Consider the following 57,671-nt stretch of genomic DNA (forward strand, 5'->3'; position numbering starts at 1 on the left):
CGCTACCACGGCAAGATAAACCTTCATTATATTTCCTCTTTATTTACTTAATGTTAAACATCTTACGTAAATACAACTAAACCGATAGACAACAAAAAGAAATGAATCATCTATACTTACTAAATATGTGTGAATTTTTCATTTCATTTGCTTAATAATTGATTATGTAAATAGTTTTATTCTAAACAATAAACAAGAAAATAATAAATAAATTATAAAAAAACACAATATTTGCATTTCGCCATTTGACCAGAATGTTTTTCTTAATCAGCGATTCCGCTGTTTTTTTTCATGTAAAACAGGAGAAGTGTGATGAAAAAGAGAGGGCTTACAACGAATGCTGGTACCCCTGTCGTTGACAACAATAATGTCATGACTGCGGGTCAACGTGGTCCTATGTTGTTACAAGATGTTTGGTTCTTAGAAAAGCTTGCCCATTTTGATCGTGAAGTGATCCCAGAGCGCCGTATGCATGCCAAAGGTTCTGGAGCTCATGGTGTCTTTGTGGTTACTCACGATATTACTAAGTACACTCGCGCTAAGATTTTTTCTGAAATAGGCAAAAAAACCGAGATGTTTGCCCGTTTCTCAACTGTCGCCGGTGAACGCGGCGCAGCAGATGCTGAACGTGATATTCGTGGTTTTGCGCTCAAGTTCTATACGGAAGAAGGAAACTGGGATTTAGTCGGCAACAATACCCCGATATTCTATCTCCGTGATCCACTGAAGTTCCCGGATCTTAACCATGTTGTTAAACGCGATCCCCACACTAACTTACGTAATCCTGCCTATAAGTGGGATTTTTTCTCTCATCAACCTGAATCACTGCACCAATTAACGATTGATTTCAGTGACCGTGGTGTACCTAAGTCTTTCCGCCATATGCACGGTTTTGGTAGCCATACTTTCAGCTTTATCAACGCAGATAATGAACGTTTCTGGGTGAAATTCCATTTCCGTTGTCAGCAAGGCATTAAAAACCTGATGGACGAAGAAGCAGAAGCGCTGGTGGGTAAAGATCGTGAAAGTTCTCAACGTGACTTGTTTGCAGCAATTGAGCAAGGAGATTATCCACGCTGGAAATTAAAAGTCCAAATCATGCCAGAGAAAGAAGCTAACTTGTTACCGTACAACCCGTTTGATTTGACCAAAGTCTGGCCTCACGGCGACTACCCAATGATTGATGTCGGTTATTTCGAGCTAAACCGTAATCCTGATAACTATTTCTCAGATGTTGAACAGGCTGCTTTCAACCCTGCTAATGTCGTGCCAGGTATCAGTTTCTCCCCTGATAAGATGTTACAAGGCCGTCTGTTCTCTTATGGTGATGCTCAACGTTACCGTCTTGGCGTTAACCACCATCAAATTCCGGTCAATACACCTCGTTGTCCGTTCCATAATTACCACCGTGATGGGGCAATGCGTGTCGATGGTAACAGCGGAAACACCGTGACTTATGAACCAAACAATGCAGGATTGTTCCAGGAACAACCTGAATTCAAACACCCATCATTGTCTTTAGAAGGAGATGCCGATCACTGGAACCATCGTCAAGATGAAGATTATTTCAGTCAACCTCGTAAACTGTTTATGCTAATAAACAGTAAAGAGCATCAACGTATGTTTGACCGTATTGCCAGTGAACTGTCACAAGCACATGAAGATACTCAACGCCGTCAGGTTGAGCTATTTAGAAAAGTTCATCCAGAATATGGCGCTGGTGTTGAAAATGCGCTGAAAAAAATCAAAGGGTAATGACTAACAACACTGTCTTTTAACCATCTCTGCCCATGACTCCATTAGTGATAATGGGCAGTACGAAAACAAATCAAAATAACTCAATATAAACTTGGCAAATCCAACACCCATTTTTTGATTTGCTGACGGGAAATTTTAATGCCGCTATTTTTAAACTTTTGAGGTAACAAATAGTAAGCGACCGGGCGCTGAAAAGCAGCCAGTTTATCAATCAACCATTCCGGTAATAAGTCGATAACTTCAGTGGAGTGACTATCTATGACCGCGACAGGACGATAACCAAATTCAGGGTCAGGTACGGGAACAATAAAGTTTTGTGCAACCTGCGGGTAGGTGTTAATCACCCGTTCAATCTCTTCCGGCTGAATCCCTTCTCCACCGCTGAAAAATTGATTATCCATCCGGCCAAGTATCCGCAACTCATCATTTTGTATCACACCTCGATCACGGGTATGAAACCAGCCATCACGATCAGCTAACGGTTGTAATTTACCATCCAGCCAATATCCATTGGCAAGGCTGCCAGAACGAATCTGAATTTCCTCATTTATCAGCCGAATTTCTTTGCCCGGTAAAGGATTACCGACACCGGGAAGATCGTCTGCCCGTTTAATGCATACTGTTGAAGCCAATTCGGTCAAACCATAGCTACACCAACAGCAAATACCTTGCTGCTCCGCCCTTTGAGTCAATTCAATGGGGATCATTGCTCCACCCAACAGCACTTGTTTCAAATTCAGGGACTGATTTTGTGACTGTTCCAGTAACCGCCAAAGCTGAGTCGGAACCAATGACGCATGGGTGCAATCGGCTAAAGCGTGATCTAACAGATGAGTATTTCTGAGCACTAAAGAAGCTCCTTTGATTAGCCAGCGCCAAATGATCCCTTGACCCGATACATGAAACAACGGCAATGAGAGCAACCAGCTATCTCGTTGCTGAAATTCAATTACTGAAAGTAGATCTTGCGCGCTGGCAAGATGAGCATGAATTGAGTGAACAGCCGCTTTAGGCAATCCAGAAGAGCCGGAGGTCAGTATCATACTGGCTGGGCGCATAGCATCCCATTCCACCGAATTATCAGCAGAATTTAGTGGTTCACTTTGCCAATTAAGCGATTTGGCATCTATGACAGACACATTATCACTACAGAAATCAGCCACAAAATCGATATTCAAATGTGGCAGTAATTCAGCCAAGAGCATTTCAGGCAATTGAGGATTTAGTGGCAATACTCGCGCACCACACTGTAAAGCCGCAAGATAACAAAACAACATCTCTTCGCTGTTCTTTCCTCGCAACATTACGCCACTACCTTCAACTACCCCCTGTTGGCGAAAATTGGCCGCTATGGTATCCAAAGAGATAACTAATTGATGCCAAGTTAGGGACCGATCACGCAACTTGACAGCAATATTTTCAGGGCTAAACGCTGCCCAGTAGCGCCACGGCCACTGGGAAAATGGATTTAACTGCGCCATGCGATTGCTAACTCGTCCAATCTTGTTACTGGCATCGTGCTACCCGGCCAACGGCGCACCAACTGAGACTGAATCAATTCCAGCGTATCCAGTCCAGGAATAGTCGCTGGCGTCAGCCAATGAGCAATACGGGCAAGCTGAGTCAAACCGAAGCTGGTTTCAATACTGGAGCTGATCACCGCCTCCAATCCCACATTGTGCGCGGCTGAAATCAACTGACAACAACGGGCAAGGCTTCCTGTCAGAGTGGGTTTGATCACAATAGCCGTCACCCCTGCTTGTGCCTCTACGTTAAAACCTTCATCACGAACGCTTTCATCCCATGCAATGGCAATCCCGGTATCACGGGCAAAAGCGAGCGATTGTTGTGAGGTTTGACAAGGTTCTTCCAAAAAGGCAATTCGGTTGCGGTAATCAGGATTGACATACTTAGCGAAACTGTCCGCTTTAGCGCGGCTCCAACTACGGTTAGCATCCAGCCGCAAAGATAGATCCGGTACCGCTTCCAGCAGAACATTAACGACCATGCCGTCACGTACCGCTTCGTACAGCCCGATTTTCACTTTGGCAACTTTTTGTCCACTCATGTTATTGAGACGAACAATCAGTTCATCAGGATCACCATTGCACAGGGGCGCTTTCCGGTAATCAGCCTCTTCCGGTAAGTTACCCTGTAATTCAGCTAATGCACAGCTAATCCCAAATGCAACAGAAGGTAATTCACTTTCATCAGGTTCAGCGCCAAGATGCCACAGTCTAAGCCATGCCACCGCGGCTTCACCTGCCTGTTCAACTGTTTCTTTGCTGAATTCCGGCAATGGTGCAATTTCACCCCATCCCTGTTGACCATTTTCCTGTAAGTGAACCAAAAAACCATCACGAGTTTTAAGCCGCTGATATCGCAGGATAACACCGGCCTCCATTGGCAATCTGAACCGGTATAAAGTTGCAGTACGCATTATGGGTTACGTTTAAATTTACTGAAATCAGGATGGCGTTTCTCAACAAATGCATTACGTCCCTCCTGACCTTCTTCTGTCATATAGAAAAGCATGGTGGCGTTACCTGCCAGCTCTTGCAAGCCAGATTGACCATCACAATCCGCATTTAGAGCGGCTTTTAAGCAACGCAAGGCCATTGGGCTATTTTTCAGCATCTCACGACACCAGCGAACGGTCTCTTTTTCCAGATCCACATATGGCACAACTGTATTAACCAGCCCCATTTCCAACGCTTGTTTAGCATCATATTGACGACACAAAAACCAGATTTCACGGGCCTTTTTCTGACCAACAATCCGCGCCATGTAAGATGCCCCCCAACCACCGTCAAAAGAGCCCACTTTAGGCCCAGTCTGACCGAAAATAGCATTATCAGCCGCAATGGTCAGATCACATACCAAATGCAGTACATGACCACCACCAATCGCATATCCAGCAACCATAGCAACAACGGGTTTTGGACAAGTGCGAATTTGGCGCTGGAAATCCAAGACATTCAGATGATGCATGCCGTTGTCATCCTTATAACCACCATGATCACCACGGACTTTTTGATCACCACCAGCACAAAAAGCTTTTTCACCCATACCCGTCAGGATAATCACACCGATATTGTCATCATAACGGGCATTATCCAACGCCTGCATCATCTCTTTAACCGTCAATGGACGGAATGCGTTACGTACTTGCGGGCGATTGATGGTGATTTTAGCCATACCATCGGTGGATTTGTGATAAAAAATATCTTCAAACCCTTCAGAGCAGTCCTGCCATACAATTGGGGAATAAAGTTCTTCTTCGCTCGGGTAAATCATATTCGTATTCCTTATTAAAGAGTGATAAAAAATGGTTTACTACCGCGGCAAACGCCACTGCGTTCGCCCGGTGAGCATTATGCCCAACACGTGGAATGGTTTGCAGCGGCAAAGCGCAACGTTTTGCCAAATGTTGGAATTTCTTATCATTTTCGCCACACAGATAAACAAAAGGTAACGTCAATTGTTGCAATACCGGCACTAACCAGGGTTGATGTCCAAGTGAGGTATTTTCCAGCATATTAGCCACACCATCGCCATTATTATGACGGCGTACTTTGATCAGTTGCTGACGTTGTTCAGGTAATAGATCAGAAAAAACCGGCTGTTGATACCAATCAGATAAAACTTGTTCAATCGGCTGAGAACGAAAACGTCCGGCCCAATTTCTATCGTGTTCAAGACGATTATTCCGCTCCTGTTGGGAAAATAACCCAGGATTTCCTCCTTCAATCAGTAACCCACATAATCCCCGAATATCACCATAACAAGCATGATGCATAGCAATGCGTCCACCCAAGGAGTAGCCAATCAGCCAGTATTGACTAATTCTCTGTTCTGCTAATGTTTCAGATAAAAGACAACTCATTTCCAGAAGATCTTTTACCCGCACGTCAGTGGAATCACCGTGACCGGGCAGATCGATGACCAATGAGGGATGTTGAGCACACAGATTCACTAACGGCAACCATTCATCACCACAGCCCAATAATCCATGCAACCAAACCAGCCAAGGGCGGTCGTTGTAACCGTTGAACTTGCGACAAACCAGACTCACAACATAGCCACCTGTTTTAACAGTTGTTGCAAACACTCAGCCCCTTCTCTATCCGGCACTTTTAACTCAATCAGTGTGGTTTCATTTTGTTGCCATGCCTGTTTAATACTTTGTTGCAATTCCATCCAATTTTGTGGGCTGGCATATTTCAAGCCGAACATCGCCGCAGCATGATCAAAATTAACGTATTGAGGCATACAGTAAAAACGCTGCCTTGCTTCTTCCTGTGTGGGTAGTAAAGAGAAAATCTGCCCGCCGTTATTATTTACCACAATTAATACCATTGGAGCGGAAGGATGACGCAACAGAGCCAAGCTATTGAGATCATAAAGCGCCGATAAATCCCCGATCACAGCCAAAGTGGGCTTTGCCGTTGCCCGTTGTACACCTGCCGCAGTAGAAATTAACCCATCAATGCCGCTAGCGCCCCGGTTACTGTAAACTGGATACCCCGCCGGTAATTGTCCCAGTGTATCAATCAAACGAATAATCAGGCTGTTACCGACAAACAACTGCCCACGTTCAGGCAGTAATTCACGCAATCGATAGGCCACCGTTGCTTCACCGAATTTCCCAGCCAATTCAGTTCTGACGCAGTTAACGGCTTTTTCTGACCAAACGATGAGCTCTTCTGCCCACAATGTACACGATTGTGCCCACGGTATGCACGGCTGTGCCGGATGAGCCAGTAACCAGTCAGCAATATGACAGGTCAATTTTTTGCCACGATGATTGGCAGGATCAAGCCGACCGGGTATCGGATCAATAATCCAAAACTCCTGCGGCTGGCATTTCGCTTGCCACTGTAACAAGCATTTCCCTATCAGGCTGGAGCCAAACTGCACTACCAGTTGCGCTTGCGCTAAAATCTCCTGCACATGAGGATTATCCAACCATAAATCGGCACAAGGCAGTGGCTGCCCAGTTTGTGAAAGCGCATTGCCAATCAGCGGCCAGCTCAATGCCTTTGCCCATTTAGCAACATTAACTCCCTCTTCGGCACTCATTCGACCAGCCAATACAACGCCTTTTTTCTGTTGCCAGCAGTCCCAATCCGGAACTTCTGCCACAACCTTAGCGACTGGCTGGCTCAACCAAGGTGTTTTACTTTTCCACCAATCACCTAACTGCTGCTGCCACTCATCATAAGCAGGCTCTTCATTACCATATAATGGTTCGGCAAATGGGCAATTAATATGCACGGCTCCATGTTGCAAATTCGCCATACTATGATCTATGACAGAAGCCAGCCAGCTTGCCGGTATATCTACGGTCGGTCTTGGCAAAGAAATTGTTTGGCATGGATGAGAAGCAAAAATACCATTTTGACGAATAGCCTGATTTGCACCACAATCCATCAATTCTGGTGGCCGATCAGCCGTAAGGAAAACCATTCGTTCACCGGTTAAACTGGCTTCAATTAATGAAGGATAGAGATTTGCCACCGCGGTTCCAGAAGTAACGATAACAGCAACCGGCTCTCTGCTTGCTTTGGATAATCCCAGTGCCAGATGCCCTAATCCACGTTCGTCAAAATGAGTATGACAAATCAGTTTGTTATTTGCCGCGGCAGCGATTGTCAAAGGCGTGGAGCGTGAACCGGGCGCAATGCAAACATGACGTAATCCGTGGCGAGTAAGAGCTTCCAATAAAAGTTCCGCCCAGCGGCGGTTAAATGCGCTGTTTGACATAGTTTACTCAAAGAATTTCTATAAAAGCTGACTATTAGCCTAACGGCGCAAATAATTATTTCTTTATCCTAGTTCAATGAATTGCCATTAAATCGGAGATTTAACTATTCACCTTTCAGTAAAGTGCGCAGCCCGGCAGCTTTATTCTCTATCTCTATCCACTCCTGTTGTGGATCAGACCCCATCACAATCCCCGCACCGGCATACAGTGAAAGTAAATTGTTGTTAATTTGTGCGCAACGTAGTGAAACTGCAAACTCACTCTGTTCACAGGAAAGATATCCTGCGGACCCTGCATACCAATCACGACTGAATAACTCGCTATCACGAATAAAATCACGCGCCGCTTCACGAGGTAATCCAGCAACCGCAGCCGTTGGTTGTAAACGATGCAAACAATCACTATCACTGGCACTCTTTAGTTTTCCCTGAATTCGGCGGCGCAAATGCTGAACCTTTCGCAAACGAATCACCTCTGGCGGAGCAACATCGACAGAAACCACAGCGCCTTGAAGACGCTGGCAAATATCATCAACAACTAGCAGGTTTTCATGCTGATTTTTTTTATCACCTAGCAACCATTGCCCCAATTTTTGGGCTTGCTGAGCATCATCAGAATTGTCAACCGTCCCCGCCAGCGCCTCTGTATAAAGCTGAGTCTGCTTACGGAGGTAAAGCCGTTCTGGTGAAGACGCCAAAAATGCCTCATGCTGATTAAAAGCTAGCATAAAATGATAACAACAGTGATTTATCTGGCGACTCGCTGCCATAAACTGTGCAGCAGCTAAAGATTCACTCAGTTCGAGTTGTGTCTTACGCGCCATCACCACCTTCTCCATCTTACGATGGGTGATAGTGTCCAAAGCCTGCTCAATCAAATCACACCAGCGGGCGCGTTCCGGCACATTCTCCGCGTTCACTACCACCGCCTGTAATGCAGAGAATTCCTGATGCGGAACTAATTGTTGCAGAAATTCCTGTGCATTCTTCATATCCTGCCGGCCAGCTATATTTAAATACAGCCAGCTTTCGTCACGGTAGCGGCGTAATTCGATGCGGGGCAAAAACAGATAACCTGCTTCCCCTGCATCGGATTGCGTAATACGGGCTGGTTGAATCCGATCCCAGGCATTCAGCCCCCAGATCCGTATCCGTGGAAACTGACGGTTTCTCTGCAAAAAATTTTCGGCTAAAGCAATATCACTGAAAAGATGAATTTGCCCACAAGCGGCGACTTCTTCATGGCCCTCTCTGTGATGCCAATAGAACTGCGGATAATGAGACTGCGCTGCCAGCCATTCCAGCCAGTAAGTGCTGCAACCTGCTGGCAGAGGAAATGAAATCTGTTGGATACCAACTTCGCTAACTTGTTTATTATTCAGAGTCTTGCATACATCAGCGACAACATTAGCAATTTGATTCACCACTTCTGCCTCAAAAGACATGATAGAAAGTAGGATTATACGGGGCATTAATAATAATTAAAGCCCTGATTATTTATGTAGTTATACCCGTTATCCTTCAAGTTGCCTCTTTGTTGGCTGCTTGTTCGATTCCGTTAGCGATATGCTCTTATCTCAATACTGAAACAGGCTAAATCAGAGACCCAGCCATTCCGATAACAAATATTAAGTTCATTAGCATAATCAATTTTCACGATGCAATTTATAAAAAAACGACTCTTTTACTTACTACGGAAAATTTACTAAATAAATACCGTTATTATAAACAACGGAATAAACATTTATTATTCTAAAAAAATCACCCTATAAAAAACAGATGTCACTTCTATAATAACCAAATATAATTATAAAAAAATCCTTCTTATTTGTTAATTTAAACCATCAGATAAACAATTAAGACTTTAATTAAAATATAGATCTAAAAATAACAAAAACTTTATTCAATGACATAAGGAAAATAGGATGCTATTCCATCTATTTTTTAAACATACCATAAATGACAAAACAAAAAACATCTAACTTATTCTTGATAAAAAAACCATATTACCTATCTTTTAAATTAATAATATAGAAATTATATAATCGTCACATCACAAAAACAACACAACCAATTGTTTTAAAACGATTTTAACAAAAATAACATTAAAATATTTTATATTTATAATCTTAGCATCAATTAAAGAATGAAATTTAAGACTATATAAAAAAGAAAGGCAAACGATTGTTTTTACATTTAATTACTAAAATAATAAAAATTCATACTATTTAATTTCATATATTAGATATACCAAAATCATAAATAATTTAATTTAAGATTGACAAAAATTCAGACAATTATTTAATAAAACTCATGAATTAAACTATTTTTACAACAATTAACCATGCAAATATATGTATTTTTAATTCAGATTATTCAATAAAAAACACAACGTTAATTTAACAACATGAGTATTATGACGTTCGGTTGTGCCTTGATGTATTTAATAATTTTTCAATAAAGCAAGAACCATTAATGGAGAAATATATGTTATTAGCTCAACTTTCAGCGGAAAAAACACTGAACGAAACAGATATTCCCTCGGCTACCTTGCAATTACTGACTGGTAAACAAGAAGGTGTTGCACGCCCCGGAGGAATATTTACCAAAGAAGACCTAATTAATATCAAACTGTATGTTAAAAAAGGTCTATCACTCCCTTTTAATCTTGAGGAAGTGAAGAGTTACTTGGATTATCAAAAGATCGATATCGCCGGATTAGAACCAGAAGATATTCACACTTTGTTTGAAGAAATCCGCACTCACTCGTTTAGCTGGAGCGATGTGGAAAACGATATTCTGCAACAGAGCATAGACCTGGAAATTATTGGTAAACAAATCACCGAAACAGGTGAGAATATCATTAGCATCATTAATGAAATGCCAATTATCACACGCATAAAAAGGAGATTAGGAGAAATATCGGAGAAACAACTCGCCCGGATCACCTACACCCATGAAGACAGAGAAGTATCATCTGCTCTAGGGGAAATCCTTGACACCATGAAAAATGATATTGAAAAACAGCGTGAGAAAACTGAAAAGGTCAAAACCGAAGTATCCGATTTCAAGCTAAAGCTGATTGGCGGCAGATTGTCAAACGGCAGCATTGCGCTAGGTTTACAACCACAAGTCGAAAATAAGCGAAAGCTGATGAAAGACAATAAGATGTCGGTCAGCATCGGAGATCTGGACGATAAGATCATGGAGAAAAAAGAGGAAATTGTCCAACTCAAGAAAGACTACGATAAATTCGTAGGCTTGGCTTTCTCCGGTATCGTAGGGGGACTGATCGGCCTCGCTATTACTGGCGGCATTTTTGGTTCCAAGGCAGAAGAAGTACGAAAACGTAAAAACATGCTGATCGAAGAAGTACGCAGCCTGGAAGAGAGCATCAAAGGTAAACGCGCATTACAAAAATCTATTACTAGTTTATCCCTTGATTTTAGCGACATTGATACCCGCTTATTGGATGCAGAAGTGGCTCTGAACCATTTGGATTACATGTGGCAATCCATGCTGACCCAGATTAATGCTTCTAAAGATAAATTCACCCAAATTAACGATGCACTCAACTTGACCTCTTTTATAACTAAATTCCAGCAAGTCATAAACCCTTGGAAAGAGGTGGAAGGTTCCGCTAAACAATTAGTCAGGGTTTTCGATGAAGCATTGAAAGAATACAAACATCGCTATAACTAATCGTTCCCCGTATTACATAGGATTATAGAAAAAAAGGAGTCTTAAAATGACTGAAGTCATTACTTTCCCTCAGAAAACTATCACTTATCCAGAAATTAGTGTAAAAACTTTGAATCAAGCAGTAAAAAACATCTGGAGTTTAACGCACCAGCAAAAATCAGGCATTGAAATCATCCAGGAAAAAACTCTGCGGATAAGCTTATACAGTCGAGATATCGACGAAGCCGCTCGTGCCTCTGTACCTCAACTACAAACTATCCTGAGACAACTCCCGCCTCAAGACTATTTCCAGACCATCATCGAAATTGATACTGCTCTGGAAAATTCAGAATTGGATGACGAGACACGAAATACCCTGTTGGAAGCACGTTTAGAGCAAGTACGCAATCTGAACAAAGATGTTAAAAATGTCATTTCCAGCTTACATGAAGAAAGCAACATAATGACCAGCAAAATTGCCGATGTTCGTAATGTCGTTATTTTAGAACGTCTGGAAGAGCGTCTGAAAGAAGAGCAGGAAAGAAAAGAAGAACTGCAAGCTGATATCACGAAGAAAGGGCAGGATAAGGCCAAATTAATCCCAGATCGCGACAAGCTCATCGAAAGTCAAAACATTATCCGTCAATATAATCTGGCCGATATGTTTAAGGACTATATTCCCAATGCCAGTGAACTGGACAAATTGAATCTGGCTAGCCCTAAAAAAGAACTTATTAAACAGGCGATCAAACAAGGAATTGAAATCACCAAAAAGATTCTGAGCAATATCTCCACAGGACTAAAATATGTTGAGCTAGCTGATGCCAGGATCAAATTAGATCAACAAATCGCTCAATTAACTAAAGATAGCGACGACTTAAAAACCCAATTAAAAGGCGCAGAACAACGGATTGCCAGTATAGAAGATGTGCATAAAATCGACAAAGAACGTACCACTCTATTACTCCAGGCAACTAAACTGGAGCAAGTATGGAGCATCTTCGCCAACCAATTACAGGAGACCATAGATGATCAAGCCCGTCAGCAAAACCTGACTAAACTCATACACGATCAGCTAAACTACCTTGACAATCTGGAATCGCAATACAGCGGGATTCTGCTGAAATAAATACGGCTGGCTCCCAACTCTTCATCAGGCAATACAAGATATTTAGTACCATTAGCGAATAAAACAGGTATGAAGTACAGTTCAGGGAAAAGAGATCGTTATCAATAACTTGCAATAACCCGGTAAGGATAATCTTACCGGGTTTTTATATTCCAAATAATGGGTAACAACCGACTGGCTATTTAGAGAATAATTTTCGCTTGCTGTATTACATCAATCAGCGGTTGAGGCCAGATACCTAGCGCCAATACCAATAATGCGGAAATCAGAACAACCATCCCGCCGGCAGTCGATGCCCAGTTCCTTGGTGTGTCACGATTAAGCGCTTTCGGCGCAGGCAGATACAAACTGACCATGACCCGTAGATAGTAATACAAGCCGATAGCACTACCCACAACTACGGCACCCGTCAGCCACCACAGTTCCGCTTTCACACCCAACACAATGACGTAGAACTTACCAATAAAACCGAACGTCATTGGGATCCCCGCCAGTGACAACATCATCACCGTCATCACCGCAGACAGAATAGGTTTATGCCAAAACAGGCCACGGTATGAGTAGAGGGAATCTGCATCCGGCCCTTTATATGGGCTGGACATGAGGCTAACAACACCAAATGCACCGATACTGCTAAACAGATAACCTGCCAGATAGATACCGACCGTTTCTTCTGAAAGCTGGTGGTTCTGTACCGCCACCAGCGCCACCAGCAGATAACCCAAGTGAGCAATAGAAGAGTAACCAAGCAGACGTTTGATATTTGTCTGGGTCAGTGCCATCAAGTTACCGAACAGCATAGAAGCAATTGCAATAACGGTTAATACCGTACGCAGTGCTTCACTATCCGCCATTGGTGCTTCAACGAATAGACGTATCACTACTGCAAAAATCGCTATCTTACTGGCTGTTGCCAGAAAGGTAGAGACCGGAGCAGGTGCTCCCTGATAAACATCCGGTGTCCAGAGATGGAAAGGTACCAGTGATAATTTGAAGCCAAGGCCAACAACCAGCATACCCAAGCCTGACAGTATCAAAGGTTGATAGATATAGCTGTCAGACAAACGATGCCCCAGTGCGGCAAAAGAGAGATCGCCTGATTCTGCATATAACAACGCGATACCAAACAGCATGAAAGAAGAGGCTGCCGCAGACAGCAGCATGTACTTGATAGCCGCTTCCAGAGAGCGTTTCTGACGATATGCATAACCAATCAAACCAAACAGCGGCAAAGTTAATAACTCAATACCGATAAACAATGATGCCAGGTGGTTTGCACAAGCCAGAAGAATCCCGCCCACTGTCGCAATCAGCACCAGTAAATAGAACTCTTCTTTGTTATCTGGATAATTTTCTAGCCAGGAATAGGCGAAAGTCGCCGTTGCCAGGCTTGCAACCAGTACGAGACCGATATAGAGCATAGCATAGCGATCCACATGAACCAGTGGAGTGACATCCATCGCTTCTTGCTGTCCGACAAAATAGAGAGACAGCAGAGCCAGATTCAAACCTATCACGGTCAGAGTGGTGTTAATAAAGTGATCGCGTCGCCACGCAATGGACAGCATCACAACCACTACCGTCAATCCGACGATCAACAGCGGTAACAGCGCGATCAGTTGTTGAGGAGTTATTGTCATGGCGAATTACGGCCTTGTAGTTGAAATTGAAGCTGAATACCAGGTCTGGATGTTATCCATCGCTGCCGCTGAAGTATCAAGAATAGGTTGTGGGTAGAAACCCATCACCACCAGTAATATCAACAGCACCATTACAATGGATACTTCTCGCATATCCATTCGTCTTAGTGGTTCATCTGATTTTGATTCACCGTAGTAAGCACGCTGCATCATATACAGGGCATAGACAGAGGCGAAGACCAGACCAAACACAGAAATCGTTATAATTAACGGAAATTCACTGAAACTACCAAACAGGATCATAAATTCACCGACGAAGTTACCGGTCCCCGGCATCCCCAGTGTCGCCACAGCAAAAGAGAGTGATAACGCAGGCAGGAACTGCACACGCTTCCACAAGCCGCCCATAAGATTCATATCACGGGTATGTAAGCGCTCGTAAAGTTGCCCACAGAGAATAAACATACCTGCGGCTGACAGACCATGAGCAATCATCTGAATAATTGCCCCTTGGTAAGCAAGCTGGCTGCCAGAATAGATCGCGATTAACACAAACCCCATATGAGAGATACTGGTATAAGCAATCAAGCGTTTGATATCTGTCTGGCTGAATGCCATCCATGCGCCATAGAAGATCCCGAGCACACCGAACCACATCGCAATCGGTGTGAACTCATGAGAAGCTTCCGGGAACAGTGGCAAACCGAAACGCAACAGACCATAACCCGCCGTTTTCAGCAAGATCCCCGCCAAGTCAACAGAACCCGCTGTTGGTGCCTGACTGTGTGCATCAGGCAACCACCCATGTAAAGGCACAACTGGCATTTTTACAGCAAAAGCAATGAAGAAACCGAGCATCAGCAAGTATTGAACGGTATGTGACATTGGCGTATTCAGCAGTTTTTGATAGCTGAATGTCCACTCGCCTGTCCCGTTATAGTGAACCAATACCAATGCCATAATCGCAATTAACATCACCAAGCCACTCGCCTGGGTGTAAATGAAAAACTTGGTCGCCGCGGTGATACGAGTCTTACCGCCTGAGCCTCGGTGCCCCCACAGTGCAATCAGGAAGTACATCGGCACCAACATCATTTCCCAGAAGAAGAAGAACAGGAACATGTCGATAGCGAGGAACACCCCCATCACACCACCCAAGATCCACAGCAGGTTCAAGTGGAAAAAGCCCTGATATGGCTGATTTTCCGTCCATGAACAGAGAATAGCCATCAGCCCCAGTAGTGCAGTCAACACCACCATCAGCAGCGATAAGCCATCCAGAGCAAGGTGAATACTGATGCCAAAACGTGGGATCCACGGCATAACAAATTCTTCTTGCCATTGAGGGATCCCTTGCGGATTCGCCAAGGTGTAGCCCCCCTGCAACCACAGTTGCAGAGAGAGCACCAGAGTCAACCCCATCGAAATTAACGCGATCCAACGCGGTACACGGGTACCGAAGCGTTCAGCCTGCCAACTCAACAGGCCACCGATGAAGGGCATAAGAATTAGCCAAGGTAATAGCATGGCGCAATGTATCCCTTAAATTAAACCAGTAGCAGCAGAGCTAAAACCAGCACTGCACCCAACCCCATAGAGGCAACGTACCAACGGACCTGTCCATTTTCACTCAGGCTAAGACCTTTGTTACTCCAGCGTGATAACACCGCAGGAATATTCATCAGTGAATTTAGCGGATCGTTTCGCAATACATGTGTAATGTTCTTGAATGGCTTAACAAATACCCAGTCATAGAGAACATCAAAGCCCCAAGCATTAAACCACCATACGGAGAAGAAACGCCCCGGAGCACTTTGTGCCACACCATTCACCAACTGACGTTTACCCAGATACAGCGCCATTGCCAGCAAAATACCCGCTACAGCGATCACACCAGAAACCACTTCCAAGGTCATTTTGCCTGTGTGATCCGTTATATGGCTTCCCGGCAACACACCCGCCAAGGGTGGCACAATCAGTGCGCCCACAAAGGTGGAAAGCACCAGCAATACCAGTAACGGCAGGTGATGGGTAATACCTTTAACAGGATGGGCTTTTGTTTTCGCCTCACCGTGGAATACAATGAAAATCATGCGGAAGGTATACAAAGAGGTCATAAATGCACCCGCCAGCCCCGCCAACATAAGGTTGATATGACCATGTGACATTGCTCCCCACAGAATTTCATCTTTACTGTAGAAACCCGCAGTGACAATTGGCAACGCGGATAATGCCGCGCCACCCACCAAGAAGCAGGCATAAACCAACGGAATGGATTTACGCAATCCTCCCATTTTGAAAATATTCTGCTCGTGATGACAGGCCAAGATGACGGAACCCGATGCCAGGAACAACAGCGCCTTAAAGAAAGCATGGGTCATCAGGTGGAAGATTGCTGCATCCCACGCCTGAACCCCCAACGCCAGGAACATGTAACCAATCTGGCTCATGGTTGAGTAAGCTAATACACGCTTAATATCGGTTTGTACTAACGCGGCAAAACCTGCCAACACCAGCGTGATCGCACCGATCGTGCCAACCAGTTGCAGGATTTCTGGTGCCATCAAGAATAGGCCGTGACTACGTGCAACTAAGTAGACCCCGGCGGTTACCATCGTTGCAGCATGAATCAGCGCAGAAACTGGCGTTGGACCGGCCATCGCATCGGCCAACCAAGTTTGTAACGGCAACTGGGCTGATTTACCTACTGCTCCCCCCAATAACATCAGAGTCGCCCAGGTAATCACCGAAGAACCAGCTTCCAGATGCTGTGGCGCTAAAATCGCCAACTCGCGGAAGTTCAACGTTCCCAGATTGTCATACAGAATGAACATGCCGATAGCCAGGAAGACATCACCCACACGGGTAACGACAAAGGCTTTCATTGCTGCGGCACCATTCGCCGGATTGGTATAGTAAAAGCCAATCAGCAAATAACTGCACAGCCCTACCCCTTCCCAACCGAGATACATCAGCATCATGTTATCTGCCAGAACCAGTATCACCATGCTGGCAATAAACAGGTTGGTATAAGCGAAGAAACGGGAATAGCCCTCTTCACCACGCATATACCACGAGGCATACATATGGATCAGGAAACCAACACCCGTTACCACACTCAACATGGTAAGCGATAAACCATCAAGAACCAGAGTGAACGGAATACTGAAATTCCCAACTTCCATCCAGTTCCACAGGTTCTGACTGTAAACCAGATCACCCGCACCATTCTGACTATTGAAATCGATAGCTACCCATAAGGTAACCAACGCAGCCAAACCAACAGAACTAATCCCGATGGTAGCCGATGTATTTTCAGACCAGCGGCCACGGGAAAATGCCAACAGCAAAAATCCCAGCAGTGGCAGCAGAATTGTTAAATAGAGTAAGTTCATCCGCGCATCTCACTGACTGTATCAATATTCAGATTCTGGCGACGACGATAGAGCTGCAATAACAGCGCCAAGCCAATACTCGCCTCTGCCGCCGCCAAGCTGATAGCCAAAATAAACATCACTTGACCATCTGGCTGGCCCCAATAGCTGCCTACCACAACAAAAGCCAGAGCCGCAGCATTAATCATCACTTCGAGCCCAATTAACATAAACAACAGATTACGGCGGATGATGAGCCCGGTCAGGCCCAACACAAATAGAATTGCCGCCAAAATCAGTCCATGTTGAAGAGGTATCATGGTTGTTCCTCCGCATTTCGGTTGCTGAGCACTTCACCCTGTTTGTGTTCACGGCCAATGTGATACGCCACCACCATACCGGCAAGCAACAGCAAAGAAGCCAGTTCAACGGCCAATACATACGGACCAAACAAACTGATACCCACTTCTTTGGCACTGACAACTTCACCCGTGATATTGTCGGCAATATCCCCATGAGAAACATTGATAATGGTATACACCAGCACAACAAGCAGCATTGTTGACAGTATTCCCGGACCAATCCACGTCCGCGGTTTCAACCAAACACGCTCCTGTTCAACAACAGATTTGCCAAGGTTAAGCATCATCACCACGAAAACGAACAGCACCATAATAGCCCCGGCGTAAACGATGATCTCTAGCGCACCGGCAAAATAAGCGCCCAGCGAAAAAAACACCGCTGAAAGCGCCAGCAGAGAAACGATCAGATACAAAAGCGCATGTATCGGATTGGTATGGGTAATTACCCTGATAGTTGCCAATATGGCAATCAGCCCAGCGGTATAAAACGTAAATTCCATGAATATCGCTCCTTACGGCAACAGGCTTTTAACGTCGATAGGTTTCGCTTCATTGTCGGCTTCACCTTTTGATTTGCCGTCAATTGCCACACCTGTCTTACGGTAAAAGTTATAATCAGGATATTTACCCGGACCTGAAATCGTCAGCTCCTCTTTTTCATATACCAAATCCTGACGCTTAAATTCCCCCATTTCGAAATCAGGCGTTAATTGGATCGCTGTAGTCGGGCAAGCTTCTTCACATAAGCCACAGAAAATACAACGTGAGAAGTTAATGCGGAAAAATTCTGGATACCAACGACCATCTTCATGTTCCGCCTTTTGCAGTGAGATACATCCCACCGGGCAAACAGCCGCACACAGGTTACAGGCAACACAACGCTCTTCACCGTCCGGATCGCGCGTCAACACAATACGGCCACGGTAACGGGGTGGCAGATAAACCGGTTCCTCTGGATACATTTGGGTTTCGCGCTTATGAAAGGCATGCAAGCCAATCATCCAAATACTGCGTACCTGGGTGGCAAAACCAACCACTAACTCTTTCAATGTCATGGTTCATTCCCCCCTTATTGAGCGTTGTACAAAATCACTGCCGCAGTCGCCAGCAGGTTAAGTAAGGTCAGCGGTAGACAGATTTTCCAGCCAAACGCCATCACCTGGTCATAACGCGGACGCGGTAAAGAGGCACGTATCAGGATGAACATCACCATGAAGAATGCCGTTTTCAACGCAAACCAGACAAACGGCGGCAGGAACGGACCATGCCAACCACCAAAGAACATTGTCACAATCAGGGCAGAAACCGTGACAATACCGATATATTCACCAACGAAGAACAGACCGAATTTCATACCGGAATATTCAATATGATAGCCATCAGCCAGCTCCTGTTCTGCTTCCGGCTGGTCAAATGGATGACGGTGACACACCGCCACACCCGCGATGGCAAAAGTCAAGAAACCAAAGAACTGAGGAATGACATTCCACATATGCTCTTGTGCATTGACGATATCCACCATATTGAAGGAGTCCGCCTGCGCAACAACGCCCATAAAAGAGAGACCAATAAACACTTCGTAACTCAGTGTCTGCGCAGAAGCACGCATTGCCCCCAGTAACGAGTATTTGTTGTTACTTGACCATCCAGCAAACAGCACCGCATAGACAGCCAGACCCGCCATCATCATGAAGAACAAAATGCCGATGTTCAGATCAGCGGCCATCCAAGTCGGCGTGATCGGCACAATGGCAAATGCCAGCAACAGAGAAACGAAACCAATCACCGGTGCCAAGGTAAAGATCATTCTGTCCGCAAAACGGGGTACCCAGTCCTCTTTGAAGAACATTTTGATCATGTCAGCGACGATCTGTAACGATCCGCCCCAACCTACGCGATTAGGCCCATAACGGTTTTGAAACAGCCCTAGCAAACGACGTTCACCAAAGCTCATCAATGCCCCACAGACAACCACCACTACCAGTATCACCACTGCCTTCAGAACAGCGATCAGCACATCAATAATTTCGGGGGTTAACCAACTCATTGTGCAACCTCCCGCAGATTATTCACGGAAACACCGGCCAATACCGGAGGAATACCCGGCATTCCCATTGGCAAGCCGATCTGCCCTTGAGCAAGATTTTCACTCAGACGAACTGCCAGACGCAGTTGCTGACCAAAACAATCAAACTCCAGAACAGAACCCGTTTTCACACCTAATTGATCCGCATCTTTGCTATTGAGCATCACATAAGGCTCCGGCATGCGTTCCTGAATCACATCGGAACGTTGAGTTAACTCTTCACTACCAAACAAATGATGGTAAGGAGCCACTGTCCATTGGTTATTTTGTGCAGTAAATGCTGTCGGAATCTGATCAAAATAGTTCAAACCGCCGTCAGTGGTTTCAATCAGACGCACACCAGGATCGCCAAAGCGCAGATGACCACCTACCTCCGCCTGGAATTTGTTCCAAGCCTGTGGTGAGTTCCAGCCCGGTGCCCATGCAAATGGCACCTGCTGACGATGGGCATTAGGACTATTGTTACCTTCCATTGAGAAAGCAAATGGCGAATCGACATCCTGCGGCTGACGTTGCTCATGTACGCTGATATTCGCCAACATAGCAGTACGACCACTGTAACGGTGCGGTGAACGAGCCAGTCTCTGACCGCGGATGCGGAACGTCGAATCAGGCGCGGCATCAACAATGCCTTTAAGCTGTGGCATTGCTTCAGCGCAGGCATCAATCACATGGTCAAGCTGCGTCCAATCCAAATGACGTTCAGCATACGTTGTATGCAAGGAGTGCAACCAACGCCAACTCTCCAGCATCACCACCGATTTGTCATAGAAAGAGGGTTCGAAAACTTGGAAATAACGCTGGGCCCGACCCTCCTGATTCACCAACGTGCCGTCACTTTCTGCAAAGCTGGAAGCTGGCAGAATCAAATGGGCTTTATCCATGATAGCAGTGCGTTGATGGTCAACCACAACCAGGTTTTTCAGATTGTTCAGTGCATCGTCTACCTTATCTGCTGCGGCATGCCGATAGAGATCATTTTCCATCACAATAGCCGTATCAGATTTACCACTACTTATACGTTGCAGAGCAACATCCAGTGGCTGGGCCTCCATCATTGCCAATCCAATACTATTCGCATAGATTGCAACAAACGACAAACCGACATCTGAACCTCGGTCTTTCAGTGCCCAGGCAATATTAGCAGCTGCTTGAATAATCGCATCACTGCCGACGTTACTGCCGCTGATAATTAACGGTTTCTTAGCGCCAATCAATGCTTGCGCCACCATATCCACTTTGGCTCTCAATTCGTCAGGCAAATTCTCGACGGCTGGCGCCGTGTTATCCAATGCATGAGCGACTGCAAAACCAAAACGAGCCTGATCATCAACCGGCGCACGATAATTCCACGCTGCGATATCATCCAGATGCGTATCATCCACGTTGGTTACAAACAGAGGATATTTGGCACGCTGACCAATATTCATCACAGCGGCAATCTGCCAATCAGCAACTTTCTGAGCAGCAGCCATTTCGCGGGCTTTACCTTTCACAGCCTGACGAACCGCCAGTGCCATCCGAGCACCGGTTTGCGTTAAATCTTCGCCTAAAATCAATACCGCATCATAGCTTTCAATTTCACGTAGCGACGGTGTATAAACACCACCCTGTTGCAGAATTTCCAGCATTATATCAAGGCGTTGTTGTTCAGCCGCAGCAATCCCACTATAGAAGTTTTCTGCGCCCACCAGTTCACGTAGTGCAAAATTGCTTTCCAGACTGGCGCGTGGAGAACCGATACCGATGACATTTTTGGCCTGACGCAAAATATCCGCCCCACCCTGCATGGCCTGTTCAGCGTTAAGCGAGATCCAATGATCACCACGCAATTGCCGTGGCTGACGAGGGCGATCTTTACGGTTGACATAACCGTAACCGAAACGACCACGGTCACACATAAAATAGTGGTTTACCGTACCGTTATAACGGTTCTCGATACGGCGTAATTCACCATAACGCTCCCCCGGGCTGGTATTACAGCCAATGCTACACTGTTGACAGATACTTGGCGCAAACTGCATATCCCATTTACGGTTATAACGTTCAGAATGGGTTTTATCAGTAAATACCCCGGTTGGACAGATTTCTACCAGGTTACCGGAGAACTCGCTTTCCAACGTACCGCTTTCAGGGCGACCAAAATAAATGTTATCGTGAGCGCCATAAACACCAAAATCAGCGCCGTCGGCATAATCTTTGTAGTAACGTACACAACGATAACAGGCAATACAGCGGTTCATTTCATGAGAAATAAACGGCCCCAATTCCTGATTGTTATGAGTACGCTTAGTGAAACGGTATTTACGGAATGTATGACCAGTCATCACGGTCATATCCTGTAAGTGACAGTTGCCCCCTTCTTCACATACCGGGCAATCGTGCGGATGGTTAGTCATCAACCACTCAACCACACTCTCACGGAACTGTTTAGCCTCTTCATCATCAATAGAGATAAAAGTGCCATCCGTTGCCGGAGTCATACAGGACATGATCAGACGACCGCGCGTATCATCCGCATTTTGATATTGCTTCACCGCACACTGGCGGCAAGCGCCAACGCTTCCAAGCGCTGGATGCCAGCAAAAATAAGGAATATCTAACCCCAAAGAGAGGCAAGCTTGTAACAGGTTATCAGCCCCGTCTACATCATATTTTTTGCCGTCTACATGTATCGTAGCCATAGTCAGCATGCTTCCAAATGACCTGCTTTTCAGCAAGTGTTAATCAAAAATTCTGCTAATTTCGTGAAGAACCCATTACCAACGCTGCTTTAACAGGTTTGACTGGATACCCGCAATGAAATGGGTGTTCCCATAGTCTTTGGTCACAATTCCAGCTTCGAATTCATCACGGAAATATTTGATGGCACTCTGTAGTGGTTCCACGGCCCCTGGTGCATGAGCACAGAATGTATTGCCTGGCCCAAGGAAACGACAGAGCTGTTCCAATGTTTCAATATCCCCGGGTTGCCCTTCCCCACGCTCTATTGCGCGCAGGATTTTTACGCTCCACGGCAACCCGTCACGACATGGAGTACACCAACCGCAAGATTCACGGGCAAAGAATTCTTCAAGATTACGCGTCAACGAAACCATATTAATTTCATGGTCAACTGCCATTGCCAAGGCCGTGCCCAAACGGCTGCCCGCTTTAGCAATATTTTCGAAATCCATTGGCAGATCCAGATGTTCAGCAGTCAGGAAGTCAGTCCCTGCCCCACCGGGCTGCCATGCTTTGAATTTCAAGCCGTCACGCATACCACCAGCATAATCTTCAAGAATTTCACGGGCAGTCGTACCAAATGGCAACTCCCACAAGCCCGGATTTTTCACCCGACCAGAGAAACCCATCAGTTTAGTGCCGGCATCTTTACTCTTGCCTGCACTCAGGCCGATATACCACTCTTTGCCGTATTCGAGAATTGAAGGAACGTTGCACAAGGTTTCAACATTGTTGACACAAGTAGGTTTACCCCATGCGCCGGAAGTGGCAGGAAATGGCGGTTTTGAACGAGGATTAGCTCGGCGACCTTCCAGTGAGTTAATCAGTGCGGTCTCTTCACCACAGATATAACGCCCCGCGCCGGTATGAACAAACAACTCAAAATCAAAGCCGCTGCCCATGATGTTTTTACCCAACAAACCCGCTGCTTTAGCTTCTTCGATGGCTTTACGCAGATGCACAGCCGCTTCCACATATTCACCACGCAGGAAGATATAGCCACGATAAGCTTTCAGGGCAAATGCACTGATCAACATTCCTTCCACCAGCAAATGAGGAAGTTGTTCCATCAGCAAGCGATCTTTGTAGGTACCCGGCTCCATTTCATCTGCGTTACATAGCAGATAACGGATATTCATGCTTTCATCTTTTGGCATCAGGCTCCACTTCAGACCAGTAGAGAAACCTGCACCGCCACGGCCTTTCAGCCCGGCGTCTTTTACCAGAGAAACCACTTCATCTGGGGACATGCTTTTCAGTGCTTTTTCAGCACCACGATAACCACTTTTGCTACGGTACTCATCCAACCATACCGGTTGTTTGTCATCACGCAATCGCCAAGTAAGAGGATGGTTTTCCTCAGTAAGAATAATTTCTTTTATTCCTGAATATGCTGTCATGGATACTGCTCCAGTAACTTCTCAATCTCTTCAGGTCTGACAGAACTGTGCGTATCGTCATCGATCATCATGGTCGGGCCTTTGTCACAGTTACCCAGACAACAGGTTGGCAACAGCGTAAAACGCCCATCTTTCGTCGTCTGTCCCGGACAGATATTTAGATGTTTTTCAATTGCAGCCTGGACATCTTGATAACCGGTAATATGACAAACCACGCTGTCACAATAACGAATAATATGGCGGCCCACAGGTTGACGATAAATCTGGCTGTAGAATGTTGCCACACCTTCCACATCACTAGCGGGAATACCAAGCACATCAGCAATCGCGTAAATGGCACCATCCGGTACCCAGCCACGATGCTTCTGTACAATTTTCAATGCTTCTATCGAAGCGGCGCGCGGATCTTCGTAGTGGTGTTTTTCATGCTCAATAGCATCGTGCTCTTCGGTACTCAGCACAAAATCTGCTTTTGCCTGAGACTCTGTTACGTTAACCACATCAAGGCGCGCTTGTTGAGCACTCGCGTTAATTTCACTTTGCATAGTTAGCGATCCACATCAGACATAACAAAATCGATACTGCCCAGATACACGATCAGGTCAGAAACTAAGCTACCGCGAATTACCGATGGGATCTGCTGCAAATGCGGATAACTCGGTGTACGGACACGGGTACGGTAACTCACAGTACTGCCGTCGCTGGTGAGGTAATAGCTGTTGATGCCCTTAGTGGCCTCAATCATTTGGAAAGATTCATTTGCTGGCATTACCGGCCCCCATGACACTTGCAAAAAGTGGTTAATCATGGTCTCAATATGCTGCAAAGTCCGTTCTTTCGGTGGTGGCGTCGTCAGTGGATGATCTGCTTTAAATGGGCCTTCAGGCATATTGTCCAGACACTGTTTCAAGATTCGCAAGCTCTGACGCACTTCTTCCACTTTCAACATCACGCGGTCATAACAGTCGCCGTTATTACCAATCGGCACGTCGAAATCGAAATTTTCATAGCCGGAGTATGGACGCCATTTACGCACATCAAACGCAATACCCGTTGCCCGCAAACCCGCTCCAGTGGTGCCCCATTCAAGAGCTTGTTTGGAGTTATAAGCAGCAACCCCAATAGCTCGGCCTTTCAGGATGCTATTTTTCAGCGCCGCTTTCACGTAGGAATCAAGACGTTTGGGCATCCAGTTGAGAAAATCGCGCAATAATCTATCCCAACCACGCGGCAAATCATGAGCAACGCCACCAATGCGGAACCACGCTGGGTGCATACGGAAACCGGTAATCGCCTCCACCAGATCATACACTTTCTGACGGTCAGTAAAGGCGAAGAACACCGGGGTCATCCCGCCAACATCCTGAATGAAGGTCGAGATGTAAAGTAGGTGGCTGTTGATGCGGAACAATTCCGACAACATAACGCGAATGGTTTTTACCCGGTCAGGCACTTCAATTCCCGCCAGTTTCTCCACCGCCAGCACATAAGGCATTTCGTTAACACAACCGCCTAAGTATTCAATACGGTCTGTATAGGGAATATAACTGTGCCAAGATTGGCGCTCTCCCATCTTCTCCGCGCCACGATGGTGATAACCAATATCCGGGACACAATCGACAATCTCTTCACCATCCAGTTGCAGAATGATACGGAATGCCCCATGAGAAGAGGGATGGTTAGGACCAAGGTTAAGGAACATAAAGTCCTCATTCTCGGTACCCCGCTTCATTCCCCACTCTTCTGGTTTGAAAGTCAGCGCTTCCATTTCCAGATCTTCTTTCTGTCTGGTCAGTTCGAAAGGATCAAATTCTGTCGCACGAGCAGGATAATCCTTCCGCAACGGATGCCCTTCCCAAGTCGGTGGCAACATAATGCGGCGCAGGTTTGGATGGCCGTTAAAGACAACGCCAAACATTTCCCATGTTTCACGTTCATACCAATTGGCATTTGGGAACAGAGGAGTTGCCGTCGGGAGATTCAGCTCTTTTTCACTGAGGGCAACCTTCAACATGATATCGCGGTTACGCTCAATAGAAAGCAGGTGATAAAACACAGAAAAATCTGCTGCTGGCAGACCCTGGCGATGAGTACGCTGACGCTCATCCATGCCATGCAAATCGAATAGCATGACATAAGGTTTAGGCAGCTTCTTCAGGAAAGTCATTACTTCCAGTAATTGTTCACGCTTCACCCAAACAACGGGTATACCAGTACGGGTTGGCTGAACAGTAAAGGCATCCGGGCCAAAGTGGTTACGCAGCTCACCCATGACCGGATCATCAAGATGGTCATGAGTTTGCCACGCAGGCCGGGCGCTTTCTTGCGCTATCTGATCTATCATCATTCTTCACCACAACGCTTTGATCAGTGTTCGTTTTGATCAGGATTAGTATCGCAACACATTGCTCTGGTTACATTCATTAGGCTACTTTGAGTCACGCCTACTGTCTAAAGACAGATTCTTAAACTTCGTCTGGCGTACGCAGATTTTTCACTGCGATACGTTCCCCGTGCTTACGTTCTCTTTCTGACTGCATATTGGCACGGTAAACCCCTTGATCTCCCACTACCCAAGACAACGGACGACGCTCTTTGCCAATTGACTCTTGTAACAACAACAAAGCTTGCATATAAGCTTCAGGACGGGGAGGACAGCCAGGAATATAAACATCAACAGGGATAAACTTATCGACACCTTGAACTACCGAGTAAATATCGTACATACCACCAGAGTTGGCGCAGGCTCCCATAGAGATAACCCATTTCGGCTCAAGCATCTGGTCATACAGGCGCTGAATAACCGGTGCCATTTTGGTAAAACAGGTTCCAGCGACCACCATAAAATCCGCCTGGCGGGGTGATGCACGTAAAACTTCAGCGCCAAAACGAGCGACATCATGAACAGCGGTAAATGATGTGGCCATTTCCACATAACAGCAGGAAAGACCAAAGTTGTAGGGCCACAGGGAGTTTTTACGTCCCCAATTCACCATATCATGCAGAGCATGCTCCAGTTTGCCCATGTAAACACTACGGTGAACATGCTGCTCCAGTGGGTCTGCGACAATTTCCTGTTTTTGCAGGGGATAACGGTCATTCTCACCGTTCGGATCTATGCGGGTGAGCGTATAATCCATCTTTAAATGCCTCGCTATTACTGCGGATGACTATTATTAATGTTAATCACAACACTTGGTTTACTTACCTGGCGGCTTGAACGAGATGGCGTCCAATTCAGCGCCCCAATACGCACCAGATAAAACAAGCCTGCGAGTAACACCAAAATGAAAATGCTTGCTTCGATAAAGCCTAACCAGCCACTCTCTTTGATAGAGACTGACCATGCATATAAAAACAGCGCTTCAACATCGAAGATGACAAAGAACATAGCGACCAGATAGAACTTGGCCGACATACGGAGACGAGCACTACCGACAGAATCAATACCAGATTCATAAGGGACATGTTTTGCCCGGGCTTTCGCTCTCCCGCCCAAGAAAAATGCCCCTAACAGCATCAAAGCACACAGACCGAAAGCACCTAAAAGAAATACCGCGAATGCCCAGTGATGGGCAAAGAGTTCAGTGGATGTTGACATACTCATTGCTTACTCATCAAAAGTGGTGTCAAAAGTGTCTGCTCTTTTGTCTGGCAGTGTTGCACCACATCGATTCAAGGGAAGGGGTAACAACCAAATCTGAAACACTGTTAATCAATGATTGATGGAGTGAATCTTCTTGGTTTTTACTCCTCTCAACAATATTTTGTCTGTTTTGACAAAATTAATCTAACATTTATTTACAAATAACAAACTTAGTCTTAACGGATCGTGCTACCGCACTGCTAAAACGTGTCAGTTAACTGGCGCAAACAGTGGCGGAAGCTAGTTTAACCGATAACTCGCTTTTACTACATCATTATCTCAGGAAAAACCTGCCTTTCCACTGCTACATAGGGAGTATTTCTTTGATCAAGTACACAATTTGACAGAAAAAAATTTTACTGCTGATGATAATTCATTCAAATCTGAAGAAATTATATTTTTTATCCATTAGCAACGAGAAAAGTTCCCGTTCACTACAGAAATTCTTATTTCATCAATTCAGCAAATTATTACCTTGTTAACAATATAACAATTTGTTAACCAAATCAGGGGGTGTTAAGAAAAATGCTACCGTATATTTAATGATGACGATAACAACAGAATAAGGTGAATTTAGTTGATGATTACTTATAAATATATTCGAGGAGCTAATACCTCCTTCCATCCATAATGGAGGTATTAGCAAGGAGAAGTGTTTCAGATATTACTCATCAATAATATCGTCATCATCAGGAAGTTCTTCAGAAACACTCGTTATCGTGTATGGCGTTTTCTTATTCTCTATCGCACTAAAAACCGTCAGAACAGATTCATTTTGCTCATTACTATGTCTATACAGAGAGAACTGGGTTTCAGGTAAACGAGGAAGCCCTTCACTCTCCCCTAAAATACGCAGATCAGCATTTTGCATTTCCAAAGGACGGGCAGTAATACCAACTTCTGCATTCACTGCCGTGCGAACTGCCGACAGAGAAGCCGCTTCATAAGCAATCCGCCACGATACTCCCACCTCATCCAGCGTATCCAACGCCAACTGACGGAATGGATTGGTTTCATCCATCACAACCAGTGGCACAGGTTCATTTACCTGTAGCTGGAAATCAGGAGCACAATGCCATAATACCGGTGTTGAACGCAGAACAGTCCTTGGATGATGACTAATTTTTGCGGTTGTGAGTGCCAAATCGATCTCATGGTTATCCAGCATACTTTCAATAAACTGAGTACGCTTTATACGGACGTCTATTGCCATCCGTGGATAAACGGAAGCGATGCGATTTAGCAAAAAAGGGAGCAGTGTATCCACCGTATCATCGGATGCACCGATTCTTAGTTCACCTTCTGCATCGCTATAGGTTAATGATGCGCTGGCATCATCGTTAGCGCGCAGAATTTGTCTTGCATAACCAAGAAGTTGAAGACCATGCTCTGTAAGAAGCTTATTGCGGCCATGACGGGCAAACAACTCTCTGCCCACCAACTGCTCCAAACGTTGCATTTGCTGACTTACAGCCGATTGCGTTCTGCATACTGCTGCTGCTGCTGCTGCAAAAGTATTTAAATCAGCAACAGCAACAAAAGTTCTTAGCAGATCGAGATCGAGATTCATTATCGGACGATTTGCATTTATCATTGTTTATTCATCACTTTTTTTTGATTTTAATTACTAACTAACCTGGTGTTTTTACGTAAGCACTATCAAATTAAATTAACATCACTTAGACAGTACTCTACTCTATTAAATAGGGCAAAGATTTACTGCTGTTTTTTTACCTATTGAACCCATTGTGGGTTTTATTTTCTCCTCTTCTTAGCAAAAGTTACTCGGATTCCTAAATAAATTGAGGACAATCCCTATTTACAACACCCTATATGTAATTTCTAGTTTGGTTATTTTGTTTTCTGACTCACGTCAAAGAATAACATAAGTTATATCAGAAAAACTAAATATAAAGTAAAAATCTACAATATCACTAATGTTTAATAATCCTATTCAGATAAATTTACAACTAGTTTCCAGAAATGATCAAAAATATTGTTTGATCTTTCTAAAATATATAGTTCTGAATTGCCAACTCAAGCCAAATCTTATACATAAGAATAAATTATACAAACACAACAATTTTTATTGGCAAATTGAGCTATGCTCACTTTCTCTCCACAATGGCACGATCATACCGTTATCACACTAAAAACACCCCATTTCCACACTAAAAAACAACAACAATTCAGATTATAAATCTGATATTTACAGTAAATTAAGAACTTAACGCTAACATAATTTACATAAAAAGATACTCAAATAACCACTCCCCTACTAAAACAACCATTTTAACCAAATATATCAATGCATCTTCAAAACATTCAGAGGGAGGAGTACATTAAATGTTACACGCTATATGCCAGGCGACTTTTTTTACCAAGATAAGGTAAGACTCTCTATGCTAGCAGTTAAAAAATCCAGCAAATTGGATAATGTTTGTTATGATATCCGCGGCCCCGTACTCAAGGAAGCTAAACGCCTTGAAGAAGAAGGCAATAAAGTCCTCAAATTAAATATTGGTAATCCAGCCCCCTTTGGTTTTGAAGCACCAGATGAAATCTTGGTAGATGTTATCCGTAACTTACCAACAGCACAGGGTTATTCAGATTCGAAAGGTCTGTATTCTGCACGCAAAGCTATCATGCAACATTATCAAGCCCGGAATATGATGGACGTAACCGTTGAAGATATTTATATCGGCAATGGTGTTTCTGAATTAATCGTTCAGGCAATGCAAGCATTACTGAATACTGGTGATGAAATGCTGGTTCCTGCACCTGATTATCCTCTCTGGACTGCGGCAGTTTCACTTTCCAGTGGCAAAGCCGTGCATTATATGTGTGATGAAGGGTCAGATTGGTTTCCTGACTTAAATGATATCCGCAACAAAATTACGCCCCGCACACGTGGGATTGTGATTATTAACCCTAATAATCCAACGGGTGCTGTATATAGTAAAGAGCTGTTATTGGAAGTTGTTGAAATAGCCCGGCAACACAATTTGATTATTTTTGCTGATGAGATTTACGACAAAATCTTATATGACGATGCCGAGCATCATTCAATTGCCGCCCTCGCGCCTGATCTGTTAACGGTAACATTTAATGGATTATCTAAAACATATCGGGTTGCAGGTTTTCGTCAAGGCTGGATGGTATTAAACGGCCCGAAGAAACACGCTAAGAGCTATATTGAAGGTTTGGAGATGCTGGCATCAATGCGTTTATGTGCCAATGTGCCAATGCAACACGCTATTCAAACTGCTTTAGGCGGTTACCAAAGTATCAGTGAATTCATTTTACCTGGTGGCCGTTTGTATGAGCAGCGTAACCGAGCATGGGAATTAATCAATCAAATCCCCGGCGTTTCCTGCGTGAAACCTAAAGGCGCTTTATATATGTTTCCAAAAATTGATGCAAAACGTTTTAATGTTCACGATGACCAGAAAATGGTGCTTGACCTTTTATTACAAGAGAAGGTCTTGTTAGTGCAGGGAACCGCATTTAACTGGCCGGAACCTGACCATCTCCGCATTGTGACCCTACCAAGGCTTGATGAACTGGAGATGGCAATTCAGAAATTCGCCCGATTTATTGGTAAATATCATCAGTAAAAATAAGAGCCGTTTATATACCCTATGGATTTCAAGATGCATCGCGACGGCAAGGGAGTAAATCCCCGGGAGCATAGATAACGATGTGACCGGGATAAGTGAGTGCAGCCAACAAAGAGGCAACTTGAAGGATAACGGGTATAGAAAAATATCACTGATAACGGACATTATTCATACCATGCGTTCTATCAGAATAGAAAAAAGTTTATTTCTTCTATTCTGATAAGTCTCACCTACCCACTTTTTCTTCACGGGTGAAAATCTCACCTGTCAGATAGAAATCCTTGATAACCACTTCCATAACTCTCTTTATTGATACCCAATAATCACTCTCTGCAAAATCAAGGTCAATAAATTTTCATTTTTTACCGGTAACACAGACTAATTTTTTTATTTTTATAGGCGATTTTTGCAGTGATTATATAAAGCATTAGCAAGATATAAAAGAATTAAACATTGTATTTATTAAACTTAATAAAAGAGAGCACCTGAATGAATAATAAGTCATTGTAAATTATATAAAATTTTCGTATATAAATTGTATGCAAAATGGAGTAAAAACATAAACTTCCTGCAAAAAGGATATCTATTACGGTTATAACATTTATATTTAACAATAAATTAAAATTAATAATATCAATCTTGCTATATAGTCTGGATACCCGTCATCTTTCAAGTTACCTCTTTGTTGGCTGCGCTCGCTCACCCCGGTCACATAGTTATCTATGCTCCCGGGGATTCACTCCCTTGCCGTCGCGATCCCTCTTGAAATCCATTGGGTATAGATAAATGGCAGATTTCCCTATGAAAATCCTTAAAAAAATAAGAGATAAAAATAAGAAACGATTTTAAGGTTTACTTTACCCCCATCCACCGCTCACAATAAAAACAATATTTACTGTAAGAGATGATTATGAGCCACTTTTTTGCCCACCTTTCCCGTTTGAAACTGATTAACCGCTGGCCTCTGATGCGCAATGTACGTACAGAAAATGTATCTGAACATAGCTTACAAGTGGCCTTTGTCGCACACGCCTTAGCCATTATCAAAAACCGCAAATTTGGCGGTAATGTGAATGCTGAACGCATTGCATTGCTGGCTATGTATCACGATGCCAGCGAAGTTATTACCGGAGATTTACCCACTCCGGTCAAATATCACAATCCACATATCGCACGGGAATACAAAAAAATAGAAAAAATCGCGCAGAAAAAATTACTGGAAATGCTGCCAACTGAGCTGCAAGAGGATTTCCGTCCAATCTTGGATGACAGTCAGCATACAACAGAAGAAACTTTTATCATTAAACAGGCCGATTCCCTGTGTGCTTACCTCAAATGTCTGGAAGAGTTATCAGCAGGTAACCATGAATTCAATCTGGCGATAGCCCGACTTGAAAAAACCCTGGCTGATCGTCACAGCCAGGAGATGGATTACTTTATGAAAGTTTTTGTACCGGGATTCAGCCTGTCATTGGACGAAATTAGTCTTGATATTCCCCATTAGAATGGAAACAACCAAGGGATAACCAGCACGCTTATCACCATCACCAACAGAGTGAACGGCACGCCCAAACGGACAAAATCGGAGAACTTATAACCACCGGGGCCAAGCACCAGCGTATTCACTGGGGACGAAACCGGGGTCATAAATGCGGCGGACGCTGCCACACCAATAATCATGGCAAATGGCATGGGAGATACTGCCATTTCACGTGCAGCAGCAATAGCTATCGGTGCCATTAATACTGCCGTTGCCGTATTAGAAATAAACAAACCAATTACGGCACAAAGTATAAACAGACAGACCAGCATCACCCTCGGCCCCATATCACCCGCAATATCCATCAAGCCACGGACAATCAGCTCAATCCCACCCGTTTTTTGTAATGCCAGTGCAAATGGCATCATCCCGACAATCAGGATAATACTGGGCCAATGAATAGAGCGGTACGCACTTTCCATATCGATACAACGGAATTTTCCCATCAACAAGCAAGCTATCAATGCGGCAATCACATTGGGTATTTCATCGGTAAGCATCATGGCTACCATCAGCGCCAAACTAAAAAGCGCATGTGGCGCTTGAGACGTTGCCGGGGCCACCTCTTCGATCTCAACCGGCAGATTAAGGACAATAAAATCGCGCATTTTGGTTTGCAGGACACGTATCAGTTTCCAGTCACCAATAACCAGCAAAATATCGCCAAGTTGCAGTGGCGCATCAACCAGTTTACCCGACAACGATTCACCATCACGTCGAATACCAACAACATTCAAACCATAGCAGGTACGAAAACCTATTTCCCGCAGTGACTTACCCAATAAATCCGACTCCGGGATCAGAGAGACTTCAGCCATACCTACGTTACGAGATTGTTCAGAGAAATACTCCCCGCGCAGCACCATCGGTTCTAATAATTGCTCACTGCAAAATTGACGCAGATCCACCTCACTGTCTGACATATCAACCAGCAACACATCCCGTTCTCTCAATTCTGTATTGCCCATCGCACTGACCATAACGCGCCGAAAACGCCGCCAACGCTCGATACCAACGACATTAGCCCCGTAGCGAGCACGCAAATTTGACTCATCAAGCGAAAGACCTATCAGCGGGGAACCTGAGCGGATCGCCAGGCGACGCGCGCGACCGGATAATTTATAGTCGCGGATAAGGTCACGGAAAGTACGACGATGCCATTTATCATGGCCTTTATCCGATTGATGATTTGCCAACCAATGGCGAGCAATCAGCATATAACCCATACCGGCAAACAGAATCAAGATACCAATAGGTGTAATAGAGAAGAATTTGAAACCGGGAAGCCCTTCCCGTATCAACTCACTGTTAACCACCATATTGGGAGGCGTCGCTACCAATGTCATCATGCCACTGATAAGCCCGGCAAAACTCAAGGGCATCATCAACCGCCCCGGCGAAATTTTCATCCTTACCGCGACACTGAGCACCACTGGAATGAAAATCGCGACCACTCCCGTAGAGCTCATAAAAGCACCAAGCCCTGCAACAGTCATCATCAGTAATGCCAACATTTTAGTTTCGCTGTTCCCGGCAACTCTTACCAGCCAATCCCCCATTTGATAAGCAACGCCAGTTCTTACCAATCCTTCACCAATCACAAACAGGGCAGCTATCAACAACACATTGGGATCACTAAAACCGCTGGTCGCTTCACCAAGCGTCAACGTTCCACTTATGACAAACGCGATAATCACCAATAATGCAACAATATCCATGCGCAGTTTATTGGAAGTAAAAAGAACAATAGCTATCAGCAGCAGGGTCAATACCCACAAGAGTTCGCTATTCAAAATGGCCTCTATCAACAAAAAAGAAGATATTAGTGTCAAAAACTTGGCTAGTAGACCATTTTATTAAGAGAAAATCTCCAGTTGCGATCAACAATGTGTCCACTTTTCGTCATGAACCATCATCTCTGATTTTCCAGTACATTGACTGCAATAATCTAGCAACGGCTCTCTCCTGGTTCAAATATCATCAAGAAACGAACGATCGAGTTGTTTAAATGCGCGTTTCAGCAGTTCTGCGAGAGATTGATAAGTTGGCGTTTGCTGCACCGGCGCCATTGTGATACCTGCTGCGGCAAATTTATCACGGATTTCATGAAACCATTTCAGCAATGCCGCGGGTAACGGAGTTGATGCCCGTTTCCCCAACCACCATAACCCTTGCATCGGTAAACTACAGGCGAACAGTGCCGTCGCCACCGCTGGGCCAAGCTGACCACCCAGTGCGATTTGCCACGTCAGAGTAAAAATAGCCAACGGCGGCATAAACCGGATACCAAAGCGGGTAGCCTTAATAATCCGGTTTTCAGGAAACATGGGTGCCAACTGTTTCTCAATCGGCCAAGTTTTCATGTATTGTTGTCCCAGTTGCATCTTTCTCAGCCATCCATTACTGGTGGGAGGTATTGCGCTCATCATGACCTCAATCAATTAAAAACACATTTTTTAAAAAAACATTGTAACTGATAAAATATTTTTTGTAGGATTAGGTATATTTTGTCTTTGCTGCTCGCTATCGGTATCCTACATTCACTTGTATGTTATACACAGCAGTAAAGCAGCATATTTTACTTTTTACTGCACTTAGGCTCATTTTGTTAACAAATCACGCTATCTTTTAACATCAGAGCAGGCAAAAAAGGTTTTTTGAAAATTTAAACCTTATCATCATGCTCTTTGCACTTAGCATGATGTTAATCATTTAATGTCATCACTATATGCTCTACGCTGATGAGTAATTGACGTTTTATTAATCACATGTCTTATCTGTAAGACTCAATGACAAACACGATATAGGTACTTCCATGTCAAGTAAGCTGGTACTGGTCCTCAATTGCGGTAGCTCTTCTCTGAAATTTGCTATCATCGATCCTGCTAACGGTGAAGAATATCTTTCTGGTCTAGCTGAATGTTTTAACCTGCCTGAAGCCCGCATTAAGTGGAAAATGGATGGCGCAAAACATGAAGCCGCTTTAGGTGCTGGTGCAGCCCACAGTGAAGCATTGAACTTTATTGTTAATACGATTCTGGCCGAAAAACCAGAACTTTCTGATCAAATTGCCGCAATCGGCCACCGCATTGTTCACGGCGGTGAAAAATTCACGGCATCCGTTACCATCAATGATGAAGTGATTCAAGGGATCAAAGATGCGGTTCCATTCGCACCATTGCACAACCCTGCTCACCTGATTGGCATTGAAGAAGCGAAAAAAGGGTTCCCACACCTGGCTGACAAAAACGTTGCTGTATTCGATACCGCTTTCCATCAGACCATGCCAGAAGAGGCTTACCTCTATGCCCTGCCATACAACCTGTATAAAGAGCACGGCATTCGTCGCTATGGCGCTCATGGAACCAGCCACTTCTTCGTTTCCCGTGAAGCGGCAAAAACGCTCAACAAACCGGTTGAAGAGCTGAATGTTATCGTCTGCCACTTGGGTAATGGTGGCTCTATCTCGGCTATCGTTAATGGTCAATGTGTTGACACCTCTATGGGATTGACACCACTGGAAGGTCTGGTAATGGGTACCCGCAGTGGTGACATCGACCCAGCAATCATTTTCCATCTGCATGATTCACTCGGCATGAGCGTTGAACAAATCAACAAACTGTTGACCAAAGAATCTGGCTTACTCGGTCTGACCGAAGTCACCAGTGATTGCCGTTATATAGAAGATAACTATGCAACCAAAGCCGATGCTAAACGCGCGATGGATGTCTACTGCCACCGTCTGGCTAAATACGTTGGTGCTTATTCCGCACTAATGGAAGGCCGCTTGGATGCCATTATCTTTACCGGGGGTATTGGTGAAAACTCCGCACTGGTTCGTGAACAGGTGATGAAAAAACTGGCCCTGTTAGGTTTCGAATACGATCACGACCGTAACCTAGCGGCCCGCTTCGGTAAATCCGGTGCTATCACTACTGATAACAGCCGTCCTGCTTTAGTGATCCCAACCAATGAAGAATTGGTGATCGCTCAAGATGCAGCGCGCCTGACCGCGTAATAATTTTATCAACCGCCAGCCACTGCTGGCGGTACTATTTTTGACCAACGAGCAACCGTAAAGAGGTTTCCGTGTCCCGTACAATTATGTTAATCCCTACTAGCACCAGCGTCGGCTTGACCAGTGTTAGTTTAGGTGTCATCCGCTCAATGGAACAAAAAGGCGTCAGCCTGAGTGTTTTCAAACCTATCGCCCAGCCTCGTTGCCGTGCCGCCCAAGATCAAACCACCACCATCATCCGCGCTAATTCCAGCATAAAGACCGCTGAACCGCTGGACATGGCACATGTGGAATCTTTGCTGACAACCAATCAGAAAGATGTGCTGATGGAAAAGATCGTGGCCCTTTACCACGAAAATACCAAAGACGCAGAAGTCATTCTGATTGAAGGTCTGGTTCCAACCCGTAAACATTCATTCGCCCAATCTCTCAACTATGAAATTGCCAAGACCCTGAACGCTGAAATCGTATTCGTATTGGCGCTAGGTAACGATTCCCCGGAACAGTTGAAAGAACGAGTTGAACTGGCTCGTGCTGAATTTGGCGGTAACAAAAACCAGAACATTACCGGCGTTATTATCAATAAACTGAATGCGCCAGTTGATGATCAAGGCCGTACCCGTCCGGATCTGTCAGAAATCTTTGACGAATCCTCAAAAGCCATCGTATCCAACATCGATCCGAACACGCTGTTCAAAAATAGCCCATTGCCAATTCTGGGTTGCATTCCGTGGAGTTTTGACCTGATTGCAACCCGCGCAATTGATATGGCAAAACACCTGAACGCCCGTATTATCAACGAAGGTGCAATCAAAACCCGCCGTGTGAAATCTGTGACTTTCTGTGCCCGCAGCATTCCACACATGTTAGAGCACTTCCGTCCCGGTTCTCTACTGGTCACTTCGGCTGATCGTCCAGACGTTCTGGTTTCAGCTTGTCTGGCGGCGATGAATGGGGTTGAAATCGGTGCAATCCTGCTGACTGGCGGTTATGCCATCGATGAGCCGATTAAGCAATTGTGCGAACGTGCCTTCAACACTGGCCTACCTGTCTTTATGGTTGATACCAACACCTGGCAAACTTCTCTGAACCTGCAAAGTTTCAGCCTGGAAGTTCCGGCAGATGACCATGAACGCATCGAAAAACTGCAAAACTACGTCGCACACCACATCAACAAAGAGTGGATCGACTCCCTGACAGCGAACTCTGAGCGCCCACACCGCCTCTCTCCACCTGCATTCCGTTATCAATTAACCGAACTGGCACGCAAAGCAGGCAAACGCGTTGTTCTGCCGGAAGGTGACGAACCTCGTACCGTGAAAGCGGCATCTATCTGTGCTGATCGCGGTATCGCGCGATGTGTTCTGCTGGGTGATCCAGAAGAGATCCGTCGGGTTGCCGCGGCTCAGGGCGTAGAACTGGGTGCAGGTATTGAAATTGTCGATCCCATTGCTGTACGTGAACGTTATGTCCCACGTCTGGTTGAGCTACGCAAAAACAAAGGCATGACCGAAGTCGTTGCGCGTGAACAATTGGAAGACAACGTTGTTCTGGGTACGTTGATGCTGGAACAGGGCGAAGTCGATGGTTTGGTTTCCGGTGCGGTACACACCACGGCAAACACCATCCGTCCACCATTGCAATTAATCAAAACTGCACCGGGTAGCTCGCTGGTATCATCCGTATTCTTTATGCTGCTGCCAGAACAGGTTCTGGTTTATGGTGACTGCGCAATCAACCCAGATCCGACTGCTGAACAACTGTCTGAAATCGCTATTCAATCGGCGGATTCAGCCAAAGCATTTGGTATCGAACCGCGCGTTGCCATGATCTCCTACTCTACCGGCAACTCCGGTGCAGGTAGTGATGTTGAGAAAGTGCGTGAAGCAACCCGTTTAGCACAGGAAAAACGTCCAGATCTGATCATTGATGGCCCACTGCAATATGACGCCGCGATCATGGCAGATGTAGCGAAATCCAAAGCACCAAACTCACCGGTTGCCGGTCAAGCTACCGTGTTCATCTTCCCTGATCTGAATACCGGTAACACTACCTATAAAGCAGTACAACGTTCTGCGGATCTGGTTTCCATCGGGCCAATGCTGCAAGGTATGCGTAAACCGGTGAACGACCTGTCCCGTGGCGCTTTGGTAGACGATATTGTTTACACCGTTGCACTGACCGCAATTCAATCAGCACAAGGGGAAGCGTAACCGTTTCTTATCCGTAGCAGATTAATGACTGATAAAGGCTGAATCCTGTACTTCACTGGATTCAGCCTTTTTATTTTCTTTTTATTCCCGGAAAGATGCTGGTTTTCTGATGTACTCGGCTGTTATTTTGCTGGTGATACACTTGAAGAAGCCTGGCAAGATGCTAAAAGTGCTATTGAGGTACATTTCGCAAAATAAATCAGAAATTTAATCGTGCCGCATATATGCGGCACCTTACCTTTATAGTTATTTGCACAAATTTAAGATTGATAATTACAGGGTAATAGAATAGATGTTAAATCCTATTTTTAGGGATTTTTCGGTAATAATACATAAGCAACCTGAGCTTGTATTTCATTCGTTGATAACCATTTATTAAATTCAACTCCTGTATTATATTGAGGAGGAACCTTGCACTTCGATCCTTTTTTACCTAACCCATATGATAATGTTCCAGCTTCCACTTTATATTCACAATCATGTTTAGTTGTAAATTCATTATATAGCCAACCTAATCCTTCTGTACTGAATTCTATAGTAATTTTTGGCTTTTCAGTTTTCGGATATGTTTTTGCATAAGTATATGCAGGTGCAATTCCACAATAGTCATTTTCTCCTTCTGTAACACAAGGGATTGCAGTATATCTATTTTGGTCTAATGATATATATTGACTTTTTCCCATCCCTCTATACCAATATTTTGCTTTGTCTATCTTATCATCCTGATTATGAGTAGAAGTATTATTTAACTCAACGTCATTTCTCTTGTCAAAATCTTTCACATTCGCTCTAAGTTTGCAATTTTCATACATAGACATGACTTTAGTCTTTGCCAATCCATTTGCAGTTATTGCATTTTTTACCTGATTCCTAATTTCCTCCGTATCTTGCATACATGCCATACTGAAACTACTCATAGCTAATAAAAACGGAGAAATAAAGAAAACCTTTTTATTCAAATTCATATTTCTTTCCTTACTTGATTTATGGTTTTAGCACGAAATGGAACAAAAATGAATTTCGTTATTATTAAGTTAATATTTAATTTACGGCATAAATAATAATTCAAATCACAATTCAGTCGTAAATAATAAATTAATAACAATAGAACATTACAATATAACTCATTGAATTAAATTGGTTATTATTTACTTTCTTAACTAAGAGTAGATTACTAAATCAAAAAACACAAATTACAGAATCATTAAACTAAATAATATCTTATTTAAACACATAAGAACAAATATAGAAAAATTTCAACAATATATAAAATAAGCAACTTATCAACATTCACTGTTCTATATATAACATAATAACTAATGATTTTTTATATCATAACAATCTAAATAACCTTCACAAGATTGCAATTATGCTTGATTATAAAATACATAAAAATCAAATAATTATTTATCACTATTGTAAAATATTTTTCAATGAAAATTTTTCTGCTATCTAACTGAACACAATTAAATACAAAAAACAATTTAATCGTGCCGCATATCTGCGGCACCTCACCTTTAGAGTTAATTCAAGATTAATAATTGCATGGTAACAGAATAGATGTTAAATCCTATTTTTTTGGTTTTTTCGGTAGCAATACATAAGAAACTTGAGCTTGTATTTTATGTCCTGATAACCATCGGTTAAATTCAACCCCTACCCTATATTCAGCAGGCTTACAGCTACTCACTCTATCACCCGATGTTCCTGTTCTACCAAGCCCATATGAACCTCCACCTTCCGCTTTAATTTGACACTGATGTTGAGTTGTAAATTCGTTATATAACCAACCAAATCCTTCTGTACTGAACTCTATAGTAATTTTAGGCTTTTCACTTGTCGGATATGTTTTTGCATAAGTATATTGAGGTGTAATTCCACAATAACTCGCCTCTGTAACACAAGGGATTGCATTATATCCATTGCGGTCTAATAATATATATTCATCTTTTCCCATCCCTCTATACCAATATTTTGCTGTCGCAGCCTCATCATCCTGATTATGAGTAGAAGTAGAAGTATTATTTAACTCAATGTCATTTCTCTTTTCAAAATTTTTCACATTCGCTCTAAGTTTGCAATTTCCATACATGGACATCACTTTAGTCTTACTCAATCCATTATAATCTATTGCGTCTTTTACCTGATTTCTAATATTTTCTGGATCTTGCATACATGCCATACTGAAACTACTCATTGCTAATAAAAACGGGGAAATCAGGAAAACTTTTTTATTCAAACTCATGTGTCTCTCCTTGCTTTATTTATGGTTTTGATACCTGATTAAATGAAAATAGATTTCATCGTTATATGTTGATTTAAAAAACACTATTACAGACAACACACAATAAATTAACCCATGCCATTAATCTTCATTATTATTATCTGACTGAAATAAGGTAGATTATTTAACTATAAAAAACAAAAACAAATTCCAATATAATTAAATTAAAAAATATGTCATTAGAATATCTACAAAACAATATAGTAACGGTATATAAGAAAAAAACCAATAGTGATATGAAAATATTTCTTTTGAAAAATATTTCTCAATGAAAATTTTCTTTGTTATCTAATAGAATTCTTTCGAGACTGTAATTTACATTTATTCCTTTAACATTCTATCGAGTTCTACCCATTATATCCTCCAGCAAAGACAATTAGCTTTAACCAAGAAAAAGCACCAAAGCGATAAGACATTCGGCGCTAAAAAAGAAAGTTTAAAGCTGATAATGACACGATTATAAATAACTTTTCATAATTATAATACACTCACTCTTTTTATTCTCTGCTATTCCTGTAGGGACATGAATTTAAAAACGTTTTCACTTTCTCAAGCAATTGCCACATATACTGACAGCCATGATTTCGTGTCACCGTTTCATGTAAGGATTGCCACAGACGCTCAATTTTATTCAGCCAGGGTGAATAAACAGGTAAAAACAACAGATTAAATTTAGGATGACAAGCCAGCCAATCTCTGACCCGTCGGCTTTTATGGATACTGTAATTATCCAAAATCAAAGTGAGGGTTTCAGCATGACAATACTGGCGTTCAAGTTCTTCCAATACATTGATAAATAACTGAGAATTCTTATTTAACCCGTCAGCATAAGTCACTTTTCCCGTTTGAACATTCAGGCAACCTGCAAAATAATGTTTTTGGTTTTTTCCTGGTGTCACTATACGTTTCTGTTGCCCTTTTAAATACCAGTCAGCCCCGATTTTTGGATTCAGCTCGATGTCGACTTCATCTTCATAAAAAACGGGATGTTTTTCTGAACACGTTGACAATGCCTCGGTAATTTTCGCCATTTTTTCATGGTACTCGGGATCGGGTAATTTAAGCGTCGGGGCTGCCCTTCGCCACACGATACCCATTTTATGTAAGTAACGATAGAAGGTACTGATGGATAATTTTATGTTTAATAATTCATTGATTTTAATTATAAAAAACTCAAGACTCCAGCGAGAACGCAGGCAGCCCAATTGCTGGGGAGAATATTGCAATAAAAAAGACAGTAAAGGATAAAGCGGGATTAAATTCCAGACAGCGGGTCTGCCCACAGGCAGGCTTTTGAGTCCTTCCAGACCATATAAAGTCAACCAGTTTATCCAGCGATAGACAGAAGAACGACTGGCGCAAAGGGTTTTGGCGACCAGAGAGACAGACTCGCCTCGATGCAGCATCAATATGGCCATGAGCCTGCGAGCATAATCTTTATCTCGGGTGTTCTGGATAATTTTTTTCATCTGGCGTCGTTCATTGCGGGGTATAGGTGCTATGATAGGCATAACTCAGTCCGTTTAGTGGTTTGGGATTATCTACAATTGATCAGATTGCAAAAATTGGACTGAGTTCCCTCCAAGTGTTCTACTATTTTGAAAAGTTATTTATAACAGATATTAAGGATTAATCTGATATGGGTAATTGTATATAAGCAATTATCGCCTCTATTTTAACTGGCTTTTCCGATAGCCACTTATTAAACTCATCTCCTACCTTATAACCTTTAGGCTGACAATTTGACTTATCTTTTTTCAATGCACCTATTCCACCCAACCCATATGATTCTCCTCTTGATTCAACATCAATTTCGCAGTTATGTTTAGTGGTAAATTCATTATATAGCCAGCCAGGTTCTACGGTACTAAACTCTATAACGAATTTTTTATCTTCTCTCATCGGGTAGCTCTTGGCGTAAGTATATTCAGGAGAAATTCCGCAAAAGCGATTTGGCACGTTAACACAAGGAATACTCTTAAACTTATTACTATCAAATAACTTAAATTCTTCTATTCCCATTCCTCGATACCAGTACATCGCTATCTCTGCACGTTCATTCCTATTTTTAGATTTGTTATTAGTTAATATAATTCTATTTCCGGTATTCACCACATCCAATTCACAATTTTTATACATAGACATCACTTTAGTCTCTTGTAGGCCATAACTTTTTATTATATGTTCCACCATTGGATCAGTATTACATGCCATACTAAAGTGGCTCACAACTAATAAAGTGGCAATCAGAAAGGCTTTTTTATTAAAACTCATACTTCTCTCCTTACTTTATCGATGGTATTGATACCCAAAAGAACGAAGATATATTTCATAGCCGTTATTAATAAATCCAGTCATCATCTTTACCGACACATAATGACCTAACGTACAATGCCACTATAAATAAAACTCCACTACAAATAAGAAACCAACAACAAAATAACTTTGCAATATAAATCATATCATTTAATCAGTTTCTCTTGTTATTAGCCTTATTAAATAAAGGTAGATTATGAAATCAAAAAAAACAAGCCCTATAATAATTAAATAAAAAACCGGATAAACACAAAAAAAGATCATTTCAATAACATTTGAAATAGATACTTTTTTATTTATTACAATATCATGTAAATAAAATAAATACCTATTTACCATTCAAAATCAATATAAATGACATTATCTAATTGCAATTATATACCCGTCATCTTTCAAGTTGCTTCTTTGTTGGCTGCACTCACTCACCCCGGTCACATCGTTATCTATGCTCCCGGGGATTTACTCCCTTGCCGTCGCGATGCATCTTGAAATCCATAGGGTATAGTCATCAAAACAGTTCAAAAAGATAAAATCTTTATTCATACTTATTGTAGAATATCTACTAATTATAATTTTCTTTTACCACATGATAATATCTTGCCTGTAAAGTATATTTTTACATAAAAAATATTATAAATGTCTATTTTATTTACAAGTAACACGGATAAGTATAAGTTCACTTAAAATCCATTACCAATAAAAAGCACCGAAGTTATAAACATTCGGTGCAATATATTTCAACAAAAATTATTTATAGCTGAAATCTATTTTGCTAATAATACATAAGAAATGATGGGATCTATTTTGGCTGGCTTTTCCAACCATTTATTAAATACATTCCCTATTACAAGTTTCTTATATTTATTATCACAACTCGCTGATGTCCCTATCACACCAAGCCCGTATGTTCCTCCTCCCTCTGCTTTAATTTGACACTTATGTTTAGTTGTAAATTCATTATATAACCATCCCGGTTCTATTGTACTAAACTCAACAACAACGCCAGGGTTTTTATTTGTCAGATAACCTTGAGAATAAGTATATTCGGGAGCAATTCCACAAAAATTTTCTCCTTTAACACAAGGAAGGCTTTTATACTTATTCTGGTGAAATGCTTTATATTCCTTTATTCCCATCCCTCTATACCAGTACATCGCCTTTTCTGCTTTAGTATCACGATTTGCCGCTTTATTATTTACTAATGTCACTTTATTCGGTGTATCTGCTGAAACTGAAAGTGTGCAATTTTTATACATAGACATCACTTTGGTATTTTCCAGTCCATTTTTATTGATTATTTTTTCTATCTTTGGATCTGTCTTACATGCCATACTAAAACTACTCATTGCGAGTAAAAAAGGGGAAATCAGGAAAACTTTTTTATTTAAAATCATACTTATCTCCTTGCTTTATTTAATTAAGAAGTTTAACGTTTAGTGGAATAAAAATAAATTTCATTGTTGTTATTAATATACTTATTTTAAAACATATCATTACAGATGACAGATAATAAATTAACCAATTAAATCATTCTCTATTGCTACCAAATGACGTAGATAACGATATGTTATTAGATCATAAAAAACAAAAACAAATTCCAATATGATTAAAATAAAAAATATTTACTTTATATATCAAGGCAACATAAAAATAATAAAATGACTATATAACCATTTATACTACAATGGTTAAAAATATATTATAATCGCAATAAGAACATCATGCTGATAATAAAACAAAAATAATTATTTAGATTAATTCCAAAAATCTAAAATATAATTAAATAAAATACACACCTCCATAACATTAAAAATATATTTCTGAACAATCGCTACATTTACTTTAAATTAATTTAAATTCGGTTTAGCATAGTCAATACAACATAATTACTTCACGAGTAAACAGATTCAATCATTCATTGAATTTTTAGCAAGCGGTCAAACCAGACATCCAACCCAAGATAGTGAAGTTGAATGCACTGCGGTAGGTTAACATCATTATTCACATCTAATAGGTAAGATACCTCCTTGCCCAATAGGGCAAAGAGGTAAGAGATATTACGGACGATAACCAATAAAGGCCACGCGCGACAGCCTCCGTTCAATTGAGACTAGCTGTGTGGTGGACAAGAAATTCTGCATCCGCTCGAACGCTTCTTCACCCTCTATTGCAATAAATTGCTCCCTGCGCTTCTCACGCCCGGCACGCCAGCGCTCACTAAGTTCAACAACACTTTGGGTAAGATCCACCTGCCTTTCGAGGCAAAGGCCCGCCTCGCTGATTAAACGCTCGTTTAACCCAAGCGGGCTATAGAGGAAATAACCCGGCATGCCACGTATCATGATTTCGTCTTTACTCAGCATGCCGGTTACTAAAGTAGGATCGGTATACAAGAACCGGCCGCCCGGTTTCAGTAGTCGACACCATTCGCGCAGCAAGGCCAATCGATCCGGAATATGAATTACCGAGTCGATACACCATAATGCATCAAAAGTGCCATCAGGAAATGGCAGAGGCTGACGAACATCACTGTCGACGAAGTTGCTTCGATCTTCCAGTCCGAAATCTGCCGCAAGTTGCCGGGCAGTAAGGAGGCCGTGAGGATGAATGTCAACCCCCGTCACGCTACAGCCACTGGTCCTTGCCAAAAACAGAGCCGGCCCTCCGGACCCACTGCATACATCCAGCACATGAGAGCTGTCAGATAATTGAAGCCATTGGGAGAACTTTCTAAACTCATCAGCAGAGGACCAGTTGTTCTGCCCCAAGTCTTCGCCATAGGTCTCTTTGCGTACCTCGGATACCGCTTCCGCAGAGAAACTACCGAAAGCCCGTTCGTAAAAACCAGTGCCTGCGCTTGAGGAGGAAGTTTGCATAGTCATAGATAATGCTCCTAGCGAATAGAATTTAATCGGAAGACAAGGTGTTCAATTGCGGTGTCCAATATCGCATTATCGAGATCCGGATCAAAACAGAACCGAACCGACGCATTAGCCTGAGCCGAGCTCAAGCCGATGCCTGTAAGCACGTGCGAAGGCTGTAGTTCCGCGGAATTGCAGGCTGAACCTGACGATATAGCCACCTGATGCAACCCGGATATTAGCGCCTCCGAAGCGATACCTTCGAACTGAACGTTCACGATGTATGGGGAACTGCAAGAGATATCGGTATTCAACACGGCGTTCGGCACCCTTTGATGAAGGCGAGTAATAAAATAGTCTCTCAATGCAGTGACTTTTGCTTGACGTTGAATAAGGGTTGACTGAATCATCTGACACGCAAGGCCAAACCCAACAATCAGCGGCGTTGGCAAGGTGCCGCTGCGCAAATGATTCTGGCCGCCACCATAGATGAAGGGCCTCAAATGCCCCGCAACACGCGCATCGACGAAGAGCGCCCCAACTCCTTTCGGTCCCCGCATTTTGTGGGCGGAAAATGAAAGCATATCAATTCCAGTCTCTTTGACGTTCACGGGAATTTTGCCGATAGACTGGACAGCATCCACATGTAGCCAAGCGCCTGACCGACGTGTGATCGCGGCAATTTCATCCACCGGCTGAACTGTACCTAATTCGGAATTCACATGAGCAACGCTGACGATACGGGTGTCGGCGGTCAATTTGGTGATGACATCTTCCGGTTGTACCCGGCCATTGGCGGCAACCGGCAGGTATTCAACAGCAAGCCCCCGACGACTCAACTCTTTGCCGACAAGCAACACAGATTTGTGGTCGATAGGGCAAAGCAGCGCTCCCGCAGGAGCGCATTCGTTATGAGCAAAACTTGAGAAAAGCGCAATATTGTTGGCTTCTGTGGCCCCCGATGTAAAGGCAATCTCCTCTGGGCGAGCACCGATGAGAGACGCAACTTGTTGGGCGGCGTTCTCTATCGCATGCCGGGCACGACGTCCCATCACATGGGCGGAGGAAGAATTACCGAATTCATGCTCCATGTAGAATCGCATGATGTCGACGACCTCAGGAAAGCATGGTGTCGTAGCACAATGATCCAGATAGATTACGCCAGTCGGGTTTTCATTGACATTCATAGCGACTCCCATCAGGAAGTGAAGACGGCAACGTTAACGAGCTTCGAGTAGATCTCTTGTGTCTGCATCTCTCCGCTTCCACCGGGATCCGCAACAATCACCTTCATGCCCGAAAGCCCATACAGAGAGAGCGCCGTGCTTACCCCTGTTTTGACTGGTTGGAAGCATTCGCCGGGGGCAAAGATCACCAGAAGGCGATGTTGCGCCTTGTAGACCTCGGAGATCATCTCAGTAATCTCTCCCGCACATCCGGTAACGCCGCAGGTAATGAGAGGTTTATAATCGCCGTTTTCGTCCACAAGCGAAATTTCGGTTCCGGCATCGGGGCCATTGTCGAGAACGCGGCGATTTAACAGCCCTGCTTTGACCAACTTATCGGCACTTTTCTGGAAGCGATATTTCAGCCAAGTCTCTGGATAGGCAACAGGATGTTTCCGGCTTGCGAGCATGTTTTGCTCAGAAAATTGCCCACTGCGCTCTAAGATAGATTTGTACGAAGCCGGAAGCGCGGAGAATTGCTCATAGAAGGCACGTCTTAGCTCAGATGCTGGCCCGCTGTCGCGCGAAACATATTGCCAATCGTTGATGAGCAGCAGGAATTTTATCGCTTCGAATTGATGTTCAAGCTGTTCTGCGATTCGCACACCAAGTTCCCAAGTGTATCCAGGAAAGATTCCTACGCGTCGCTCAATTTTTTCTCGCATAGGAGCCGTATTTTCTTCGATGACTCCCGGGACAAGGCATCCTCGGTCTTCGTCAAGGAAGAGCATGAAATGCCCTGCCATAATAACGAGATCCGGATGTGGTGCATTAGTCACTTCGGTGAGAATAAGGTCGAGTAATTCAGCCTCAGATTGAACCAGACGGTGGCTGTTTGAGATGTTAACTTGTTGCATATACGCCTATATTAATATTATTGATTTTATTAGCAATTTAAAGGCAGTGTCATAGCTATGGAAACTTTATGACCCATTTCGACTTTCCTCGTGGATCGCTAAATTTCACTCACTATGAACATCCACCTTCACAACAGTTATCAATCATCAGTAGACAATTGATAATACATATATATTTACATACAATTAATTATCAAACAATTAGTAATATTAATATTTAATCTATATCCCGTACTATTTGAGATACATTAATAGCAAAGATTGATGCTGTATGCTCTTACTGTAGAGAGACCAAAGGCGTTGACTAAAATGGTTATTGAACGTCCGCATATCAACGTTACCGATATCATGATTCCCACCAAGTGGATTCCAGACAACAAGGCTACACATCCGATAAATACCAAGCTTAACGGGCTTTTTCATTCCCATAATCACATTTCACAAACATATTATTGTGCCCATATTCAAGTCACGTAATGTCGTTACCTCACGCTAGTTATTGACATTATTTAGCCAATTTGGCGTGACGTTTTTTATAACAGACGTTCAGCCTGTCTATTGAACATTGTCAGTGAACAGCTCATAATTAATTAAAAAATGTGATGATAAATAAAATAAATCATTAACAATTGTGATTAAATTTTAATGAAAGCACCGAAGTTACGAATATTCAATGCTGGATTCGACTAATCATCTCCCGGGGATTCTCTCCCTTGCCGTCGCGATCCATCTTGAAATCCATAGGGTATAAACATTTTGCAGGTGCGAGCCATTCCCTAACAAATGACTCAATCGGGAGTAAAATCAGAAGAAATAAACGCAACTTTGGCTAATATGAGATCGTCATTGAAGCCATTTTTCTATCTGCTTCAATTTATTATTTCTCAATTAGCTGCCTATGAACGAAAACTCTCTTTCGCTATCTGATAACGCTGTTCTTTCTGTGCCTCATTTTTCTTTTTTACGCGCCATAAAATACTTAACATAATAAACCATAAAGGCGTGCCACAGAGTGCGATCAGGGTATCCGGATCAAAAACCATTACCACTATGGTAAAGATGAAAAAAATCAGGGTCAGCCAAGTCATTAACACCCCTAAAGGCATCTTAAATATTGAACGTTTATGCACATCAGGATAATTCTTACGATAAACCAAATAGGCAATCAAAATCACACACCAGCTATAAATCACCATAACCGAAGCAACGGTTGATACAATAGTAAATAACTGCATGACATTCGGTACGATAAATAAAAGTGACGTACCCACCACCATACAGAAACAAGAAAATATCAGACTATGTACAGGAATCGCCGTATTGCGGGAAAGAATTTTAAATTTCCGATGTGCATTCTTTTCCGTTGATAAGCCATAAAGCATACGTGTACAAGCATATAATCCACTATTAGCAGAGGACATTGCCGACGTTAATGCAACAAAATTAACCACTGCGGCAGCAGCAGGCAGACCCGCCAGGGCAAATAGTGTCACAAAAGGGCTGGTTTCAGCTGAGATCCGTCCCCAAGAAGTGACAGCAATGATGCTCAACATGGAGAAAATATAGAAAATCATAATTCTCATCGGGATATAATTAATTGCTTTCGGCAATATCTTTTCCGGATCTTTTGTTTCTGCCGTCATCGTGCCAACTAATTCAACACCAGTAAAAGAAAAAATCGCGATTTGAAAACCAGCAAAAAAACCAAAAATACCATTTGGCAGAAATACCGATGGATCAGTCAAATTATTCACAGAGGCGATCGTACCATCCGGTGATTGCCAACCTACCATCACCATACCAACGCCAATAATAATCAACGCTAAAATCGCAATGACCTTAATCATGGCGAACCAGAATTCAGCTTCGCCAAATAAGCGGACAGAAAGAAGATTACAAGTCCCCAGTAAACCTAGCGTTATAAATGCGGGCACCCAAAGAGAGACGCCGGGAAACCAATATTGAATGTAGCCGCCACATACAACAACATCAGCAATACAAGAGACAATCCAACTCATCCAATAAGTCCAGCCGAGAAAAAAACTGGCTTTGGTACCTAAATAATCCGATACGAAATCAGCAAAAGAGCGATAATTCAGTTTAGTCAGCAGCAATTCTCCCATTGCCCGCATCACCATATAGACAAAAAAACCAACAATCGCATAGGTAATAATGATCGATGTACCCGATACGGCAATAGTTTTTCCTGACCCCATAAATAAACCTGTGCCAATAGCACCACCAATGGAAATCAATTGAATATGACGTGCACTCAGCCCTCGATGAAGCGTTTGTGTATCAGCAAATTTCTCTGCCGAAAGGTTTTGTTGAGTTTTATTATTTTTTATCATGATAGTACCCGTCCGTCATTAAAGAAGCAGTTGACTGCTAAATCTTTCTGAAAAAAATTCTCACGGCTTCAGGAAGAAAATGGAATAATGCCTTATTTATTTAATTATTTTTTATTTAAAGCAAGTAACAATCCTGCTCGTAATCCATTAGCAACCTCAGCATTAGGAAATAAAATAAATTTCGCTGGAAATTTAATTTTCCAATGGTGATCATGTTGGCTGGCGATTTCAAATCCTTCTGGCAATTCAGTAAAGTTCAAGGTATCTGCGGGAATATGAAGTTGAAAACTGTCGTGACTCTTAATAATGGAATTAATTACCTGGTAATGTTTCAGCTCAAATTTAATACGTGCGGTTATTTGCGATAAAGAAATTAAACCATAAAGCGCATCGGTAATTTTTTGAAATCTTGTTAAATCATTTTCCCCAAAAGGCATTGCTTTACCCATCTCCATCGTACAGCTATCCGCGCCAAACTTTTCACTCAGAAAATGGCTGAAAGTCCCGGCTTTCTCACGATGATAAACGAGCGCATCAATATCGCTGTCATGCAACCATTGCATAAATTCAGCAGAAAAGGGGCGATTCTGAGCAGGTAACAACGCAAATTGCTCATGGTGAGAAGCGCGTATAGCGGTATGCAGATCAATATGCCAGCGAATATTGGTCGACGACACCGAAGGTTCAGCAAAAAAGCGATTCACAACGTTTTCAAGTTCAGCCGCACGTGATCGCTCATTTCCTAACGGAAAATTCAGATAACGGCCACCAAACATCCGATTCAAATCATCATGTAAATAACGTCGATTCGTACGCATCGCAGGCAAATTACCGAAGATGATCAACACGTTATTTTTTAGTGCTAACGTGCCCTCCGCCAACTGTGCAAGTAACTGAATCAATATTTCAATAGGCGCGGTTTCATTACCATGAATACCGGCAGAAATCACCAGAGACCGATTTCCCTCTTCATGGGGAATCAATTGCAGTACACCTTCAGCCAACCAATGCGCATTTATTGTTTCTGGAAATGTCAGGTGGTCGGCAAGTTTTTTTTCAAGCAATAACGTTAACAGATCCATATCTGCTCCAATTTAGCGCTGAAATTCATAGATCGATCCTAAATTCAAGATCTGCGTAAGCTCATCCAGCGCGGTATAAACTTCACAAAGTAATTGGGGATCGGCCAGATCACTGGCGCATAATTCATCACGATAATGGTGCTCTATCCATTTGGTCAGGCGCTGGTAAAGTTGCGTATTCATCAATGTTGCGGGATTAACCGCACGAAATTCAGCGTCGTTAAGTACCACCCTCAGACGCAAACAGGCCGGGCCGCCGCCATTACGCATACTTTCCCGCAAATCAAAAACACGAACTTCATTGATAGGTGCAGAGGTTTGTGCACTCAGCGACTGCAAATAATCCCAGACAGCGGAATGTTGGCGGCACTCTTCAGGAACAACGAGCACCATTTTCCCATCAATTTTACTCAGTAACTGACTATTAAAGAGATAAGAATCAACCGCATCTTTGATGCTGATCTGCTCAGCAGGCACCTCAATCGAGACAAAATTCTGTCCCAACACCGCCATTTTCTGTCTAATTTCGGTCAGAACCTGAGACTGATTAAGATAAGCATATTGATGGTGAAAAAGGACATTTCGGTTGCTGACCGCAATCACATCGTTATGGAAAACCCCACTGTCAATGGCGACCGGGTTTTGCTGTACAAAAACGGTTTGTGCCGGATTAAGCCGATGCAACCGTGCGATCGCTTCACTGGCTTCCAATGTTTGCCGTGCCGGATAACGTTTAGGCACCGGGCCGCCGCGAAATACGCTACGGCCATAGACAAACACCTGTACGCCCGGCGAATCATAATCACCACCGAGGCGATTATGGTTTGCCGCCCCTTCATCACCAAAATCTTCATGTTGTGGAAGAGCCTGATGATGAACAAAATAGTTTTGATCAGCAAAAGTGGCTTTTAACGCGGCAGTCGTCGTTGCTATTTCCAGCGAACGGTGCAATTTATTGTTTAAATTAGCTACCGTGAAATGAACTCGCTGATCAGCGCTATCCGCCGAAGGTGACACGGTTGCCGCATTTGCGGTCCACATTGATGAAGCAGAACTCAGTTTTGATAATAACACCGGAGAATATTTGGCTGCTTTATGCAATATCTGCTCATCACTGCCGACAAAACCTAAATTACGCAAGGCCGGAATATGAGGGCGTTGTTGCGGCGGAAGCACTCCTTGAATAAACCCTTCATCAGCCAACGCTTTCATTTTCATCAACCCTTGCAGCGCGGCCTTACGCGGGTTAGATACGCTGTCTTTATTATTAATCGAAGCCTTATTACCCACAGAAAGCCCCGCATAATGATGGGTCATGCCGACCAACCCATCAAAATTTGCTTCAAAACCAGCCATAAATCCCCTTGGAAAAATTATATAAGTTGAAAACCTCTCCCGTTAAACGGTTAATCAGGGAAATGAAGCCCTGGCGCAAGCGTTTCAGGTAAAGTGAGTTCGTCAGCAACCAGAGATGCCATCGGCCAGGCACAGTAATCAGCAGCATAATAAGCACTAGGTCGGTAGTTTCCTGACGCACCAATGCCACCAAAAGGCGCTTTACTGGAAGCCCCGGTCAACGGTTTATTCCAGTTCACAATGCCCGCTCTGGCATCTTCCGACAGACGTTGGAACAGAGCAGCATCCGGCGAAATTAAACCGGTAGCCAATCCGAATCGGGTGTTATTGGCGATTGCCAGCGCCTCATCAAATGTGTCATAACGCATAAGCATGAGCAGCGGCCCGAAATACTCTTCATCAGGAACATCAGCGACTTGGCTAACATCAATAATCCCAGGGGTCAACAACGTTGATTGCGGCTGGCATTGCTCCAGCGAAACCAAAGAGATACCACCCAGTTTTTGTAGTCGATCTTGAGCTTCCAATAGATTCTGCACAGCCTGTAGAGAAATGACTCCACCAATGAACGGTTGGGGTTGGGCATCCCAATGGGATGGTACGATCCGCTCTGTCACCTCCACCAAACGCTTAATCACCGCATCTCCATGGGCGCCATTTTTGACCAACAATCTGCGGGCACAAGTGCAACGTTGACCAGCGGAGATAAACGCGGATTGCACAATGGTGTAAACAGCGGCATCAATATCGTCGTAAGCATCGACGATCAATGCATTGTTTCCCCCCATTTCAAGCGCCAACATCTTCTCTGGCTGACCGCCGAGCATGCGGTGAAAGTGAAAGCCCGTATTGGCACTCCCGGTAAACAGCACACCATCAATCTGCTTATCCTCCAGCAATGCTGTCCCGGTACTGCGTGCTCCCTGAACCAGATTGAGCACACCAGCGGGCAAACCGGCTTTTTCCCATAATTTCACCGTCTCTTCTGCGGTCATCGGTGTCAATTCACTCGGTTTAAACACCAGCGTATTACCCGCAATAAGCGCGGGAATAATATGACCATTAGGCAAATGTCCGGGAAAGTTATACGGACCAAAAACCGCCATCACACCGTGAGGACGGTGACGCAGTAAGGCACGGCCATCAGGCATAATCGTTTCTGACTCACCAGTACGCTGTTCCCACGCTTCGATAGAAATAGCCGCCTTACCTATCATGGATTGTATTTCAGTCCGAGTTTCCCATAACGGTTTACTGGTTTCCTGACTGATAACACGAGCAAGCGTTTCTTTCTCCTCATTCAGCAAAGCCGCAAATGTCTGAATGACCTTAATCCGCTCACTGGCGGGCAAATGTGACCAAGCATAAAACGCCTCGCGCGCAGCATGACAAGCGGCCCTGACTTGCGAAGCATCGGCGCTGTTAGCTTGCCACAGAACCTGTTGATCTATCGGGGAAAATTTAGTTATCGACTCACCCTGCCCTTCAATCCATCTTCCCCCAATGTAATGTGCTTTATAATTCATGCTTAATTTTCCTTTGGAAAGAGACTAACTAGTCGCACCTGATCCCCATCGCTGACTTGAAGTGCACCCATCTCTGCGGCTGTTAAAAAAAGTTCATTACTGTCACACACCACATTCAATAAAAGCGCCCGAAATTCACTAAACTGCTGATTGGCAACGATGCAAGGAACACCATCGTCTCTGGTCACTGATTCGGCTTTACTAACAGAAACGAGACGACTCTCTTTTACCGCACGTATCCGATCAATCTCAGCCTGTAATAAAGCGCCGCCATCAAAAATATCGATATGGCCTTGATAGATAAGCCCTTCTTTTTCAAGAATTGCCCGCGCGGGTACTGTTTTCTCATGAACCTGCCCAATCACCTTCTGCGCCTCAGCAGATAATAAGGAGATATAAATAGGATGAAGGGGCATGAGTTCGGCAATAAAGGTTTTCGATCCAATACCGGTTAAGTAATCTGCCTGGGAAAAAGGAATGCCAAAAAAATGTTGTCCCAATGAATTCCAGAAAGGGGAATTTCCTTGCTCATCTGCCACCCCTCGCATTTCAGCGAATATAGTTTTAGAAAAAATATCCCTAAATGCGGCGATAAAAAGAAAACGTGCTTTGGAGAGAAATGTCCCATTTCTTCCCTTCTGATATTCCGGATCAAGGAACAAGGTACACAATTCACTGTTACCGGTCTGATCTTGCTCCAAAGTCAACGCTTCAATAGATTTATAAATCCCCAATTCACGTGATGAACGAATGGTTTTTTGTACCCGAAAATTATAAAACGGCTCCTCCAGTCCAACCGCCACTTCGATGGCACTGACACCCGCCACACGATTCGCGCTGGTATCTTCCAGCACAAAAAGGAATCCCTGCTGAGCCCTGGCCAGTTTTCCATCAAAAGTATCAACACTACGTGCAATGCGTGAACGTAATTGATCCAGATTATTGGGAAAAGATGTCAAACCTATACCAGCGCGTTGAGATAAAGACTGAACCCCATTTAAGTCACTATGCCGGACAGCTCGGAAAAGCATCATAACGTCACCTTCAATTTACTATTAACCGACAAACCGCATGATGGCGCTTTCAAGACGAACCAAACCTTCATCAATATCAGCAAATTCAATATTTAATGCTGGCGCAAAGCGCAACACATCTGGACCCGCGATCAAGGCAATTAACCCCTCCTCTGCTGCCAAGTTAGTTAATTGCTTCGCCTTACCCTGCCAAGCTTTATCCAATTCAGCACCTAAAAGCAGCCCTTTACCTCGCAAGCAACTGAATATTTGGTAACGCTGATTCAGTTTCGATAGTTTATCCATGAAGTAATCATGACGTTGCAAAACGCCGGTGAGCAGTTCCGCCTGATTAACAATAGAAAGCACCTTATTGGCAACTGCCGTCGCCAGAGGATTACCGCCAAACGTGGTACCATGCGTTCCAGGTTGAAAAACCGCTGCGATATGCTGTTTTGTTAACATAGCGCCGATAGGAAAACCGCCACCGAGACCTTTAGCACTGGTAAGAATATCAGGCTCAACACCATATTCCTGATAAGCATAAAGGTATCCTGTACGGCCCACCCCAGTTTGAATTTCATCAAAAATAAGCAGCGCTTGAAAACGATCACATAAGGTACGTAATTCCTGCAAGAATGCAGGATCTGCGGGAATAACACCGCCCTCACCGATAATAGGTTCGACAATAACCGCACAGGTATTTTCAGAAATGTGTTCTCTGATTGCAGATAAATTATTATAAGGAAGATGCGTAATTTCTTGCGGAAGAGGGGCATAATCTTGTGAATATTTTGGCTGCCCTCCTACTGTAACGGTAAATAATGTTCTACCATGAAAAGAATCTTTAAATGAAATAATCTCATTCTTATTTTTCCCATATTTATCAGCGGCATATTTTCTGGCTAACTTTAATGCTGCCTCGTTAGCCTCCGCCCCTGAATTACAGAAAAATGCTTTATCAGCAAACGTATTTTCCACCAGTCTTTTTGCTAATTTCAGGACAGGTTCATTAGTGTAACCATTACCTATATGCCATATTTTATCAATCTGATAAATTAACTCATCCTTTAATTCAGGATGTGCATGCCCTAATGAATTAACGGCAATTCCACCAGCAAAATCGATATATTCCTTGCCATCTTGATCCCATACTTTCGAACCTTTGGCCCGAACAGGTATGAACTTAGCAGGAGAGAAACAGGGCACCATATAGTGTTCAAACCAACTTCTCTGAATATTTTCTAACATAGATCATTTCCCCTTAAAATAGAGAGTACACGGATGAGAGAAAGTAATATGCTCCGCATCATCTTTCGTCTCACACTGACACAACTTATTTAATGTATGCCGAGTAAAAGGTTTACCAAACTGAAACCTAAAAAACCTTAAAAATAATAAGATTACAGGATCTATTTAATATTATTCTTATTAATCCCATGACTATTTCCTAAAACATATACCCGTCATCTTTCAAGTTGCCTCTTTGTTGGCTGCACTCACTCACCCCGGTCACATTGTTATCTATGCTCCCGGGGATTCGCTCCCTTGCCGTCGCGCTCCATCTTGAAATCCATAAGGTATAGTTGCTCAGCCATTAGACAGATACTGTTGCCCACGCTTAACAAAGTCAACACAAGTTGTACACAAAAAAAATACTTTTTGATCCCGTTCAAAATTCCAAAAAGTATTTTTATGCACAATTTATGCGATTTTAGTGAATAAATAGGGCATAAACAGTGAATAAATTAAATCTACTACATATAGATGAAACGAATAGATAAATAATTATTCATTAATAACGCCTGAAATTTATCTATTCAAATGTAAAATAAAATTTGA

Annotated in this window: 45 protein-coding genes (1 of these 45 only partly in view); 8 read left to right on the forward strand and 37 right to left on the reverse strand. The window is 43.3% G+C overall.

The genetic code is table 11. The annotated features are described in order from the left end of the window. Positions 1 to 27 carry the 5' end (the start) of a YfaZ family outer membrane protein gene (locus PluTT01m_RS15835; RefSeq protein ID WP_011147284.1) on the reverse strand. It extends 516 nt beyond the left edge of the window, so only the first 27 of its 543 coding nucleotides appear in the window; the start codon lies at positions 25 to 27; its stop codon lies beyond the left edge, outside the window. 285 nt (positions 28 to 312) lie between these two features. Here PluTT01m_RS15835 and PluTT01m_RS15840 point away from each other — a divergent pair, with 285 nt between their 5' ends. Next, positions 313 to 1,755: a catalase gene (locus PluTT01m_RS15840; RefSeq protein WP_011147285.1), complete on the forward strand. Its 1,443-nt coding sequence runs from the start codon at positions 313 to 315 to the stop codon at positions 1,753 to 1,755. Positions 1,756 to 1,838: 83 nt separating this feature from the next. Here the strand turns inward: PluTT01m_RS15840 and menE are convergent, their stop codons facing one another. The 6 genes from menE to menF all read right to left on the reverse strand — a co-directional run bounded on the left by menE (position 1,839) and on the right by menF (position 8,948). Continuing rightward, complete coding sequence (gene menE, locus PluTT01m_RS15845) at positions 1,839 to 3,239, reverse strand: o-succinylbenzoate--CoA ligase (RefSeq protein WP_011147286.1); 1,401 nt, start codon at positions 3,237 to 3,239, stop codon at positions 1,839 to 1,841. Further along, positions 3,227 to 4,198, reverse strand: coding sequence for an o-succinylbenzoate synthase (menC, locus tag PluTT01m_RS15850; RefSeq protein WP_011147287.1), 972 nt, complete (start codon positions 4,196 to 4,198; stop codon positions 3,227 to 3,229). Before menC ends, menE begins: the two co-directional genes overlap by 13 nt. Further along, a complete protein-coding gene (gene menB, locus PluTT01m_RS15855; RefSeq protein WP_011147288.1) occupies positions 4,198 to 5,055 on the reverse strand; it encodes a 1,4-dihydroxy-2-naphthoyl-CoA synthase in 858 nt (285 codons plus the stop codon). The genes menC and menB overlap by 1 nt, the downstream gene beginning before the upstream one ends. Then, entirely contained in the window at positions 4,997 to 5,833 is an 837-nt protein-coding gene (gene menH / locus PluTT01m_RS15860; protein ID WP_011147289.1) for a 2-succinyl-6-hydroxy-2,4-cyclohexadiene-1-carboxylate synthase, read from the reverse strand. The genes menB and menH overlap by 59 nt, the downstream gene beginning before the upstream one ends. Beyond that, entirely contained in the window at positions 5,830 to 7,524 is a 1,695-nt protein-coding gene (gene menD, locus PluTT01m_RS15865) for a 2-succinyl-5-enolpyruvyl-6-hydroxy-3-cyclohexene-1-carboxylic-acid synthase (RefSeq protein WP_011147290.1), read from the reverse strand. The genes menH and menD overlap by 4 nt, the downstream gene beginning before the upstream one ends. Before the next feature lie 104 nt (positions 7,525 to 7,628). Then, positions 7,629 to 8,948, reverse strand: a complete 1,320-nt coding sequence (menF, locus tag PluTT01m_RS15870; RefSeq protein WP_011147291.1) for an isochorismate synthase MenF — start codon at positions 8,946 to 8,948, stop codon at positions 7,629 to 7,631. 1,051 nt (positions 8,949 to 9,999) lie between these two features. On the opposite strand from menF, the gene PluTT01m_RS15875 reads away from it, so the two are divergent. Together PluTT01m_RS15875 and PluTT01m_RS15880 are read left to right on the forward strand one after the other, a co-directional pair. Then, positions 10,000 to 11,226, forward strand: a complete 1,227-nt coding sequence (locus tag PluTT01m_RS15875) for an alpha-xenorhabdolysin family binary toxin subunit A (RefSeq protein WP_011147292.1) — start codon at positions 10,000 to 10,002, stop codon at positions 11,224 to 11,226. A 46-nt stretch (positions 11,227 to 11,272) separates the two neighbouring features. Further along, on the forward strand, positions 11,273 to 12,334 hold the full coding sequence (locus tag PluTT01m_RS15880) for an alpha-xenorhabdolysin family binary toxin subunit B (protein ID WP_011147293.1): 1,062 nt from the start codon (positions 11,273 to 11,275) through the stop codon (positions 12,332 to 12,334). A 182-nt stretch (positions 12,335 to 12,516) separates the two neighbouring features. Here PluTT01m_RS15880 and nuoN read toward each other — a convergent pair whose 3' ends face one another. The 14 genes from nuoN to hexA all read right to left on the reverse strand — a co-directional run bounded on the left by nuoN (position 12,517) and on the right by hexA (position 29,160). After that, a complete protein-coding gene (gene nuoN / locus PluTT01m_RS15885; RefSeq protein ID WP_011147294.1) occupies positions 12,517 to 13,974 on the reverse strand; it encodes an NADH-quinone oxidoreductase subunit NuoN in 1,458 nt (485 codons plus the stop codon). A 6-nt stretch (positions 13,975 to 13,980) separates the two neighbouring features. After that, positions 13,981 to 15,501 (reverse strand): NADH-quinone oxidoreductase subunit M, encoded by a 1,521-nt coding sequence (gene nuoM / locus PluTT01m_RS15890; RefSeq protein ID WP_011147295.1) that lies wholly within the window; start codon positions 15,499 to 15,501, stop codon positions 13,981 to 13,983. Positions 15,502 to 15,521: 20 nt separating this feature from the next. Next, positions 15,522 to 17,369, reverse strand: coding sequence for an NADH-quinone oxidoreductase subunit L (gene nuoL / locus PluTT01m_RS15895; protein WP_011147296.1), 1,848 nt, complete (start codon positions 17,367 to 17,369; stop codon positions 15,522 to 15,524). Continuing rightward, positions 17,366 to 17,668: an NADH-quinone oxidoreductase subunit NuoK gene (nuoK, locus tag PluTT01m_RS15900; RefSeq protein ID WP_011147297.1), complete on the reverse strand. Its 303-nt coding sequence runs from the start codon at positions 17,666 to 17,668 to the stop codon at positions 17,366 to 17,368. Before nuoK ends, nuoL begins: the two co-directional genes overlap by 4 nt. After that, positions 17,665 to 18,210 (reverse strand): NADH-quinone oxidoreductase subunit J, encoded by a 546-nt coding sequence (gene nuoJ, locus PluTT01m_RS15905; protein WP_011147298.1) that lies wholly within the window; start codon positions 18,208 to 18,210, stop codon positions 17,665 to 17,667. The genes nuoK and nuoJ overlap by 4 nt, the downstream gene beginning before the upstream one ends. Positions 18,211 to 18,222: 12 nt before the next feature. After that, positions 18,223 to 18,765, reverse strand: a complete 543-nt coding sequence (nuoI, locus tag PluTT01m_RS15910; RefSeq protein ID WP_011147299.1) for an NADH-quinone oxidoreductase subunit NuoI — start codon at positions 18,763 to 18,765, stop codon at positions 18,223 to 18,225. 14 nt (positions 18,766 to 18,779) lie between these two features. Next, on the reverse strand, positions 18,780 to 19,757 hold the full coding sequence (gene nuoH / locus PluTT01m_RS15915; RefSeq protein WP_011147300.1) for an NADH-quinone oxidoreductase subunit NuoH: 978 nt from the start codon (positions 19,755 to 19,757) through the stop codon (positions 18,780 to 18,782). Beyond that, a complete protein-coding gene (nuoG, locus tag PluTT01m_RS15920) occupies positions 19,754 to 22,480 on the reverse strand; it encodes an NADH-quinone oxidoreductase subunit NuoG (RefSeq protein WP_112872130.1) in 2,727 nt (908 codons plus the stop codon). Before nuoG ends, nuoH begins: the two co-directional genes overlap by 4 nt. A gap of 75 nt (positions 22,481 to 22,555) precedes the next feature. Beyond that, a complete protein-coding gene (nuoF, locus tag PluTT01m_RS15925; protein WP_011147302.1) occupies positions 22,556 to 23,920 on the reverse strand; it encodes an NADH-quinone oxidoreductase subunit NuoF in 1,365 nt (454 codons plus the stop codon). Then, positions 23,917 to 24,465, reverse strand: a complete 549-nt coding sequence (gene nuoE, locus PluTT01m_RS15930; protein ID WP_011147303.1) for an NADH-quinone oxidoreductase subunit NuoE — start codon at positions 24,463 to 24,465, stop codon at positions 23,917 to 23,919. The genes nuoF and nuoE overlap by 4 nt, the downstream gene beginning before the upstream one ends. A 2-nt stretch (positions 24,466 to 24,467) precedes the next feature. Then, entirely contained in the window at positions 24,468 to 26,267 is a 1,800-nt protein-coding gene (nuoC, locus tag PluTT01m_RS15935; protein WP_011147304.1) for an NADH-quinone oxidoreductase subunit C/D, read from the reverse strand. A 118-nt stretch (positions 26,268 to 26,385) separates the two neighbouring features. Beyond that, on the reverse strand, positions 26,386 to 27,060 hold the full coding sequence (locus tag PluTT01m_RS15940; RefSeq protein WP_011147305.1) for a NuoB/complex I 20 kDa subunit family protein: 675 nt from the start codon (positions 27,058 to 27,060) through the stop codon (positions 26,386 to 26,388). Positions 27,061 to 27,077: 17 nt separating this feature from the next. Beyond that, complete coding sequence (locus PluTT01m_RS15945; protein WP_011147306.1) at positions 27,078 to 27,527, reverse strand: NADH-quinone oxidoreductase subunit A; 450 nt, start codon at positions 27,525 to 27,527, stop codon at positions 27,078 to 27,080. 703 nt (positions 27,528 to 28,230) lie between these two features. Then, the gene (gene hexA / locus PluTT01m_RS15950) at positions 28,231 to 29,160 is read right to left on the reverse strand and encodes a transcriptional regulator HexA (protein WP_011147307.1); all 930 of its coding nucleotides are present in this window, start codon (positions 29,158 to 29,160) and stop codon (positions 28,231 to 28,233) included. An 808-nt stretch (positions 29,161 to 29,968) separates the two neighbouring features. Here hexA and PluTT01m_RS15955 point away from each other — a divergent pair. Together PluTT01m_RS15955 and yfbR are read left to right on the forward strand one after the other, a co-directional pair. After that, on the forward strand, positions 29,969 to 31,183 hold the full coding sequence (locus tag PluTT01m_RS15955; RefSeq protein WP_011147308.1) for a pyridoxal phosphate-dependent aminotransferase: 1,215 nt from the start codon (positions 29,969 to 29,971) through the stop codon (positions 31,181 to 31,183). A gap of 913 nt (positions 31,184 to 32,096) precedes the next feature. Continuing rightward, a complete protein-coding gene (gene yfbR / locus PluTT01m_RS15960; RefSeq protein WP_041380177.1) occupies positions 32,097 to 32,690 on the forward strand; it encodes a 5'-deoxynucleotidase in 594 nt (197 codons plus the stop codon). On the opposite strand, the gene PluTT01m_RS15965 is transcribed toward yfbR, so the two are convergent. Then, a complete protein-coding gene (locus tag PluTT01m_RS15965; protein ID WP_011147310.1) occupies positions 32,687 to 34,519 on the reverse strand; it encodes an SLC13 family permease in 1,833 nt (610 codons plus the stop codon). The genes yfbR and PluTT01m_RS15965 overlap by 4 nt on opposite strands. Positions 34,520 to 34,696: 177 nt before the next feature. Beyond that, positions 34,697 to 35,152, reverse strand: a complete 456-nt coding sequence (gene yfbV, locus PluTT01m_RS15970; RefSeq protein WP_011147311.1) for a terminus macrodomain insulation protein YfbV — start codon at positions 35,150 to 35,152, stop codon at positions 34,697 to 34,699. 389 nt (positions 35,153 to 35,541) lie between these two features. Here yfbV and ackA point away from each other — a divergent pair, with 389 nt between their 5' ends. From ackA to PluTT01m_RS28395, 3 genes are all read left to right on the forward strand, one after another. Beyond that, complete coding sequence (ackA, locus tag PluTT01m_RS15975; protein ID WP_011147312.1) at positions 35,542 to 36,744, forward strand: acetate kinase; 1,203 nt, start codon at positions 35,542 to 35,544, stop codon at positions 36,742 to 36,744. Between the two features lie 86 nt (positions 36,745 to 36,830). Beyond that, positions 36,831 to 38,957 (forward strand): phosphate acetyltransferase, encoded by a 2,127-nt coding sequence (pta, locus tag PluTT01m_RS15980; protein WP_071824169.1) that lies wholly within the window; start codon positions 36,831 to 36,833, stop codon positions 38,955 to 38,957. Between the two features lie 72 nt (positions 38,958 to 39,029). Next, positions 39,030 to 39,155, forward strand: coding sequence for a type II toxin-antitoxin system HicB family antitoxin (locus PluTT01m_RS28395; protein ID WP_082302875.1), 126 nt, complete (start codon positions 39,030 to 39,032; stop codon positions 39,153 to 39,155). A gap of 110 nt (positions 39,156 to 39,265) precedes the next feature. Here the strand turns inward: PluTT01m_RS28395 and PluTT01m_RS15990 are convergent, their stop codons facing one another. The 14 genes from PluTT01m_RS15990 to astC all read right to left on the reverse strand — a co-directional run bounded on the left by PluTT01m_RS15990 (position 39,266) and on the right by astC (position 57,080). After that, positions 39,266 to 39,922, reverse strand: a complete 657-nt coding sequence (locus PluTT01m_RS15990; RefSeq protein WP_011147314.1) for a hypothetical protein — start codon at positions 39,920 to 39,922, stop codon at positions 39,266 to 39,268. A gap of 605 nt (positions 39,923 to 40,527) precedes the next feature. After that, positions 40,528 to 41,202 carry a hypothetical protein gene (locus tag PluTT01m_RS15995; protein WP_011147315.1) on the reverse strand — a complete coding sequence of 225 codons (675 nt, stop codon included), beginning with the start codon at positions 41,200 to 41,202 and terminating at the stop codon, positions 40,528 to 40,530. Positions 41,203 to 41,738: 536 nt separating this feature from the next. Next, the gene (locus PluTT01m_RS16000; protein WP_011144854.1) at positions 41,739 to 42,752 is read right to left on the reverse strand and encodes an IS630-like element ISPlu10 family transposase; all 1,014 of its coding nucleotides are present in this window, start codon (positions 42,750 to 42,752) and stop codon (positions 41,739 to 41,741) included. Positions 42,753 to 42,870: 118 nt separating this feature from the next. Then, positions 42,871 to 43,515, reverse strand: a complete 645-nt coding sequence (locus PluTT01m_RS16005) for a hypothetical protein (protein ID WP_011147316.1) — start codon at positions 43,513 to 43,515, stop codon at positions 42,871 to 42,873. A gap of 806 nt (positions 43,516 to 44,321) precedes the next feature. Continuing rightward, the gene (locus PluTT01m_RS16010; protein WP_011147317.1) at positions 44,322 to 44,951 is read right to left on the reverse strand and encodes a hypothetical protein; all 630 of its coding nucleotides are present in this window, start codon (positions 44,949 to 44,951) and stop codon (positions 44,322 to 44,324) included. Positions 44,952 to 45,614: 663 nt separating this feature from the next. Further along, positions 45,615 to 46,439, reverse strand: coding sequence for a class I SAM-dependent methyltransferase (locus tag PluTT01m_RS16015; protein WP_011147318.1), 825 nt, complete (start codon positions 46,437 to 46,439; stop codon positions 45,615 to 45,617). Positions 46,440 to 46,450: 11 nt separating this feature from the next. Beyond that, a complete protein-coding gene (locus PluTT01m_RS16020; RefSeq protein WP_041380178.1) occupies positions 46,451 to 47,605 on the reverse strand; it encodes a cysteine desulfurase family protein in 1,155 nt (384 codons plus the stop codon). 11 nt (positions 47,606 to 47,616) lie between these two features. Beyond that, entirely contained in the window at positions 47,617 to 48,501 is an 885-nt protein-coding gene (locus tag PluTT01m_RS16025; RefSeq protein ID WP_011147320.1) for an LPD16 domain-containing protein, read from the reverse strand. An 896-nt stretch (positions 48,502 to 49,397) separates the two neighbouring features. Continuing rightward, positions 49,398 to 50,852 carry an amino acid permease gene (locus PluTT01m_RS16030; RefSeq protein ID WP_011147321.1) on the reverse strand — a complete coding sequence of 485 codons (1,455 nt, stop codon included), beginning with the start codon at positions 50,850 to 50,852 and terminating at the stop codon, positions 49,398 to 49,400. A gap of 104 nt (positions 50,853 to 50,956) precedes the next feature. Next, on the reverse strand, positions 50,957 to 51,934 hold the full coding sequence (gene astE / locus PluTT01m_RS16035; protein WP_011147322.1) for a succinylglutamate desuccinylase: 978 nt from the start codon (positions 51,932 to 51,934) through the stop codon (positions 50,957 to 50,959). A gap of 12 nt (positions 51,935 to 51,946) precedes the next feature. Continuing rightward, positions 51,947 to 53,290 carry an N-succinylarginine dihydrolase gene (astB, locus tag PluTT01m_RS16040; protein WP_011147323.1) on the reverse strand — a complete coding sequence of 448 codons (1,344 nt, stop codon included), beginning with the start codon at positions 53,288 to 53,290 and terminating at the stop codon, positions 51,947 to 51,949. A 50-nt stretch (positions 53,291 to 53,340) separates the two neighbouring features. Further along, positions 53,341 to 54,816 carry a succinylglutamate-semialdehyde dehydrogenase gene (gene astD / locus PluTT01m_RS16045; protein WP_011147324.1) on the reverse strand — a complete coding sequence of 492 codons (1,476 nt, stop codon included), beginning with the start codon at positions 54,814 to 54,816 and terminating at the stop codon, positions 53,341 to 53,343. Between the two features lie 2 nt (positions 54,817 to 54,818). After that, positions 54,819 to 55,847, reverse strand: a complete 1,029-nt coding sequence (gene astA, locus PluTT01m_RS16050) for an arginine N-succinyltransferase (protein ID WP_228957120.1) — start codon at positions 55,845 to 55,847, stop codon at positions 54,819 to 54,821. Positions 55,848 to 55,871: 24 nt separating this feature from the next. Beyond that, on the reverse strand, positions 55,872 to 57,080 hold the full coding sequence (astC, locus tag PluTT01m_RS16055) for an aspartate aminotransferase family protein (protein WP_011147326.1): 1,209 nt from the start codon (positions 57,078 to 57,080) through the stop codon (positions 55,872 to 55,874). Positions 57,081 to 57,671 lie beyond the last annotated feature (591 nt).

The sequence above is a fragment of the Photorhabdus laumondii subsp. laumondii genome (genome assembly GCF_003343245.1).
Taxonomy (GTDB): Bacteria; Pseudomonadota; Gammaproteobacteria; order Enterobacterales; family Enterobacteriaceae; genus Photorhabdus; species Photorhabdus laumondii.

What these genes read in the sequence shown, in the direction of transcription:
- PluTT01m_RS15875 (WP_011147292.1), top strand. Translation starts at nt 10,000, where the DNA reads ATGGAGAAATATATGTTATTAGCTCAACTTTCAGCGGAAAAAACACTG.
- yfbR (WP_041380177.1), top strand. Translation starts at nt 32,097, where the DNA reads ATGAGCCACTTTTTTGCCCACCTTTCCCGTTTGAAACTGATTAACCGC.
- nuoE (WP_011147303.1), bottom strand. Translation starts at nt 24,465, where the DNA reads ATGCAAAGTGAAATTAACGCGAGTGCTCAACAAGCGCGCCTTGATGTG.
- PluTT01m_RS15990 (WP_011147314.1), bottom strand. Translation starts at nt 39,922, where the DNA reads ATGAATTTGAATAAAAAGGTTTTCTTTATTTCTCCGTTTTTATTAGCT.
- menC (WP_011147287.1), bottom strand. Translation starts at nt 4,198, where the DNA reads ATGCGTACTGCAACTTTATACCGGTTCAGATTGCCAATGGAGGCCGGT.
- nuoI (WP_011147299.1), bottom strand. Translation starts at nt 18,765, where the DNA reads ATGACATTGAAAGAGTTAGTGGTTGGTTTTGCCACCCAGGTACGCAGT.
- PluTT01m_RS16005 (WP_011147316.1), bottom strand. Translation starts at nt 43,515, where the DNA reads ATGAGTTTTAATAAAAAAGCCTTTCTGATTGCCACTTTATTAGTTGTG.
- nuoG (WP_112872130.1), bottom strand. Translation starts at nt 22,480, where the DNA reads ATGGCTACGATACATGTAGACGGCAAAAAATATGATGTAGACGGGGCT.
- nuoN (WP_011147294.1), bottom strand. Translation starts at nt 13,974, where the DNA reads ATGACAATAACTCCTCAACAACTGATCGCGCTGTTACCGCTGTTGATC.
- PluTT01m_RS15995 (WP_011147315.1), bottom strand. Translation starts at nt 41,202, where the DNA reads ATGAGTTTGAATAAAAAAGTTTTCCTGATTTCCCCGTTTTTATTAGCA.
- PluTT01m_RS16025 (WP_011147320.1), bottom strand. Translation starts at nt 48,501, where the DNA reads ATGCAACAAGTTAACATCTCAAACAGCCACCGTCTGGTTCAATCTGAG.
- pta (WP_071824169.1), top strand. Translation starts at nt 36,831, where the DNA reads ATGTTAATCCCTACTAGCACCAGCGTCGGCTTGACCAGTGTTAGTTTA.
- astD (WP_011147324.1), bottom strand. Translation starts at nt 54,816, where the DNA reads ATGAATTATAAAGCACATTACATTGGGGGAAGATGGATTGAAGGGCAG.
- nuoK (WP_011147297.1), bottom strand. Translation starts at nt 17,668, where the DNA reads ATGATACCTCTTCAACATGGACTGATTTTGGCGGCAATTCTATTTGTG.
- ackA (WP_011147312.1), top strand. Translation starts at nt 35,542, where the DNA reads ATGTCAAGTAAGCTGGTACTGGTCCTCAATTGCGGTAGCTCTTCTCTG.
- PluTT01m_RS16000 (WP_011144854.1), bottom strand. Translation starts at nt 42,752, where the DNA reads ATGCCTATCATAGCACCTATACCCCGCAATGAACGACGCCAGATGAAA.
- PluTT01m_RS16020 (WP_041380178.1), bottom strand. Translation starts at nt 47,605, where the DNA reads ATGAATGTCAATGAAAACCCGACTGGCGTAATCTATCTGGATCATTGT.
- astB (WP_011147323.1), bottom strand. Translation starts at nt 53,290, where the DNA reads ATGGCTGGTTTTGAAGCAAATTTTGATGGGTTGGTCGGCATGACCCAT.
- PluTT01m_RS15880 (WP_011147293.1), top strand. Translation starts at nt 11,273, where the DNA reads ATGACTGAAGTCATTACTTTCCCTCAGAAAACTATCACTTATCCAGAA.
- PluTT01m_RS15840 (WP_011147285.1), top strand. Translation starts at nt 313, where the DNA reads ATGAAAAAGAGAGGGCTTACAACGAATGCTGGTACCCCTGTCGTTGAC.
- yfbV (WP_011147311.1), bottom strand. Translation starts at nt 35,152, where the DNA reads ATGAGCGCAATACCTCCCACCAGTAATGGATGGCTGAGAAAGATGCAA.
- menB (WP_011147288.1), bottom strand. Translation starts at nt 5,055, where the DNA reads ATGATTTACCCGAGCGAAGAAGAACTTTATTCCCCAATTGTATGGCAG.
- hexA (WP_011147307.1), bottom strand. Translation starts at nt 29,160, where the DNA reads ATGATAAATGCAAATCGTCCGATAATGAATCTCGATCTCGATCTGCTA.
- astE (WP_011147322.1), bottom strand. Translation starts at nt 51,934, where the DNA reads ATGGATCTGTTAACGTTATTGCTTGAAAAAAAACTTGCCGACCACCTG.
- nuoC (WP_011147304.1), bottom strand. Translation starts at nt 26,267, where the DNA reads ATGATGATAGATCAGATAGCGCAAGAAAGCGCCCGGCCTGCGTGGCAA.
- nuoM (WP_011147295.1), bottom strand. Translation starts at nt 15,501, where the DNA reads ATGCTATTACCTTGGCTAATTCTTATGCCCTTCATCGGTGGCCTGTTG.
- nuoH (WP_011147300.1), bottom strand. Translation starts at nt 19,757, where the DNA reads ATGAGTTGGTTAACCCCCGAAATTATTGATGTGCTGATCGCTGTTCTG.
- PluTT01m_RS16030 (WP_011147321.1), bottom strand. Translation starts at nt 50,852, where the DNA reads ATGATAAAAAATAATAAAACTCAACAAAACCTTTCGGCAGAGAAATTT.
- nuoJ (WP_011147298.1), bottom strand. Translation starts at nt 18,210, where the DNA reads ATGGAATTTACGTTTTATACCGCTGGGCTGATTGCCATATTGGCAACT.
- PluTT01m_RS15945 (WP_011147306.1), bottom strand. Translation starts at nt 27,527, where the DNA reads ATGAGTATGTCAACATCCACTGAACTCTTTGCCCATCACTGGGCATTC.
- PluTT01m_RS15940 (WP_011147305.1), bottom strand. Translation starts at nt 27,060, where the DNA reads ATGGATTATACGCTCACCCGCATAGATCCGAACGGTGAGAATGACCGT.
- menE (WP_011147286.1), bottom strand. Translation starts at nt 3,239, where the DNA reads ATGGCGCAGTTAAATCCATTTTCCCAGTGGCCGTGGCGCTACTGGGCA.
- PluTT01m_RS16015 (WP_011147318.1), bottom strand. Translation starts at nt 46,439, where the DNA reads ATGACTATGCAAACTTCCTCCTCAAGCGCAGGCACTGGTTTTTACGAA.
- PluTT01m_RS16010 (WP_011147317.1), bottom strand. Translation starts at nt 44,951, where the DNA reads ATGATTTTAAATAAAAAAGTTTTCCTGATTTCCCCTTTTTTACTCGCA.
- PluTT01m_RS15955 (WP_011147308.1), top strand. Translation starts at nt 29,969, where the DNA reads ATGCTAGCAGTTAAAAAATCCAGCAAATTGGATAATGTTTGTTATGAT.
- astA (WP_228957120.1), bottom strand. Translation starts at nt 55,847, where the DNA reads ATGCTTTTCCGAGCTGTCCGGCATAGTGACTTAAATGGGGTTCAGTCT.
- nuoL (WP_011147296.1), bottom strand. Translation starts at nt 17,369, where the DNA reads ATGAACTTACTCTATTTAACAATTCTGCTGCCACTGCTGGGATTTTTG.
- astC (WP_011147326.1), bottom strand. Translation starts at nt 57,080, where the DNA reads ATGTTAGAAAATATTCAGAGAAGTTGGTTTGAACACTATATGGTGCCC.
- nuoF (WP_011147302.1), bottom strand. Translation starts at nt 23,920, where the DNA reads ATGACAGCATATTCAGGAATAAAAGAAATTATTCTTACTGAGGAAAAC.
- menD (WP_011147290.1), bottom strand. Translation starts at nt 7,524, where the DNA reads ATGTCAAACAGCGCATTTAACCGCCGCTGGGCGGAACTTTTATTGGAA.